48 protein-coding genes, 8 tRNA genes, 2 rRNA genes and 1 other RNA gene (1 of these 59 running past the window's edge) are annotated in these 57,671 nt (G+C 46.2%); 54 read left to right on the forward strand and 5 right to left on the reverse strand.

Features of this window, described 5'->3' with window-relative positions; genetic code table 11:
* The 24 genes from FYJ52_RS03835 to rnpB all read left to right on the forward strand — a co-directional run.
* Nucleotides 1-177: ribosomal RNA gene (locus FYJ52_RS03835) — 23S ribosomal RNA — on the forward strand; the annotation flags it as partial.
* Between the two features lie 121 nt (nucleotides 178-298).
* Nucleotides 299-415: ribosomal RNA gene (rrf, locus tag FYJ52_RS03840) — 5S ribosomal RNA — on the forward strand.
* 8 nt (nucleotides 416-423) lie between these two features.
* Nucleotides 424-498, forward strand: a tRNA-Asn gene (locus tag FYJ52_RS03845).
* A 60-nt stretch (nucleotides 499-558) separates the two neighbouring features.
* A tRNA-Glu gene (locus FYJ52_RS03850) sits at nucleotides 559-633 on the forward strand.
* A gap of 10 nt (nucleotides 634-643) precedes the next feature.
* Nucleotides 644-720 (forward strand) — tRNA-Asp (locus FYJ52_RS03855).
* Nucleotides 721-729: 9 nt separating this feature from the next.
* Nucleotides 730-805: transfer RNA gene (locus FYJ52_RS03860), tRNA-Thr, on the forward strand.
* An 11-nt stretch (nucleotides 806-816) separates the two neighbouring features.
* Nucleotides 817-901, forward strand: a tRNA-Tyr gene (locus FYJ52_RS03865).
* 4 nt (nucleotides 902-905) lie between these two features.
* Nucleotides 906-981 (forward strand) — tRNA-Lys (locus tag FYJ52_RS03870).
* Nucleotides 982-990: 9 nt separating this feature from the next.
* Nucleotides 991-1,066 (forward strand) — tRNA-Trp (locus FYJ52_RS03875).
* A gap of 131 nt (nucleotides 1,067-1,197) precedes the next feature.
* Nucleotides 1,198-1,395: a hypothetical protein gene (locus FYJ52_RS03880; RefSeq protein WP_154575953.1), complete on the forward strand. Its 198-nt coding sequence runs from the start codon at nucleotides 1,198-1,200 to the stop codon at nucleotides 1,393-1,395.
* Nucleotides 1,396-1,544: 149 nt separating this feature from the next.
* Nucleotides 1,545-2,567: a hypothetical protein gene (locus tag FYJ52_RS03885; RefSeq protein ID WP_154575954.1), complete on the forward strand. Its 1,023-nt coding sequence runs from the start codon at nucleotides 1,545-1,547 to the stop codon at nucleotides 2,565-2,567.
* Nucleotides 2,568-2,624: 57 nt separating this feature from the next.
* Nucleotides 2,625-3,449 (forward strand): hydroxyethylthiazole kinase, encoded by an 825-nt coding sequence (thiM, locus tag FYJ52_RS03890; RefSeq protein ID WP_154575955.1) that lies wholly within the window; start codon nucleotides 2,625-2,627, stop codon nucleotides 3,447-3,449.
* Nucleotides 3,436-4,083 (forward strand): thiamine phosphate synthase, encoded by a 648-nt coding sequence (thiE, locus tag FYJ52_RS03895; protein WP_154575956.1) that lies wholly within the window; start codon nucleotides 3,436-3,438, stop codon nucleotides 4,081-4,083. Before thiM ends, thiE begins: the two co-directional genes overlap by 14 nt.
* A gap of 74 nt (nucleotides 4,084-4,157) precedes the next feature.
* Nucleotides 4,158-4,970 (forward strand): glutamate 5-kinase, encoded by an 813-nt coding sequence (gene proB / locus FYJ52_RS03900; RefSeq protein WP_154575957.1) that lies wholly within the window; start codon nucleotides 4,158-4,160, stop codon nucleotides 4,968-4,970.
* Between the two features lie 31 nt (nucleotides 4,971-5,001).
* Nucleotides 5,002-5,154: a stress-responsive transcriptional regulator PspC gene (locus FYJ52_RS03905; protein ID WP_154575958.1), complete on the forward strand. Its 153-nt coding sequence runs from the start codon at nucleotides 5,002-5,004 to the stop codon at nucleotides 5,152-5,154.
* Between the two features lie 10 nt (nucleotides 5,155-5,164).
* On the forward strand, nucleotides 5,165-6,325 hold the full coding sequence (locus FYJ52_RS03910) for an MGDG synthase family glycosyltransferase (protein WP_154575959.1): 1,161 nt from the start codon (nucleotides 5,165-5,167) through the stop codon (nucleotides 6,323-6,325).
* Nucleotides 6,326-6,444: 119 nt separating this feature from the next.
* Nucleotides 6,445-6,711 carry a 30S ribosomal protein S15 gene (gene rpsO, locus FYJ52_RS03915; RefSeq protein ID WP_154575960.1) on the forward strand — a complete coding sequence of 89 codons (267 nt, stop codon included), beginning with the start codon at nucleotides 6,445-6,447 and terminating at the stop codon, nucleotides 6,709-6,711.
* Between the two features lie 85 nt (nucleotides 6,712-6,796).
* Nucleotides 6,797-8,896 carry a polyribonucleotide nucleotidyltransferase gene (locus tag FYJ52_RS03920; protein WP_154575961.1) on the forward strand — a complete coding sequence of 700 codons (2,100 nt, stop codon included), beginning with the start codon at nucleotides 6,797-6,799 and terminating at the stop codon, nucleotides 8,894-8,896.
* A gap of 95 nt (nucleotides 8,897-8,991) precedes the next feature.
* Nucleotides 8,992-11,400 carry an FtsK/SpoIIIE family DNA translocase gene (locus FYJ52_RS03925; RefSeq protein WP_154575962.1) on the forward strand — a complete coding sequence of 803 codons (2,409 nt, stop codon included), beginning with the start codon at nucleotides 8,992-8,994 and terminating at the stop codon, nucleotides 11,398-11,400.
* A complete protein-coding gene (rimO, locus tag FYJ52_RS03930; protein WP_154575963.1) occupies nucleotides 11,393-12,727 on the forward strand; it encodes a 30S ribosomal protein S12 methylthiotransferase RimO in 1,335 nt (444 codons plus the stop codon). The genes FYJ52_RS03925 and rimO overlap by 8 nt, the downstream gene beginning before the upstream one ends.
* Nucleotides 12,711-13,253: a CDP-diacylglycerol--glycerol-3-phosphate 3-phosphatidyltransferase gene (gene pgsA, locus FYJ52_RS03935; protein ID WP_154575964.1), complete on the forward strand. Its 543-nt coding sequence runs from the start codon at nucleotides 12,711-12,713 to the stop codon at nucleotides 13,251-13,253. The genes rimO and pgsA overlap by 17 nt, the downstream gene beginning before the upstream one ends.
* A 72-nt stretch (nucleotides 13,254-13,325) precedes the next feature.
* Nucleotides 13,326-14,549, forward strand: a complete 1,224-nt coding sequence (locus FYJ52_RS03940) for a competence/damage-inducible protein A (RefSeq protein ID WP_154575965.1) — start codon at nucleotides 13,326-13,328, stop codon at nucleotides 14,547-14,549.
* Nucleotides 14,550-14,575: 26 nt separating this feature from the next.
* On the forward strand, nucleotides 14,576-15,700 hold the full coding sequence (gene recA / locus FYJ52_RS03945) for a recombinase RecA (protein ID WP_154575966.1): 1,125 nt from the start codon (nucleotides 14,576-14,578) through the stop codon (nucleotides 15,698-15,700).
* A gap of 40 nt (nucleotides 15,701-15,740) precedes the next feature.
* Nucleotides 15,741-16,077: RNase P RNA component class A (rnpB, locus tag FYJ52_RS03950), an RNA gene on the forward strand.
* A gap of 26 nt (nucleotides 16,078-16,103) precedes the next feature.
* On the opposite strand, the gene FYJ52_RS03955 is transcribed toward rnpB, so the two are convergent.
* On the reverse strand, nucleotides 16,104-16,781 hold the full coding sequence (locus FYJ52_RS03955; RefSeq protein WP_154575967.1) for a helix-turn-helix domain-containing protein: 678 nt from the start codon (nucleotides 16,779-16,781) through the stop codon (nucleotides 16,104-16,106).
* A gap of 253 nt (nucleotides 16,782-17,034) precedes the next feature.
* Between FYJ52_RS03955 and FYJ52_RS03960 the strand changes: the two genes are divergently transcribed.
* From FYJ52_RS03960 to FYJ52_RS03990, 7 genes are read left to right on the forward strand one after another with little or no spacing between them, the layout of a single operon-like run.
* A complete protein-coding gene (locus tag FYJ52_RS03960) occupies nucleotides 17,035-21,288 on the forward strand; it encodes a 2-hydroxyacyl-CoA dehydratase (protein WP_154575968.1) in 4,254 nt (1,417 codons plus the stop codon).
* A 15-nt stretch (nucleotides 21,289-21,303) separates the two neighbouring features.
* Complete coding sequence (locus FYJ52_RS03965) at nucleotides 21,304-22,023, forward strand: isoprenyl transferase (protein WP_154575969.1); 720 nt, start codon at nucleotides 21,304-21,306, stop codon at nucleotides 22,021-22,023.
* On the forward strand, nucleotides 22,024-22,827 hold the full coding sequence (locus FYJ52_RS03970) for a phosphatidate cytidylyltransferase (protein WP_154575970.1): 804 nt from the start codon (nucleotides 22,024-22,026) through the stop codon (nucleotides 22,825-22,827). It begins immediately after the preceding gene.
* 3 nt (nucleotides 22,828-22,830) lie between these two features.
* Nucleotides 22,831-23,622 (forward strand): M50 family metallopeptidase, encoded by a 792-nt coding sequence (locus FYJ52_RS03975; protein WP_154575971.1) that lies wholly within the window; start codon nucleotides 22,831-22,833, stop codon nucleotides 23,620-23,622.
* A 15-nt stretch (nucleotides 23,623-23,637) separates the two neighbouring features.
* Entirely contained in the window at nucleotides 23,638-24,696 is a 1,059-nt protein-coding gene (gene ispG, locus FYJ52_RS03980; protein WP_408003697.1) for a flavodoxin-dependent (E)-4-hydroxy-3-methylbut-2-enyl-diphosphate synthase, read from the forward strand.
* A 2-nt stretch (nucleotides 24,697-24,698) separates the two neighbouring features.
* Nucleotides 24,699-28,943, forward strand: a complete 4,245-nt coding sequence (locus FYJ52_RS03985) for a PolC-type DNA polymerase III (RefSeq protein ID WP_154575973.1) — start codon at nucleotides 24,699-24,701, stop codon at nucleotides 28,941-28,943.
* 54 nt (nucleotides 28,944-28,997) lie between these two features.
* Entirely contained in the window at nucleotides 28,998-29,753 is a 756-nt protein-coding gene (locus FYJ52_RS03990) for a M15 family metallopeptidase (RefSeq protein WP_154575974.1), read from the forward strand.
* Between the two features lie 54 nt (nucleotides 29,754-29,807).
* Here the strand turns inward: FYJ52_RS03990 and FYJ52_RS03995 are convergent, their stop codons facing one another.
* Nucleotides 29,808-30,329: a DUF4364 family protein gene (locus tag FYJ52_RS03995; protein WP_154575975.1), complete on the reverse strand. Its 522-nt coding sequence runs from the start codon at nucleotides 30,327-30,329 to the stop codon at nucleotides 29,808-29,810.
* Nucleotides 30,330-30,440: 111 nt separating this feature from the next.
* Between FYJ52_RS03995 and FYJ52_RS04000 the strand changes: the two genes are divergently transcribed.
* Both FYJ52_RS04000 and der read left to right on the forward strand, forming a co-directional pair.
* A complete protein-coding gene (locus FYJ52_RS04000) occupies nucleotides 30,441-31,793 on the forward strand; it encodes a DUF512 domain-containing protein (protein ID WP_154575976.1) in 1,353 nt (450 codons plus the stop codon).
* A gap of 9 nt (nucleotides 31,794-31,802) precedes the next feature.
* The gene (gene der, locus FYJ52_RS04005; protein ID WP_328598764.1) at nucleotides 31,803-33,131 is read left to right on the forward strand and encodes a ribosome biogenesis GTPase Der; all 1,329 of its coding nucleotides are present in this window, start codon (nucleotides 31,803-31,805) and stop codon (nucleotides 33,129-33,131) included.
* A 31-nt stretch (nucleotides 33,132-33,162) separates the two neighbouring features.
* Here der and FYJ52_RS04010 read toward each other — a convergent pair whose 3' ends face one another.
* Nucleotides 33,163-33,690: a Gx transporter family protein gene (locus tag FYJ52_RS04010; RefSeq protein WP_154575978.1), complete on the reverse strand. Its 528-nt coding sequence runs from the start codon at nucleotides 33,688-33,690 to the stop codon at nucleotides 33,163-33,165.
* Nucleotides 33,680-34,042 carry a NusG domain II-containing protein gene (locus FYJ52_RS04015; RefSeq protein WP_235901528.1) on the reverse strand — a complete coding sequence of 121 codons (363 nt, stop codon included), beginning with the start codon at nucleotides 34,040-34,042 and terminating at the stop codon, nucleotides 33,680-33,682. The genes FYJ52_RS04010 and FYJ52_RS04015 overlap by 11 nt, the downstream gene beginning before the upstream one ends.
* Before the next feature lie 71 nt (nucleotides 34,043-34,113).
* Between FYJ52_RS04015 and FYJ52_RS04020 the strand changes: the two genes are divergently transcribed.
* Nucleotides 34,114-34,199 (forward strand) — tRNA-Leu (locus tag FYJ52_RS04020).
* Nucleotides 34,200-34,249: 50 nt separating this feature from the next.
* On the opposite strand, the gene FYJ52_RS04025 is transcribed toward FYJ52_RS04020, so the two are convergent.
* Complete coding sequence (locus FYJ52_RS04025) at nucleotides 34,250-34,633, reverse strand: S24 family peptidase (RefSeq protein ID WP_154575979.1); 384 nt, start codon at nucleotides 34,631-34,633, stop codon at nucleotides 34,250-34,252.
* A gap of 133 nt (nucleotides 34,634-34,766) precedes the next feature.
* On the opposite strand from FYJ52_RS04025, the gene FYJ52_RS04030 reads away from it, so the two are divergent.
* From FYJ52_RS04030 to FYJ52_RS04125, 20 genes are all read left to right on the forward strand, one after another.
* Nucleotides 34,767-35,537, forward strand: a complete 771-nt coding sequence (locus tag FYJ52_RS04030; RefSeq protein ID WP_154575980.1) for a glycoside hydrolase family 25 protein — start codon at nucleotides 34,767-34,769, stop codon at nucleotides 35,535-35,537.
* Between the two features lie 20 nt (nucleotides 35,538-35,557).
* Nucleotides 35,558-36,730, forward strand: coding sequence for an NAD(P)-dependent malic enzyme (locus FYJ52_RS04035; protein WP_328598758.1), 1,173 nt, complete (start codon nucleotides 35,558-35,560; stop codon nucleotides 36,728-36,730).
* 8 nt (nucleotides 36,731-36,738) lie between these two features.
* Nucleotides 36,739-38,823: a type I DNA topoisomerase gene (gene topA, locus FYJ52_RS04040; RefSeq protein ID WP_154575981.1), complete on the forward strand. Its 2,085-nt coding sequence runs from the start codon at nucleotides 36,739-36,741 to the stop codon at nucleotides 38,821-38,823.
* Nucleotides 38,817-39,374 (forward strand): ATP-dependent protease subunit HslV, encoded by a 558-nt coding sequence (hslV, locus tag FYJ52_RS04045; RefSeq protein ID WP_154575982.1) that lies wholly within the window; start codon nucleotides 38,817-38,819, stop codon nucleotides 39,372-39,374. Before topA ends, hslV begins: the two co-directional genes overlap by 7 nt.
* A complete protein-coding gene (hslU, locus tag FYJ52_RS04050) occupies nucleotides 39,367-40,806 on the forward strand; it encodes an ATP-dependent protease ATPase subunit HslU (protein WP_154575983.1) in 1,440 nt (479 codons plus the stop codon). Before hslV ends, hslU begins: the two co-directional genes overlap by 8 nt.
* 131 nt (nucleotides 40,807-40,937) lie before the next feature.
* Nucleotides 40,938-41,699, forward strand: a complete 762-nt coding sequence (rpsB, locus tag FYJ52_RS04055; protein ID WP_154575984.1) for a 30S ribosomal protein S2 — start codon at nucleotides 40,938-40,940, stop codon at nucleotides 41,697-41,699.
* Between the two features lie 32 nt (nucleotides 41,700-41,731).
* Complete coding sequence (tsf, locus tag FYJ52_RS04060) at nucleotides 41,732-42,382, forward strand: translation elongation factor Ts (protein WP_154575985.1); 651 nt, start codon at nucleotides 41,732-41,734, stop codon at nucleotides 42,380-42,382.
* Between the two features lie 72 nt (nucleotides 42,383-42,454).
* Entirely contained in the window at nucleotides 42,455-43,846 is a 1,392-nt protein-coding gene (gene glmM, locus FYJ52_RS04065) for a phosphoglucosamine mutase (protein WP_154575986.1), read from the forward strand.
* A gap of 99 nt (nucleotides 43,847-43,945) precedes the next feature.
* A complete protein-coding gene (locus FYJ52_RS04070; protein ID WP_154575987.1) occupies nucleotides 43,946-45,358 on the forward strand; it encodes a sugar transferase in 1,413 nt (470 codons plus the stop codon).
* 16 nt (nucleotides 45,359-45,374) lie between these two features.
* Nucleotides 45,375-46,205 (forward strand): DUF4422 domain-containing protein, encoded by an 831-nt coding sequence (locus tag FYJ52_RS04075; protein WP_154575988.1) that lies wholly within the window; start codon nucleotides 45,375-45,377, stop codon nucleotides 46,203-46,205.
* Nucleotides 46,205-47,236 (forward strand): glycosyltransferase family 2 protein, encoded by a 1,032-nt coding sequence (locus FYJ52_RS04080; protein ID WP_154575989.1) that lies wholly within the window; start codon nucleotides 46,205-46,207, stop codon nucleotides 47,234-47,236. Before FYJ52_RS04075 ends, FYJ52_RS04080 begins: the two co-directional genes overlap by 1 nt.
* A gap of 9 nt (nucleotides 47,237-47,245) precedes the next feature.
* Entirely contained in the window at nucleotides 47,246-48,358 is a 1,113-nt protein-coding gene (locus tag FYJ52_RS04085; RefSeq protein ID WP_154575990.1) for a glycosyltransferase family 1 protein, read from the forward strand.
* Nucleotides 48,359-48,372: 14 nt separating this feature from the next.
* Complete coding sequence (locus FYJ52_RS04090) at nucleotides 48,373-49,854, forward strand: flippase (protein ID WP_154575991.1); 1,482 nt, start codon at nucleotides 48,373-48,375, stop codon at nucleotides 49,852-49,854.
* Between the two features lie 5 nt (nucleotides 49,855-49,859).
* Nucleotides 49,860-50,927 (forward strand): sugar transferase, encoded by a 1,068-nt coding sequence (locus FYJ52_RS04095; RefSeq protein WP_154575992.1) that lies wholly within the window; start codon nucleotides 49,860-49,862, stop codon nucleotides 50,925-50,927.
* Between the two features lie 196 nt (nucleotides 50,928-51,123).
* Nucleotides 51,124-52,392, forward strand: a complete 1,269-nt coding sequence (locus tag FYJ52_RS04100; RefSeq protein ID WP_154575993.1) for a hypothetical protein — start codon at nucleotides 51,124-51,126, stop codon at nucleotides 52,390-52,392.
* A 311-nt stretch (nucleotides 52,393-52,703) separates the two neighbouring features.
* Nucleotides 52,704-53,405, forward strand: coding sequence for a YveK family protein (locus FYJ52_RS04105; protein WP_154575994.1), 702 nt, complete (start codon nucleotides 52,704-52,706; stop codon nucleotides 53,403-53,405).
* A 1-nt stretch (nucleotide 53,406) separates the two neighbouring features.
* The gene (locus FYJ52_RS04110) at nucleotides 53,407-54,072 is read left to right on the forward strand and encodes a CpsD/CapB family tyrosine-protein kinase (RefSeq protein WP_154575995.1); all 666 of its coding nucleotides are present in this window, start codon (nucleotides 53,407-53,409) and stop codon (nucleotides 54,070-54,072) included.
* A gap of 635 nt (nucleotides 54,073-54,707) precedes the next feature.
* The gene (locus FYJ52_RS04115) at nucleotides 54,708-56,378 is read left to right on the forward strand and encodes a glycosyltransferase family 39 protein (RefSeq protein ID WP_154575996.1); all 1,671 of its coding nucleotides are present in this window, start codon (nucleotides 54,708-54,710) and stop codon (nucleotides 56,376-56,378) included.
* Nucleotides 56,379-56,546: 168 nt separating this feature from the next.
* Nucleotides 56,547-57,497 carry a glycosyltransferase family 2 protein gene (locus FYJ52_RS04120; protein WP_154575997.1) on the forward strand — a complete coding sequence of 317 codons (951 nt, stop codon included), beginning with the start codon at nucleotides 56,547-56,549 and terminating at the stop codon, nucleotides 57,495-57,497.
* A gap of 130 nt (nucleotides 57,498-57,627) precedes the next feature.
* On the forward strand, nucleotides 57,628-57,671 hold the 5' end (the start) of the coding sequence (locus tag FYJ52_RS04125; RefSeq protein ID WP_154575998.1) for a DUF6020 family protein. Its footprint extends 1,792 nt past the window's final position; the window shows 44 of its 1,836 coding nt (coding positions 1-44); it begins with the start codon at nucleotides 57,628-57,630; the stop codon falls past the right edge of the window.

The raw sequence follows: 57,671 nt of genomic DNA on the forward strand, positions 1-57,671 counted from the left end.
CCAAGTCCGGAAGGGATAAGTGCTGAAAGCATCTAAGCACGAAGCCCCCCTTAAGATAAGATATCTCATCCCTTTAAGGGAGTAAGGCCACTGATAGACGATCAGGTGATAGGCTGGAGGTGAAAGCACAGCAATGTGTTCAGCTGACCAGTACTAATCGGCCGAGGTCTTGATCCAAAAGACGTGTTAAACGCTAGTCTCTATGTTGTTTTGAGTGACCTAGACATTCAATTTAATAAGCAAATTAATCCTTGCAAATTATTTTGAACTATGTTACCATATAAAAAGTTAATAATGATTTCGTGATTATAGCAGAGAGGACACACCTGTTCCCATCCCGAACACAGAAGTTAAGCTCTCTCACGTCGAAAGTACTTGGCGGGCAGCTGCCTGGGAGGATAGATCGTTGCGAAATCTTATTGTTCCTCAGTAGCTCAATGGTGGAGCACTCGGCTGTTAACCGATAGGCTGTAGGTTCGAGTCCTACCTGGGGAGCCATTGAAAATTAGCGGATATGGAGTTCATTCAATTCCATATCCGTTTTTTAAGTCATTTTAAGGCCCCTTGGTCAAGCGGTTAAGACACCGCCCTTTCACGGCGGCTACGGGAGTTCGAATCTCCCAGGGGTCACCAATTTTTTAGCGGCCAGGTAGTTCAGTTGGTTAGAATGCCAGCCTGTCACGCTGGAGGTCGTGAGTTCGAACCTCATCCTGGTCGCCATTTTAATATGCTGACGTGGCTCAATTGGCAGAGCAGCTGATTTGTAATCAGCAGGTTGGCGGTTCAAGTCCGCCCGTCAGCTCCATTCTAATGTTCGGGGAAATGCCCGAGTGGCTAAAGGGGGCGGACTGTAAATCCGTTGACTTAGTCTACGATGGTTCGAATCCATCTTTCCCCACCATTATGATCCATTAGCTCAGTTGGTAGAGCATCTGACTTTTAATCAGGGTGTCCGGGGTTCAAATCCCCGATGGATCACCATTTCCTTGCAGGGGTATAGCTCAGTTGGTAGAGCAGTGGTCTCCAAAACCACGTGCCGAGGGTTCAAATCCTTCTGCCCCTGCCATTTTTTTAGACTTAATTTATTAGGTCTTTTTTTTATGCTTAAATTTAAAAACTCTACAAATGCTTATTTCATGATGATAGAAAATATTGTATAATAATAAATAAAATGATTGCCTAGAAAAGGGAGGATCAATGAGTTTATTGACAAAAGGTCTTGTGAGACTTGGCACCGCTGCTGTATTAACAGCTGGCACAGCGATCGCTGCAAGCCGCTTCGCAAAGGACCTAAAACAGAATTTACAGGATTATATTAAAGTCAATCAAAATGCGCCTTCCCCTGATCGAAATTATCATTGTGTGGATACGCATTACACGATTATGGATGAATGAGCGAAAGATCGGCTAAAATATTGTAAATATCCGTAGAATGTGTTTATTCGGCAATGAAACCGATTATTTTGCTTGACAGTCCAAATTATATGGAATAAAATAAATTAAGAGTAGTATGTTTGGAAACATATGATACAGGAGGCAGATACATGAGACAGGCACTTACAGCCAAAGGTCAATTAGATGCCTGGATGCGTTCGTCCGAAGCAGCGCTGGCCAATATGGGCGTTGAAGATATTATGGTCGACGAAAGCAGCCTGCATATTGAAGGCAAGCACCCAGAACACGGGCCGATTGGCATTGATTATATGATCCCTGAAATGGGAAAAACGCGGATGGTCATTCAAGTTGATGATCCAAAGATGATTACAGCTTTTAAGCGGGCTGTAACCCCTGTTTTTAAAAATGTCATGAAAGAGTTGGAAAAACTCGAAGAAGAACAAATGCAGCAGGCGGAAGCGAAAATCAACGCTGATCAGCCTGATGAATCAGCCGATCACAGTCAGGAACAAGAAGCCCCTGAAGCCGAAATGCCGGGAGAAGAGCAATCCATCGGCAAACCAGAACCATCTGAAACAGCAGAAGTGCCAGATGAAGCGGAACAAGAAGCGATAGACGATCAGCCGGCAGCAGTTGAACCGGCTGATAAACCTGTAAAGAAAAAGAAAAAAGGACCTTTAATCGCAGTTATCGTGATCGCGATTGTGGTGATCGCAGCGGCGGCTTCCTATTTCCTGTATTTCAGGGATCACGGCCTGCCGTTTACAAAGAGCGCCAGCACAACGTCGTCCAGTTCGAAAAGTTCGAACAAGAGCAGCACATCCGGCAGTTCATCTTCTTCCAGCTCGGACAGCCAGTCCACGACAACAAACAATAACAACGGAACCAACGCCTCGGCCGATGCGAATACGAATACCAACACAGCAGCAGCCGGCACCATTTCTAAAGCGCAGTACGACCAGATCAACAACGGCATGACCTACGATCAGGTTAAGCAGATTATCGGCAGTGATGGCTCGAAGCTTTCCGAATCGACGTACAAAGATGCGCAGGGCAACACCATTAACGTGCAAATCTATTACTGGAAAGGGAACGGCAGCTCAGATTCAAATGCCAACATTACCTTCCAAGGCAACACGGTTGCCTCAAAAAGCAGTTATGGTTTGAAATAGATTTTGTTTTCCGAATGTGTTAACCCACATTCGGTTTTTTTGTATCAGGAGGAAAATATGTTAGGAAAATACGTCGACTTGACGAGAGAAAAGCAGCCCCTCATTCACAACATCACCAATTATGTGACGGTGAATGATGTGGCCAATATCATTTTAGCCTGCGGCGCCAGTCCCATCATGGCGGACGAAGTGGACGAAGTCAAAGCCATTACGGCCATTTGCAATGGGCTCAATATCAATATCGGCACCCTCAATCATAGAACTATCGAAAGCATGATGATCGCCGGGAATGAGGCCAGGCGATTAAATCATGTGGTGCTGTTGGATCCGGTCGGTGCAGGCGCCAGCTCCCTGCGCACGCGAACGGCGAAGCACATATTAGAGGAAATTGAACCGGATGTGGTCCGCGGCAATATCTCGGAAATTAAAGCACTGGCCAACCAATCCGGCAAGGCGCGGGGCGTCGACGCGGATGTTGGCGATGCGGTGAGCGCGTCGAATCTGGATCAGTCCATCGCGTTTTTAAAAGCCTTCTCCGCCGAAACAGGCAGCATTGTCGTGGCGACAGGGGCCATCGATTTGGTCTGCAGCGCCGACGAAGCCTTTGTCATATATAACGGGCGTGCCGAAATGAGTCGGATTACGGGAACCGGCTGTCAGCTTTCCGGAATGATGACGGCTTTTGTATCCGCTGCGCCAAAAGCAGAACGGCTTTACGCCGCAGCGGCTGCTGTGTGCACGATGGGGGCGGCGGGCGAAATTGCCTACGCGCATTTGGCGCCCTACGAAGGGAATGCGACCTATTGCAGGCGCATCATCGACGCAGTGGACCATATGGACAGTAAAACATTGGATCAGGAGGCGAAATATGAAAGGCAATAAGATCAAGACGACTGATCTTCGCCTTTACGCGATCACCGACAGAAGATGGCTTGGCGATAAAAAGCTTGCAGAGGATGTTGAGGCGGTGCTGAGAGGCGGCGCCACGTTAATTCAGCTGCGCGAAAAGCATCTCGATACTGACGCCTTCAGGGACGAAGCGAAGGTCATTCAAAAAATTTGCGCGGCGTATGGTGTGCCGTTGATTATCAACGATAACGTCGAAGTGGCCAAGGCGATCGGCGCGGACGGGGTGCATGTGGGGCAGAGTGATATGGCGGCCGGCGACGTGCGCAAACGTCTGGGTGATGACAAAATCATCGGGGTGTCGGCGTCGACCGTCGAGGAAGCCCTCGAGGCGGAAGGCCACGGCGCAGATTATCTCGGCGTCGGCGCGGTGTTTCCAACCGGGTCTAAAGATGACGCAGAAGCGGTTGATGCGGCGACTTTGAAAGCGATCTGCGCGGCAGTGAAGATTCCGGTTGTCGCGATCGGCGGCATTACAGCGGACAATATGAAGGCTCTGGCCGGCAGCGGTGTATGCGGCATTTCCGTGATCTCAGCTCTATTTGCCCAGCCGGATCCTTATCGGGCGGCCTGTATCCTTCGGGAAGAAGCCGATCAGTATTTTGCGTGATCTTGAACTTTCAAATCAAATTTGCTAAACTGGGATGAGTTTAAAGAAAATATCAGGGAATTGGAGGATAATTTATGCATGACAATTTGGCTGATGCTCAGATTCTCGTGATAAAAATCGGCACGACTTCGTTAACCCATGAGAATGGCACCGTCGATCTGCACAAAATGGATCAGATGGCCCGCATCCTTACCGATCTTGAAAACGGGGGCCGCCGTGTGATTTTGGTCTCATCCGGTGCTATTGGATGCGGCATGCACCGTCTGAGGATGAGCAGCCGCCCCTCGACGCTTGAAGAAAAACAAATGGCCGCATCGGTTGGACAAGGACTCTTGATGGAATTGTATCACCGTTCTTTCGACAGCTATTATCAGAATATTGCCCAGATACTGCTCACAAAAGACGTGTTTTACAATAAGATTAAGCGCCACAACGCGATGCACACCTTCGCGGCCCTCTTAAGAGAAGGCATTATTCCGATTGTCAACGAAAATGACGCAGTCTCGACCGATGAAATCGAAGAAGAACGGTTTGGCGATAATGACCGCCTTTCGGCGATGACGGCAAATTTGATCGGGGCGGACGGCCTTGTGATTTTATCCGATGTCGATGGTTTGTACGATAAAGACCCTTATAAGTATGAAGATGCAGAGCGCATTTCGGTGGTAGAGAAAATCACACCGCAGCTGATGGCCCTCGGCGACAGTTCTGCGTCGAAATTGGGCACTGGCGGCATGATTACGAAATTGGAAGCGGCACGCTACGCGACAGGACACGGTATTCCGACGCTGATTACGTCAGGCGAGGATTTGAATGTGCTGTACGAAATCGTAAACGGCAAAAACGCGGGGACGTTGTTTTTAGCGGATGCCCCATCTGTGAAGTAAAAGAAGATTGATATTTAGAGGAGGACGAACAATGAAAAAATTTTTTGCAGCCTTTGGCGCTGTTGTGGCAGGGTTAACCTTGGGGATTGGCGTGATCTACGGGCTGGAAAAGCATCGCGAAAAGAAAGTGGGCGGCAAGCTGATGCGCGTGAATTACAGATTTTCAAAGGATTTTGACGATTAATTTTTAATTTATGAAGGATCAACCCATTGTTTTAATTTTTTCCGCGTCGACGGGCGGCGGCCATAATTCGGCCGCCCAGACCATTCAAAAGGGTCTTGAAGACCGCGGCTATGATGCGCGGATTATTGACACCTTTGAAAAGTCGTCCAAGACGTTAAACAAGATGATCACGGGGGGCTATCGGCGGATGGTAGAAAATACGCCGAAGTTTTACGATTTGCTCTATCGGCAATTCGATAAAATGACCCCATTTCAACGAGCAGTTTTTCATATCGGCACATCGATCATCTCCCCGGAGATTTTGTCGATGATCCTGAACGATTCGCCAGTGCTTTTGATTTCAACCCATCCCTTTGTTACCAACGTTTTAGGGCGGCTTAAAGGGATGGGTGCTTTTCACATACCGGTTTTGTCTTTTGTTACGGATTACAAATTTCACGGTGTGTATCGGAGCGAAAATGTCGACGCTTACGTCGTCGGCAGCGATTACACAAAACAAGATATGATTGAGCGGGGCATCGCGGCGGATATCATTTACCCCTATGGGATTCCGGTTCGGTCTGCCTTTAAGGAAAAGGACAGTAACGAAACACGCAAAGACAAAATGTTCAAGGGAACGGTGCTGCTCATGGGGGGGAGCTTAGGCACCGGTCGAATTGAGCCAGCTTTTAGAAATCTGCTTCTAACCAAAGAGCCGATTCACCTCATTGCGGTTTGCGGCCACAACGAGGAAATGCGAAAGAAATTGGCTCAGATTCCTTACGAAACGCTAAGGCAGCATCCGAGGACACAGGTGGAGCTTTTTGGTTACACCGATGAAATTTCAGATTTAATGGCGTCGTCAGACATCATCGTCTCAAAACCAGGAGGGCTCACAACGACGGAAGCAATGCTCAAAGGGACACCGATGATCATTCCTTACACCTATCCAGGCCAGGAAGAGGACAACGCTAAGTTCTTAGAATCGACCGGTATGGGACTGCTCATTAATGATATTGCAGAACTCCCCAAACTCGTCGATCTCTTACTGGAGCATCAGAACATTGCCGAAGAAATTTCAGAAAATATGAATACCGCTGCGAAAAAATATTCGTCGGAAAAAACGCTGGATCTCTGCGAAAAATTAATTGATGCTTACGTCCGCGGCACATCCGAAAATTCCGATAAATAAAGGCTTTACAAACCATAACTGAAATGATAGAATACACACATTCAAGCCTGTCCTTGGTTTGGCGAATCACTCCGACGACATACTAGGAACAGGGAATACAACAAAAAGGAGTAGTGAATATGATCTCAAAAGAACAGAAAGAACAAATTATCAAAGAATACGGCACACATGAAGGCGACACCGGTTCCCCGGAAGTTCAGGTCGCACTGCTGACTTACCGCATCAACGATTTAAATCAGCATTTTGCCGTTCACAAAAAAGACTTTCATTCGAGAAGAGGCCTGCTCAAAATGGTCGGCCAGCGCCGCAACCTGTTAGGCTATTTGAAAAAGAAAGACATCAATCGTTATCGTGAACTGATCGCAAGATTGGGATTAAGAAAATAATTATTTTATTGGGCGGAGTGTTCCGCCCTTTTTGTTATTTCAGAGAAAAAATTGAAATAGCAGATGTATCATTTGAGGAGGTACAATGAAAGTTTCTGAGACAAAGGTATTTGAAACACAGATTGCAGGCCGCCCGTTCCGTGTGGAAATCGGCGAAGTGGCCCGTCTGGCCAAAGCAGCGGCGATGGTGCGCTATGGGGACACGAGCCTGTTATGCAATGTGGCTGTCTCAAAAGAACCTCGGGAAGGGACGGACTTTTTCCCACTTTCGGTCGATTATGTCGAAAAACAGTATGCGGTTGGGAAAATCCCAGGCGGCTTTTTAAAGCGCGAAGGCCGTCCGACGAATCAGGCCATTCTTTTCTCTCGCCTGATCGACCGACCCATCCGCCCGTTATTCCCGAAAACATTCCGCAACGATGTGCACGTCGTCACGATGGTCATGTCCGACGACACGGACTGTGCGTCAGAACTCGTGGGCATGATCGGCTCATCGATTGTGCTGTCCATTTCGGATCTGCCTTTCGACGGTCCGACAGCCGCCGTTCAGATCGGTTTAATTGACGGCGAATTTATTTTGAACCCGACCTGGGAACAGAAGCAGGTTTCCGAATTGAACTTGACAGTTGCCGGAACGCGCAATGCTGTCATGATGGTTGAAGCCGGCGCCAACGAGCTCGACGAAGAAACCATGCTCGATGCAATTCTCTACGCCCACGAAGAAATCAAGAAAATCATCGATTTTATCGACGAAATTGTCGCAGAAGTCGGCGTGCCGAAAGCAGATTATCCGCTGCAGGAACCCACAGACGAGCTGAAGGCCAATATCAGAGATTATATGGGCGCACGGATGCACGACGCAGTGCACATTGAAGACGCAGACGAACGCATCGACGCCATGAACGATTTGATTGACGAAACGTCGAAACATTTTGGCGAATTGGATCCAGATCACAAAGCCGAAATCGACATGGTGATCAACGGCATCAAACGCGAAGAAGTTCGCGGCCTGATTCTCAACGACCATATCCGTCCGGATAATCGAAAGATGACGGAAGTCCGCCCGGTCAGCGCAAAGATTGATTATCTGCCGCGTGTTCACGGCTCCGGTTTATTCACCCGCGGCGAAACGCAGGTCTGCTCGATTGCGACCCTTGGCCTCTTGAAGGAAGCGCAGGTGCTCGACGGGCTCGAACCGGAAACGGAAAAACGCTACATGCATCAGTACAATTTCCCGAGCTATTCGGTTGGCGAAACGAAGCCGAGCCGCGGCCCGGGACGCCGGGAAATCGGACACGGCGCCCTCGCAGAACGGGCCCTGCTGCCGGTGCTGCCTTCCAAGGAAGAATTCCCGTACGCGATTCGCGTGGTCTCTGAAGTTTTGAGCTCCAACGGCTCGACTTCGCAGGCATCGGTCTGCGGTTCATCCCTCGCACTGATGGCTGCCGGCGTGCCGATTAAAAAAGCTGTTGCCGGCTGCGCGATGGGGTTGATTAAAGAAGACGACCAGGTTGCCATCTTGACCGACATTCAGGGGATGGAAGACTTCCTGGGCGATATGGACTTCAAGGTGGCCGGTACGAAAGACGGGATTACTGCCATTCAAATGGACATCAAGGTTCACGGCATCGACCGCAAAATTCTAACTCAAGCGTTAAAACAGGCGAAAGACGGCCGGATGCACATTCTCGGCATCATGAACGAAGCGATTTCTGAACCGAGAGCTGAAATCTCGCCGTACGCACCGCACATCACGACGATTCACATCGATCCTGAAAAAATCCGCGATCTCATCGGCAAGGGCGGTGAAACGATCATCGGCATTCAGGATGAATCCGGTGCGAAGATCGAAGTGGAAGAAGACGGCACCGTATATATCGCGGCAGTCGATCAAGCTTCTTCTGACAAGGCGCTCAAAATGGTTGACGACGTGGTTCACGAGGTCCAAGTGGGTGAAGTGGTGACCGGCAAGGTCGTTCGGATCATGAAATTCGGCGCCTTTGTCGATATTCCAGGCAGCAAGGACGGCCTGATCCACATTTCTAAGTTAGCCAATCATCGGGTCAACCGCGTGGAAGATGAGGTGCAAATTGGTGACGAAGTGACAGTCAAAGTCATTGAAATTGACGATCAAGGCCGCATTAATCTGTCCCGCAAGGCATGTCTGCCAAAGGATGCGGACTAATTATTGAAATCAGGCTGTTTGTCAGCGAGCCGGCAGGAGAGCTCTCTTGCCGGCTCAATGTCATGAGATTGATTCAGATAGGATGGTAAAGTACGATGGCAAGGAAGAAGCAAACGAAAAGTCGGAGAAAAACAAAACCGGCCGCTCAGAATGCAGCAAGACGTACAAAAAAAGAAGAAAACCAGGAAATGACACCGGGCCGGGCACGGCTGATCGGTATTTTGGTGATCGCAATTGCGTTGTACAGCGCTTATTCTTATTCAACAGCAACTCCGACCTTATTTGATCAGATTTGGGGGAAGAACGTCATCCGTTACATTTTCGGCAATGTTTCCGTCATTTACTGTATGTACTTTGTGGTTGCCGGTGTGATGATATTTGTTCAAAACTGGAAGAAAAACGGCAGTTTGATGGGATACATCGCCCTGCTGCTCTCGAATCTGCTCATCATGTTCAGTATGAGCGTCCCGCATATGATGCAGTACACGCTGCTGGATATGTTCACCCTGCCGCTTAAAGGCGCCAATGCGTACGGCGGTATATTTGGACTGCTGCTGGCCTATATTTTCATGACGATTATTAAGCGCCCGGGCACGATCATTCTCTTGTTGGCTTTGTTCTCTTTTGAAGTCTATAAAATCATCACGATTGTCTCGCCAGATTTCTTCGGCCGTCTGAAGGCGCAGAGCCAGGAAGCCGTTGAAGAACGCGTCAAGACCATGAAAGAAGAGCGTGAACTGGCGAAGATGCGAAAAGAAGCCGAACTGAAACGCCAGCAGGAAGAATTAGAGGATCAGGATTACGACAATCTGTTTAATCCCAGTGACATCGGCAAGGTTTCGGTCAACACCCAGTACGTCAATATTGACGACGTCATCGACCAGCTTGACGATGAAGATTTAAAACGGGAAGCCAGGGCTGAACGCGAGGAACGCCTCCGCGAAGCGGAACAGGCCGCAGCAGAACCGGAAGAAATGGACGAACAGGATACGGCCGACGACAGCGTTCCCTTTGACGATGTGTCAGAGGAAGGCGGTGACGACTCGGGGGAGATACCGAGCCCTTCGATGACCGCTCCGACGGCGGCGTACCACAAGCCTGACGTCGCGCTGCTTAATCCCGGCGTTCACAACAAGGGCAACAAAAAAGAAGATGTCGTCAAAAAAGTCCATCAAATTGAATCGACCCTCAAGGATTTTAAAGTTGACGCGAAAATTGTTGGCGTTGACGTCGGGCCGTCGATTACGCGATTTGAAGTTGAACCGGCATCGGGCGTCAAGGTTGGTAAAATTGTCGCATTGTCTGATGATTTAGCACTCAGATTGGCGACGAGCGATATCCGTATGGAAGCGCCGATCCCTGGAAAATCAGCCGTCGGGATTGAAGTGCCCAATGCGGTCAGTGAAGTCGTCGCGCTGGGCGATATCATCAACACGTCTATTTTTCAAAAATCACAGGCTAAGCTGCCCTTTGCTCTTGGGAAGACCCTTTCGGGGCAGAACGTGATCGGCGATATTTCAAAAATGCCCCACCTCTTAATTGCAGGGGCCACGGGTTCGGGGAAATCCGTTTGTATCAACACGATGATCATTTCTCTGATTTACAAGCTCAGCCCAGATGAGCTGCGCTTTATCATGATCGACCCGAAAATGGTGGAACTCAATGTTTACAACGCGCTGCCGCACATGCTGATTCCGGTTGTAACGGATACGAAAAAAGCGGCCTACGCCTTGAATTGGGGCATTAAAGAAATGACAGACCGCTATCAGCTGTTCAGAGATGCCGGCGTCAGAGACATTAAAGGCTACAACCAGAAGGCGGAAAGCGAAGGACAGAAGAAGCTGCCGAGAATTGTCATTATCATCGACGAATTGGCCGATTTGATGATGACCTCTCCGAAGGAAGTTGAAAGCGCAATCTGCCGAATCGCGCAGCTCGCCAGAGCCTGCGGCATTCATCTGGTCATTGCGACGCAGCGGCCTTCAGTGGACGTCATCACCGGGCTGATCAAGGCAAATATTCCGTCTAGAATCGCCTTCTCTGTCGCTTCCAACACGGACAGCCGCACCATCCTCGATCAGGTTGGCGCTGAAAAACTGTTAGGCAAAGGTGACATGCTTTATTTCCCGGTGGGCAAATCGAAGCCGCTGCGCGTCCAGGGAACTTTCGTCTCGGACGCTGAAATTAATCGGGTGGTCGGCGCTGTCTCTCAAGGCGCGAAGCCGACATTCGATGCCCATATCGAAGAAGAAATCAAGGCGGCGGAAACGGCGACCGAAGAAGCAAAGACCGAAGAATCTGTGGACGAGTTATTCCCAAAAGCTGCTGAGCTGGCCTTTACCAACGGACAGATTTCCACGTCGATGGTCCAGCGCAAGCTGAGAGTCGGCTACGCCAGAGCCGGCCGTATTATCGACGAGCTGGAAGACCGCGGCATCATTTCCGGACCGAACGGCAGCAAGCCGCGCAAACTTTTAATGTCAAGGGAGAATTATCATGGCTGATCAAACTGTATACGTTCAAACCATGGGCTGTGATAAAAATACAGTCGACAGCGAAAATATGGTGGGCGGCCTGCTGCAGCAGGGGTACACTTTGACAGATGAGCCTTCGGAAGCGTCGCTCATCATTGTCAACACCTGCTGTTTTATCGAGGCGGCAAAAAAACAGTCCATTGAGGTGATTTTCGATTTGTTGCCTTACCGGACTCAGCCGGAAGAAAACTGCCAGACCTTTGTCGTGGCGGGATGCATGGCACAGCGATACGCGGAAGAGCTCAAGGCAGAGCTGCCCGAGGTGGATTACTTCATTGGCGTTAATCAAATTGATGATTTACCTGACATCATTCAAAATCAAGCTGATGCCAAAATTTATACCAGCGCTGAGATTCGCACGGAAAGTGAAAAGCGCTACGTCAGAAAAGGACAGATCACCGAGTATTTAAAGATCAGCGAGGGCTGTGACAATCACTGCACCTACTGCGCGATTCCCAATATTCGGGGACGCCACCGCAGCCGATCGCCGGAGGTGATCATCAAAGAAGCACAGACGCTTTACGACAGCGGGGTGCGGGAGTTGATTCTCGTGGCCCAGAATCTGACGCAGTACGGCTCGGATTTAGACGGCGATATGGATTTGGCGGATCTGCTCGACGAGCTGGCCGGACGTATTCCCTTTACGTGGATCAGGCTTCTGTACATGTATCCCGAGGGGATCGACGCAAAGCTTCTCGATGTGATCAATGCCCACGATAACATCTGCCATTATTTCGATATGCCGATTCAGCACACCGAGGATGAGGTGCTGCACAGAATGGGGCGCCGCATTGACAAAAAAGAAATTTATGGTAAAGTAAATTTAATTAGGGAAAAATGTCCTGATGCGGTTTTAAGAACGACTGTCATCGCGGGCTTCCCCGGTGAAAGCGAAGCGCAGTTTAATGCGATGCTTGAAACCTTGAACGATTTGAAGTTTGAGCGTTTGGGCGCTTTCGCGTATTCCCAGGAGGAAGGGACACCAGTTGCAGAGATGCCGGATCAAATTGACGACGCCGTCAAAGAAGAGCGCGTTCGGCAGATTTACGAGCGGCAGGAAGCCATTTCGACAAATTGGAATACCCGGTGGATCGACCAGGAAATGACAGTATTGATCGACGAGATCGACGAAAACGGCATTGCGATTGGCAGAACGCGGGGAGACGCTCCTGAAATCGACGGTGACGTCATCATTGAGACCTCACAACCCGAACCAGGTCATTTTTATCGGGTGAAAATCGTAGACGCGATTGGATTTGATTTAATAGGGGAGGTAATAAATGAATCTACCAAATAAAATCACGATTTTCAGAATGATCTGCATTCCTTTTTTTGTTGCGGCAATGGAAATTAGTTTCCCGCAGCATCAATTGATTGCGTTGATCATCTTCTGTGTTGCATCTTATTCCGACCATCTTGACGGCCATATTGCGAGAAGCCGCCATTTGATCACGGACTTCGGAAAATTCATGGATCCGCTGGCGGACAAGCTTTTAACCGCTTCGGCGTTCATTTGCTTAGTGGAATCTCATCAGATGATGGCGTGGATTGTCATTGTCATCATTGCGCGCGAATTTGCCATAACCGGTTTGAGAACCTTGGCGGCATCGTCGGGGATTGTCATCGCAGCCGGGAAATTGGGCAAGGCGAAGACCGTTTCTCAGATGATCACGATTATTCTGTTAATTTTGAGTGCCTGGATGCCGAACATTTATCTGTTGTGGCTCCTTGGCAATATCATGGTGTATGTGGCTTTGGCCCTGACCATTATTTCCGGAATTGAATATTTTGTGAATAATCAAAACGTTATTCAGTCCAAATAAGTATTTTATAAAACGTCTGGTTTACTCAGGCGTTTTTTTGACTATATAATTGACGAAAGAAGGAACGAATCAATGGATTGCGAAATCATCTGCGTCGGAACAGAGTTGCTGACAGGGGAAACTTTGAACACCAACGCGCAATATATTTCGGGGAAGCTCTCGCGAATCGGTGCAGCGGTGCACTATCAGACGACAATCGGCGATAATCCTGAACGATTAAAAGCCTGTTTTGATATTGCGGCACATCGGAGTGATGTGATCATTGTAACGGGTGGGCTTGGACCGACCCAGGATGATTTAACCAAAAAAACCATCTCGGATTATTTTGGCATGCCCCTTGTGCGGGATCAGCGCCAGGTTGAGAATTTAAAAGCGCATTTCGATCGTTACAATTATACGATGACCGAGAACAATTTCAGGCAATGCGACATCCCGGAAGGGGCTAAGGCCATTGACAACACGCGGGGCACCGCACCGGGAATCTACATTAAAAAGGATGATCTACAGGTGTTCATGCTGCCGGGACCGCCGGAAGAAATGAAGACCATGCTCGATTTATCGGTGATTCCGGTTTTGAAAAAGCAGACCCGTCAGCTGGTCTTATCCCGCTTTTTCAATATCTGTGATCTCGGGGAGTCCATGGTTGAAGAATCCATCCTCGATCTGGTTGACGGGCAGACCAATCCGACCATCGCAACTTACGCGAAGCCCGGGGAAGTCTTGATTCGTGTAACGGCAAACGGCACCGATCCGGATGAAATCAACCGCCTCCTTGACCCATACACAGAAGAAATCGAAAAACGGTTTGGCCGGCACATTTTCGCTCACTCCAGCGAACCGCTTTCTCAGACAGCGGCGGCGCTTCTGATTAAAAAAGGTATGACGCTGGCTATTGCCGATTCGGGAACCGGCGGTATCGCCGGATCGGTCTTGTCAGCCATTGACGACATTGCGAAGGTGTACAAGCTGGGTCTGACGGTTGAAGACGATCAGATGAAGGTGAAGTTCTTGGATGTCGATCCGGCACTGATCGAAGACAAAGGGGCGGACAGTGCAGAGACCGCCGCGGCGATGGCTGAAAATTTGGCGAGAATTTCCGATTGCGATATCAATATAGCGGTCTCCGATATCCGCGAAGAAAAAGAGGATGGCCAGCCGGCCGGCACAGTCAACATCTCCGTGTGCGCTGGCGGAAAGACGAAAACCCTCACCAGTAAATTCAAGGGCAGCCGCCGGATGGTTCAAACCCGGGCTGCGGTCAAAGTCTTTGGATTGATCCGGGAAATTTTGTTATGACGTTAAATCAATAAGGAGGAATGGTTATGGCGAAAAAAGAGAAACCTTTGGAACCAGTCGTTCCAATTCTAGATCAGAAAGAACGAAGAAAAGCGCTGGACACTGCGCTGAAAAATATTGAAAAGACTTACGGCAAAGGCGCGGTGATGCGCCTTGGCGACAGCGCTCAGAGAAATATCGATGTGATTTCGACCTCGTCGCTGAGTATCGATTTGGCTCTTGGTATCGGCGGCATTCCAAAGGGAAGAATCACAGAAATATACGGACCGGAATCTTCTGGGAAAACGACACTGGCGCTGCACATCATCGCGGAATGTCAGAAAGCCGGCGGCAACGCGGCGTTTATCGACGCGGAACACGCGCTGGATCCGGTTTACGCGGCAAATCTCGGCGTTGATATCGACAACTTGATTATTTCCCAGCCGGACACCGGCGAACAGGCCCTTGAAATTTTAGAGGCCCTGCTTAGAAGTGGCGCCATTGACGTCGCCGTTGTCGACTCGGTTGCAGCCTTGGTACCCCGGGCAGAAATCGACGGCACCATGGGTGATTCTCACGTTGGGCTTCACGCGAGACTGATGTCTCAGGCCCTTCGGAAGCTCACCGGGGTCATTAAAAATGCGAATACGGCGACGATTTTCATCAATCAGCTCAGAGAAAAGGTCGGCGTCGTCTACGGGAACCCGGAAGTCACAACGGGCGGTCGCGCGTTGAAATTTTATTCTTCCGTTAGAATTGACGTGCGCCGCGTCGAACAGATCAAAAAAGACGGCGAATCCATTGGAAATCGGACCCGTGTTAAAGTGGTCAAAAACAAAATGGCGCCGCCGTTTAAAACTGCAGAATTTGATATTATCTACGGCAAAGGAATTTCCCACGAAGGGGATGTGCTCGACCGCGCCGTGGATCTCGACATCGTGAAAAAATCCGGTTCCTGGTTCTCATACGACGGCGAGCGCCTCGGACAAGGGCGCGATAAGGTCCGGCAGCTGTTTGAGGAAAAACCGGATCTGTGCGATGCCATCGAACAAAAAGTCAGAAATACCATGCTCAATCCTGACGGCGATGGGGAAGAAGCCGATGAGCCCGACACGGTTGCGGACGCTGATGACGGTCAGGAAGCCTTTGAAATGGGAACCTTCAAAGAATAAAAAGCTTGAAATTCAAAGCGGGGCTGCTTATAATAGAATGCGACTAGATCAGATGATCGCGGAGGAAACTCTGAGGAAAGTCCGAGCTCCACAGGGCAGGATGCCGGATAACGTCCGGTGAAGGTGACTTTAAGGCAAGTGCAACAGAAAGGAAACCGCCGCGTTTGCGGTAAGGGTGAAAGGGTGAGGTAAGAGCTCACCAGTGGTTGAAGTAATTCGCCAGCTGGGTAAACCCCATTCGGAGCAAGACCAAGAACGAGCGTCAAAAGGCGGTGGCCCGCCGCCGCTCTCAGGTAGGTCGCTGGAGTTTGCTGGTAACAGCAAGACAAGATAGATGATCATTTAAACAGAACTCGGCTTACAGATCTAATCAAAAAAGCTTGGCTATTGAGCCAAGCTTTTTTTATGCATTAAAATAAGTTTCTTCCCGATGCAGACAGTAGACCACTCGTCCGATAAACTGGACGTGATTTTTATTGATCTGATAACAGGCGGCGTCAGCAGAAGGATTGAGCGGCTGGGCGATAATTTGCCCCCCTTGGACGATGACCTTTCGAATCATCATATTTTCACGGTTGACGTGAAAGGCGACAGCATCCCCCGATTTGATATCCGTGCTCAGGCGGATGACGACCAGATCGCCTGACTTGAGAACAGGCGCCATGGTGTCGTCTGGAATGCGGTAGCCAAAAACCGGCCCCCATTCGCTTAAACGGTTGAGGGGCAGATGCAGCGTCTCCTTGAGCCGATGGTTGGAGAAAATCGGCAGATCGTAGCGGATTTCGTCGTAGACGGAAATTTCGATCAAGCTGTGGTTGGCGTCGATGTCGCTGTCGTCGAGAATGTCAGACTGATACATGGAGACAGACTGTCCCATCAGCCATTGGGGATTGACGTCAAAATAATCGGCCAATGCGTAAATGGTCGTCATTTTCGGCGCCATCTCAGCCCGGGTATAACGGGAGATGCTCGGCGGCGAGAGATTGAAGCGCTCACCTAGCGAATAGGTGGTCTCGCCGTAGGATTTCATCAATTGTTTGAGGCGGCCGCCAAAGATTTCTTTTTTTATTTGATCACTCATCGTTTTTTCCTGTTTTTTCTTCATTAATAATTTATTATGACAATAAAAGTATAATCAATAAACGTTTATTTTTCATTAAATAATATAAAGCGCCATTTTTTAGGGCAGGCTATCCCCAAATAAGTGGACAAAGATCATCGAGATTTAATTGCATTCTAAAGTTGTTTGCGATATAATACAGCGATAATTTGATAGATCCCGATTTATTTTAAATAAATCTGCCAATAGAAATCTACAGAAAGAAGAGAAATGCATGAGTGAAACTTACAGAATGGGCCTCGATGTAGGCTCAACGACGATCAAAATCGTCATCCTCGATGAAAAGGATCAGATCATATTCAGCGATTACCGCAGACACCGCTCCAATATTCAGCAGAGCATGAGCAATCTGCTGAAGGATGTGACAGAAGAACTGGGCGACTTCAAGGCCCACGTTTCAGTTACAGGTTCCGGCGGGATGCTGGCGGCGAATTGGCTGGAGATTCCATTTATTCAGGAAGTGGTGGCCGGCACTCGCGCAGTGGAAGAAAAAATTCCGCAAACCGATTGTGCCATTGAATTAGGCGGCGAAGACGCCAAAATCACCTTCTTTGGCGCGAGCGTCGAACAGCGGATGAACGGCACCTGCGCCGGCGGCACCGGCGCCTTTATCGATCAGATGGCGGCCTTGCTTAAAACAGATGCCGCAGGTCTCAACGAACTGGCAAAATCACACACGACGATTTATCCAATCGCATCGCGCTGCGGCGTTTTCGCGAAAACGGATATTCAGCCGCTGATCAACGACGGTGCAGAACGGGCAGACATCGCGGCGTCCGTATTGCAGGCGGTGGTGAATCAGACCATATCGGGTCTGGCCTGCGGCCACACGATCGAAGGACACGTGGCTTTTTTGGGCGGCCCGCTGTACTTCCTCTCCGAACTGCGCCAGCGTTTTATCGAAACCTTAAAACTCAAACCGGAAGAAGTCGAATTCCCGGAAAATTCCAACCTGTTCGTGGCATTGGGAACGGCTTACGCCAGCGCAAAACAGCCGGTGATTACATTTTCCGAGCTGCTTGAACGAATGGATCAACCCTTTAAGGACGAAATCGGCCTCGGTCATTTGGACCCGCTGTTTAAAGATCAGGAAGAACTGGACGCTTTCCTCGACCGCCACAGCCGCGACAAGGTCAAACGCGGCAACCTGACGGCTTACAAGGGACCGGTTTATCTCGGGATCGACGCCGGCTCCACCACGACAAAAGCGGCGGTCATCGGGAAGGACTGCGAGCTGCTGTACAGTTATTATTCGAGCAATGAAGGCAGCCCGCTGAAAAAGGCCATTGATATTTTAAAGGACATTTACCGCAAACTGCCAGACGGCGCTTATATCGCAAACGCAGCCTCCACCGGATATGGCGAAGGCTTGATTCAGTCTGCGCTGAAAGTCGATATCGGTGAAGTTGAAACGATGGCACATTTCAAAGGCGCGAGCTATTTTAAACCAGACGTCGATTTTATTTTGGATATCGGCGGCCAGGATATGAAAGCCATGCGCATCCGCTCCGGCGCGATCGACAGCATTATATTAAACGAAGCCTGCTCCTCCGGGTGCGGGTCGTTCCTCGAAACCTTTGCCAAGTCGCTGAACCTTGAGATGAACGAATTTGTCGAATCGGCGCTGGAATCGAAGACGCCCTCCAATTTGGGGACGCGCTGCACGGTTTTCATGAACTCGAAGGTCAAACAGGCGCAAAAAGAAGGAGCGTCCGTCGGCGATATCTCCGCCGGGCTGTCCTACTCCGTCATCAAAAACGCCCTGCAGAAGGTCATCAAGGTTCACAATCCGAAGGAATTAGGCAAAAACATCGTCGTTCAGGGCGGCACCTTTAACAACAACGCCGTTTTGCGCGCCTTCGAAAAGATCACGGGCCGCGACGTCATCCGTCCGGATGTGGCCGGCCTCATGGGGGCCTTTGGCGCGGCGCTGATTGCAAAAGAAAGATGGCAGGAAGGGACGAAGAGCGCGGTGCTCAAGGCGGACGAGTTGGATTCCTTCAGCACGACAGTGAAACACAGACGCTGCGGCGGCTGCAGCAACAACTGCCAGCTGACCATCAATATCTTTGCCGACGGCAGCCGTCACGTCACGGGCAACCGCTGCGAAATCGGCGCAGGCGGTGTGCGCAACAAGGACAACGTCCCCAACCTGTATCAATACAAATATAAACGTTTGTTCGACTACGAACCCTTATCCGAAGAAGCGGCGACGCGGGGCACCATCGGCATTCCGCGGGCGTTGAACCAATACGAAAATTTCCCGTTCTGGTTTACATTCCTGACAAATTTGGGCTACCGCGTCGTGCTGTCGTCCAAATCCACCCGAAAAATATATGAAAAGGGCATGAGCAGCATTCCGTCGGAATCGGTCTGCTATCCGGCGAAACTGACCCACGGCCACATTCAGGATTTAATCGACCAAGGCGTCAAGAAGATCTGGTATCCGTGCATTGCCTATGAAGAAAAGGAATTCGAATCAGCGGACAATTGTTACAACTGCCCGATCGTCATGTCTTATCCGGAAACGATCAAATACAACATGGACACCCTCAAGGATGAAAACGTCCAGTTCATGAATCCATTTTTGGCACTGGACAACCACAGACGCGTCGAAGAACGGCTGACGGAAATCTTCGCCGAAGAAGGGGTCAGCAAGCAAGAGGTAACCGAGGCTTTGAAAAAAGCCTACACGGAAAAATATAAAGTCATGGGCGATTTGCTCGAAAAGGGCAAGGAAACCCTCCAGTGGCTGAGAAAACACAATCGCAAGGGCATTGTGCTGGCCGGACGCCCGTACCACGTCGATCCGGAAATCAATCACGGTCTGGACAATGTCATTACCTCATTGGGGATGGCCGTTTTGACAGAGGATTCTGTTGCGGCGCTGGCCACAGAGAAGAGCGCACAGCCGCTGCGCGTTCTGGACCAGTGGAAATACCACAGCCGGCTGTACCGCGCGGCGGAATTTGTCACGGAACACAACGAACTGGCACTGGTCCAGCTGACATCTTTCGGCTGCGGCCTGGACGCCGTCACCTCCGAACAGACGCAGGAAATCCTCGAACACAAGGGTAAAATCTACACACTGATTAAAATCGACGAAGTCAGCAATCTCGGCGCGATCCGGATCCGTCTGCGCTCGCTGAAGGCCGCTCTTCTCGAACGCGACGCACACCACATCAAGGTGCCGGGCAAAGCGTTGACCAAGCGTGTGCCTTTCACGAAAGAAATGCGCAAGAAACACACGGTGCTCTGCCCGCAGATGTCGCCGATCCACTTCGATTTATTCTCGACGGCGATGAACGCCAGCGGCTACAATTTCGAAGTGCTGCCGGCTGTCGATCAGAAGGCGGTTGACGCGGGCTTAAGCTACGTTAACAACGACGCCTGCTACCCCAGCATTCTGACGGTCGGGCAGATCATGGCCGCGCTTCAGTCGGGCAAATACGATTTAAACAACGTGTCGGTTATCATGTCCCAGACGGGGGGGCCGTGCCGTGCCTCCAATTACGTCGGCTTTATCCGCAAGGCCCTGAAAGAAGCAGGCATGGAACAGATTCCGGTCGTTTCGATCAATACGGTCGGGCTCGAAGACAATCCCGGGTTCAGCATTACGCCGGCCATGGCCTACCGCATTGTGATCGCTGCAGTGTACGGCGATTTGTTCCAGCGCGTGCTCTACGCGACAAGACCCTACGAAAAAGTCAAAGGATCGGCCAATGCCCTTTACGAAAAATGGCGGCAGAAGGTGAGACCGAACATCGTCCATCCGCGGGGACGGACCTTTAAGAAAAATGTTCAGGACATCGTCCGCGAATTTGATCAGCTGCCCCGCGTCAACAAGACCATTCCGAAAGTTGGCATCGTCGGAGAAATCCTCGTCAAATACCATCCGACGGCGAACAATAATCTGGTTCAGGTTCTTGAAAATGAGGGCTGCCAGGTTGTCTCACCGGATATCATTGACTTTTTTCTGTATTGTTCGTACAATGCTGTATATAAGCACGATGTGCTCTCCGGAACGGCGAAAGCCAAACGCAACAATGAGCTGGTCATCAAGGTGGTTGAACATTACCGCAAGAACATGAAACAGGCATTGAACGCAAGCCGTCACTTCAGCGCACCGTCCACCATCGAAAAGAAAGCGGAAAAAGCGGACGAGCTCATCTCCCTTGGCAATCAGGGCGGTGAAGGCTGGTTCCTCACTGCAGAAATGATGGAATTGATCGAATCGGGCGTTGAAAATATTGTCTGCGTCCAGCCGTTTGCCTGCCTGCCGAACCACGTGATGGGCAAGGGCATGATCAAACCGATCCGCAGACGCTACCCTTACGCCAACATCGCGCCGATCGACTACGACCCGGGCGCATCGGAAGTCAACCAGATCAACCGCATCAAGCTGATGGTTGAAACCGCGTGGAAAAACCTGGAAAAGAAAGAAAAGAGAAATAAGGCGGAAGCCTGATCATTTGGAGTGAACATGGAAATAGACGGTTACAATATCGATGAATCGCGGCTGCCTAAGCACGTCGCGATCATTATGGACGGCAACGGCAGATGGGCCACCAAGCGGAAAATGCCCCGGGTCTTCGGACACCGCTCAGCCATGAAGGCTGTCCGCAAGGCGATCACTACGGCGTCAGATCTGGGCATAAAAGTACTGACGCTTTACGCCTTTTCGACGGAAAACTGGAAACGCAGCGCCGAGGAAGTTTCGGGCCTGATGAATTTAGCCATTCGCTATTTTTTAAATGAAATCAGATCGATGAACGACCGTGACATTCGCGTCAAAGTCATCGGCGATGTATCCGGCCTGCCGGAAGGCGTTCAAAAGGCCGCTCAAAAAATGCTGGACGACACCGCAGAAAACCAGGGGATGGTCCTCAATTTAGCCCTCAACTACGGTGGACGGGAAGAATTGGTCCATGCGGTGAAGGGCATTGCGGCCGACGGAATTTCGCCGGACCGTATTGATGCAGCCCTTATCGACCGGTATTTATATACAGCGGATCAGCCTGATCCGGACCTTGTCGTGCGCACCAGCGGGGAAAAACGTCTTAGCAATTTCCTGCTCTGGCAGATTGCTTACGCTGAGTTTATCTTTGACGATATTTTGTGGCCGGATTTTGACGAAAAATGTTTTTACAAATGGATCGTCGAATATCAGCATCGAAACAGACGATATGGAGGGGTTAAGTAAATGGCAAAACGAATTATTACAGCGGTTATCTTTGTGCCCATTTTGGCGATTCTGCTCGTCCTGGGCGGGTATTTCGTCTTTGGCCTGACGCTGTTTTTAGCATTGGTCGGGATGTATGAGTACGTCCACGCGGTCAATAAGAAGCTGGAATTGCCGATTCACTACGCATTGCCGCTGATTCTCGCAGCGTTTTTGATCATTGTGATGAAATTTAACTATCAGTACACCATTCCAGCGCTGCTGATTGCTTTTATCGCCGTGTTCATGACAGAAATTCTTTCGAAAACACACAGCGTTTACCGCGCCGTTGCGACGGTCTTCGGTCTGGTTTACGTCCCGCTGATGCTGGGCCATCTGCAATTGTTCGATGCCATTCCTCAAGGGCTGTATTATCTCTGGCTCGTCTTTATTATCGCCTTTGTGACGGATACCGGCGCATATTTTATCGGCCGGTTTTTCGGCAAGACGCCGCTGATCCCGGAAATCAGTCCGAAGAAAACCGTGGCAGGATCGGTCGGCGGCACTGTGGCCGCTGCGGTCTTGACAGTGGCTTACGGCATTTTGATGCGGGCGAAGTTTTCTTTTGACCTGCCGATTCCCGCCTACGCAGTCTTAGGCGTGGTCGGGAGCGTCGTGTCTCAGTTTGGCGATCTCACCGCGTCGATGATCAAACGCAAGACCGGCATTAAAGATTACGGCAAGCTTCTGCCGGGTCACGGCGGCGTCCTTGACCGGTTCGACAGCGTGATCTTCGTTCTGCCGATTGTGTACCTTTTTGCGATGCTGACTTTTACAACACTTTAAACGATGAATATTGCATTAATGATTATCCTGACCCTGGTGATGCTGACGGTGCTCGTCGTGGTTCACGAATTTGGGCATTTTATTGCGGCGCGCAGGGCCGGTGTGTACGTTTTGGAATTTTCCATTGGTATGGGGCCGCTCCTCTTTTCCCATAAAGGGAAGGAGACGGTCTTTTCCGTGCGCGCGCTGCCTATCGGCGGGTTTTGCCAAATGTGGGGCGAAGACGACGCGGACGGCGAATTGGCTGAGGAATACGGTGTGCCGGCAGATCTTCCGCCGGAGCGCTCTTTTCTAAATATTTCCAAGGTCAAAAAGCTGTTGATTTTATTTGCAGGGCCGGCGATGAATTTGATTCTCGCCTTTTTAATCTTGTTCGCCATTTATTTGGCAGGCGGCCAGGGATTTTTCGCTTCAATAGTCAGCGGCTTCAAGCTTTGCGTGTCCTTCAGCGGCACGATTTATCAGAGCCTGCATCAGCTCATCGTCGGCAAGCTTTCACTTAACGATTTTGCAGGGCCGGTTGGTATGGTCGGCATGGTCGGCAATTTTGCAAGCCACGGCGTGCTGTCCTTTTTGCTGTTCTGCGCGTTGATTTCAGTGAACCTCGGGATCATCAATCTGCTGCCTTTCCCGGCTTTGGACGGCGGTCAGATTTTGGTGACGATAGCGGAAATGATCGTCCGGCGGGATTTGTCGCCGAAGGCCGCTATGATTTTAAACGGCATTGGCTTTGCGTGCCTGATGGTTTTCTCTGTTGTGGTGGCGGTCAACGATGTGCTGAGGTATATACATTAGAGGGATAAAATGGAAATAAACAGGCGAAAAACAAGAACCGTTCAAATTGGAAATGTGGCCATCGGCGGAGAACAGCCCATTGCGATTCAGTCGATGTGCAACACCGATACGCGCAACGTCGACCAGACCGTGAATCAAATTGCGGCGCTGACAGAAGCGGGCTGCGATATTATCCGCGTCGCAGTGCCGGACGAAGCGGCGGCGCAGGCCCTTCCAAAAATCAAGGCGCGGATTTCAATCCCGCTGGTAGCCGACATTCATTTCGATTACCGACTGGCCCTTAAAGCGATTGAAGGCGGCGTCGATAAGCTGCGCATCAATCCGGGGAATATCGGCGGACGGGACAAGGTCCACGAGGTGGTTTGTGCGGCGAAAGCACACGGCATTCCCATCCGTATCGGCGTCAACGGCGGCTCTTTGGAAAAGGCGCTGCTCGAAAAATACGGCGGCCCGACAGCAGCGGGGATGGTCGAAAGTGCCGAGCGGCACATGGCTTATCTGCTGGACGATAATTTTTCGGATATCGTCGTTTCCCTTAAATCCTCCGATCCGTTGATGACGATCGATGCGTACCGGATGTTTTCAGAAAAATACGATTTTCCGGTGCATCTCGGGGTCACTGAAGCCGGGGTACTCAGCAGTGCGGCGGTTAAGTCGTCGGTCGCGATGGGGTATTTACTCTTAAACGGCATCGGCGATACGATCCGCGTTTCGGTCACGGGCGACCCGATCACAGAAGTCGAAACCGCCAGAGAGATTCTTAAATCTGCCGGTCGCTTTGATAAAAAAGAACAGGGCATTACCGTCGTGTCCTGCCCCACCTGCGGTAGAACGCAGATTAATTTAATCGGCATCGCAGAAGAAATGAACCGGCGCCTGAAAAATGTGCACAAAAATCTCAAGGTGGCGGTGATGGGCTGTGTGGTCAACGGTCCAGGCGAGGGCCGCGCGGCGGATATCGGCGTCGCAGGCGGCAATGGAAAGGGCGTCTTGTTCAAAAAGGGGCAGATTTTCAGGACCGTCAGAGAAGATGAGATCGTCGACGCGATGATGGAAGAAATAGAAAAGATGTAAACATGGATGAACTGACTCAGAAACAGCAGGCCTATCAGGCCTTGTGCAAAAAACATCATATCCTTTCAAAACGAGTGGAAATTTCCGAAAGTCAATGTGAATTGGCCTTTGTCTTTGAGACAGAGTCTGAATCCCAGCCCGACGCGGCCGGGATTCAGATGGAACTTTCCACTATTTTTGATTTTTCAAAATCGGTGACGGTGGTCCTCGATTCGAAAAAGCGGCGGGCAGATCAGGCCATTCCAGATTTGCCGCCGGTCGATTTCGACGCGCTGGCGCAAGAAATGCCGCCGGAGATGCCGGACCTGCCGCCAGAAGATTTTGATTTAGCGGATGCCCCGCACCCCGAAGCAGACAGCGCGCACTTAACACCGGTAGAAGATAAAAAAGAAGCGAAAGAGAAGTCGCCGGCGGAGCAAAAAGTTGATGTGGCACAGCACAGCGCACCGTTTTCGGCACTCGACGCGCGCCTTCAGCAGGCACTGGCAGACAATCGGGAGATGGCCAGAAGGGCGCCGGCTGCCGCAAACGGCGCTTCGAAGGAGGGGAAGAAAACCGTCATCACAGGGCCGATGATCCTGGGCAAAAAATTCACCGTCCCGGTTGAAAAGATGGACGGTATCGATTTTGAAGACACACTGACCCACGACAAAAACCGCCACGGCTATGAAGGGGAGATCTTTTCCTTTGAAAGCCGGGAGCTGAGAAACGAAAAGCAGCTGCTCGAGTTTGCCGTCAGCGACCACACCAGCTCCATTGCCTGCAAAATATTCGCCGGGAAAAACGCTGAGGCCCTTAAGGATCGGCTGAAGAACGGCACATGGGTGCACCTTGAAGGCACCATTGCTTACGACGAGTACGCCCATGAAAAATTGCTTTCGCCGAAGGTCATCGAAGAAATTGATCGGCCGAAGCGCACCGACGACGCAGACGAAAAGCGTGTTGAGCTGCACATGCACAGCCAGTATTCCGCGATGGACGCGGTGAGCAAAGTCAAAAAGATTGTCGCTCAGGCGAAGGATTTTGGGCACGACATCATCGGGATCACAGACCATGGGGTTGTTCAGGCTTATCCTGAAATTATGAAGGAAACCAAGGGCACAGACGTCAAAGTTTTATACGGTTTAGAGGGCTATCTGGTCGACGACGGGGTCAAAATCACGACGGGCGAACAGGATGAGCCCTTTGACGGGGAATTTGTCTTTTTCGATTTGGAGACAACCGGATTTTATCCGGGACGCGACGCCATCATTGAAATTGCGGCGGCGCGGATCAAAAACAAACACATTCTCGACACCTTCCAGACCTTTGTCAATCCTCACCGCAAGATTCCGGCGAAGATTACCGAGCTGACCAGCATTACGGATCAAATGGTGGCCGGCGGTCTCGAGGAAGCAGATGCGCTGCGCAAATTTCTGGAATACGCGGACGGCTGCATTCTCGTGGCGCACAATGCCAATTTCGATATGGGCTTTTTAAGCCTTGCAATGGCCAAATACCAGATGCCCAACCATATCACCTACATGGACACCCTGGCGATGGCACGGACGTTGATTCCGTCTATCGCGCGCCACAATCTTAAAAAACTGGCCAGCTATTTTAAAATCGACATGGGCCATCACCATCGGGCGATTGACGACGCGGTGTGCTCCGCCAAAATTTTTGTGCGTCTGATGGGGTTGGCGGAGGAACGGGATGTCCACACGTCGACAGCGCTCAACAGCTTGATCGATCTGCAGCAGGTGATTAAAACCGAGCGGCCCTATCACGTGATCATTTACGCGAAAGACCAGGAAGGGCTCATCGATCTGTACCGTCTGGTGTCCGCCAGCCACGTGAAGTATTTCTACAAAAAGCCGAGGATCCCGAAATCTCTGCTCGACGCGCACAGGGCCCACCTCTTGATCGGCTCAGCCTGCGAGGCGGGCGAGCTTTACACGGCGATTAAAGAAAACGTGCCGAAGCACAAGCTCGACCAAATCGCGGACTTTTACGATTATTTTGAAGTTCAGCCTTTGGGCAACAACGATTTTATGGTGCGAAACGGCGATTTGACGCGGGACGATTTAATTCAGATCAACAAGGCTATCATTGACCTCGGGCGGGAAAAGCACAAGCTGGTCGTCGCCACCGGCGATGTTCACTACGTTTCGCCCGAGGATGCCCCTTTCAGAGCCATTCTCCAGGCCGGCCAGGGATATAAGGACGCCGATCAGCAGCCGCCGCTGTATTACCGTTCCACGGCAGAGATGCTCAAAGAATTCGATTATCTGGATCCGGAAGCGGCTTACGAATTGGTGGTCACCAATACGCGAAAAGTCGCGGACATGATCGGCGACGTCAAGCCGGTGCCTGACGGAACGTTCCCGCCAGTTATCGAGGGGTCGGACGACGAAATCCGCGATTCGGTCCATCAGCGCGCTAAGGAAATTTACGGCGATCCGCTGCCGGATATTGTGGCCGACCGGATTCACAGAGAACTGAAGTCCATCATCGGCAACGGTTATTCCGTGTTGTACCTCATTGCGAAAAAATTGGTTCAGCATTCCAGAGAATGCGGCTACCTCGTCGGCTCCAGAGGGTCCGTCGGGTCCTCGCTCGTCGCCATGCTCTGCGGCATCACTGAGGTCAACTCGCTGCCGCCCCATTACGTCTGTCCGAAATGCAAGCACACCGAGTGGTTTGACAGCACAAAAGTCGGCGTCGGCCCCGACCTGCCGGATAAAAACTGTCCGGAATGCGGCACATTGATGATCAAAGACGGGTTCGATATTCCATTCGAAACGTTCTTGGGCTTTAAAGGTGATAAAGAACCGGATATTGACTTGAATTTTTCCGGTGACAACCAGGGCGAAGCGCACAAATACACCGAAGTTATTTTCGGAAAGGGCAAGGTCTACCGAGCCGGCACCATTGCAACATTGGCGGATAAGACCGCCTTTGGTTACGTCAAGAATTACCTTGAGGAACGGGGCAAAGTCGTCAGCCGGGCGGAAATGGACCGGCTCATCGGCGGCGTCGCTGGCGTCACGCGGACGACCGGTCAGCATCCCGGCGGGGTCATGGTTGTGCCGAGGGACAGGGAAATCTATCAGTTCACGCCGATTCAATACCCGGCCAATGAAAAGGAAAGTGGCACGCTGACCACCCATTTCGATTACCATTCCATCGAAGGTCGGCTGCTCAAGCTCGACATTCTCGGCCACGATGACCCGACGATTTTGAAAATGCTAAAGGATATGACCGGTGTGGATCCGACGACGATTCCGCTGGATGACGAAAACATCATCAGTTTGTTCAAGGGGACAGAGGTGCTCAAACTTGTGGACGACAGCTTCGATATTCCCCTGGGCACCTGCGGGGTGCCGGAATTCGGGACCAATTTCGTCCGCAAGATGGTGCTCGACGCAAAACCGACCTCGTACGCCGATTTGATTCGGATTTCCGGACTGTCCCACGGGACCGACGTGTGGATTGGCAACGCGCAGACCTTGATCGAAAGCGGACAGGCGACCATCAAAGACGTCATCTGCTGCCGTGACGATATCATGCTCGGGCTGATTTCGATGGGGTTGGCGCCGGAACGCTCCTTCTGGATCATGGAACACGTTCGGAAAGGGAAGGGGCTGCTTGACGACGAAGAACCTTACATGCGGGAGAACAATGTGCCGGATTGGTACATCGATTCGTGCAAGAAAATCAAGTACATGTTCCCGAAGGCTCACGCCGTGGCCTACGTTATGATGGCCTTCCGCATCGCGTACTACAAGGTGTACTACCCGCTGGCCTATTACGCGGCGTATTTCAGTATCCGCGCCAAGGAGTTTGACCTCCGCGTCATGTCTTCGGGTAAGGAAGCGGTACACCGCAAATTAGAGGAAATCCGTGCGCAGGGTAACCAAGCCAGCAACAAAGACCAGCAGCTTCTGGTCTCATTGGAACTGGCTTGGGAAATGTACTGCCGCGGGTATCGGTTCGGCAACGTCGATTTGTACAAATCGCACTACAAAAATTTCAGAGTCGAGGGCGACGCGCTGATCCCGCCGCTGATTTCAGTGGACGGTCTCGGCGAGGTCGTGGCGAAAAACATTTACGATGAAGCGCAGAAGAAGCCGTTCATGTCGATGGAGGACATGCAGAACCGCGCCCATGTCAATAAGGCCAACATGGAAAAATTGCAGAGCTTCGGCTGTCTGACCAATCTGCCAGAGTCTAATCAAATGTCATTTTTGTCGATGATTGGATAAAATCGGCGGTTGTGTTACAATAATTAAAAGATTACACAGAATGAGACAGACCATATGAGAACAAAACAGCAAAATGCAATCATCCTTAAGCGGCGTCAATGGCTGCTCATTGGGCTTTTGATGCTGATTGTTTTTCTCAGCACGGCAAGCTTGCATTTCATCAAGGAACAATCATCGCGTCACCAGACTCAGAATAAAAAAAAGACCGTCCCCGTCGTCACGTTGAATGACAAGACGGCAGAAAGCGGATCGATCGAACAGCTGGTCAACAAAGAACACCCGCTTCCATCGAACTACGTGCCTTCGGATTTGGTCGATCTGTCGCTAAAAAGCGTGCGGCCTGTTCGCATGCGAAAAGAAGCGGCAGCAGCACTGACTAAAATGTTCGATGCGGCCAGCCGTGATGGCATTACGTTGTCGGCCAACTCGGGTTACCGGTCATATGCTGACCAGAAGACGATTTTTGACCGGCACGTTCAGAATATGGGAGAGGCGAAAGCCAACGCCATTTCTTCTAAACCGGGGGAAAGCGAGCATCAGACCGGCTTGGCTGTGGATTTGACCTGCGCCGAACTGAACGGCGATCTGCAGGAAACCTTTGCGAATACCAGTGCGGGCAAATGGGTAGCTGCCCACGCTCAGGATTACGGCTATATCATTCGATTCCCAAAAGGGTCGGAAAGAATTACCGGTTACACGTACGAACCGTGGCACCTGCGCTACATCGGTGTGGATTTGGCGAAAAAGGTTAAAAAAAGCGGACTCTGTTACGAAGCCTACCTCAATAAATACGGAAAACAGGCGAAATAATAACGGTCAGTGCATTGCACTGACCGTTATTTGTCGGTTAAAATTACGAAATCATTATTTATTTTCAATGAGACTCTGCATCACCGATGCGTAAATTTCCTGGGTATGCCGCTTCCAGTGTTCGCACAGCGCCAGCGCCTGAGCCTTATCCGGACAGGAGACGGTCAGCCGCATCAAATTGATGTTGTTTTCGACCAAACTCAGCGTAACTTGGTAGTCGTCCGGGCTGGCTTCCTCGTATGTGGCGTCGGTACGCGTTTCTTTAAAAATTTTAGATTTGTTGTTTTTAATGAAAGCCGAGAGCATCTCCCGGGTGAATTCCGGCACCCGGTCGCCCAGCTGCTTGACCATTTGGCTGCCCTCCGGCGTGATTAAAAGCTTGGCGTCGGCGCTTTCATCGTGAATGAGATTTTCGCCGATGAGCTCATCGATGTCGACTTGAATGTCGATGTAGCGCATCTGAAGATTCTGGACAATGATGTAGGCGAGCTGCTCGCGGCTTAATCCGGTTTTGATTTTATTGAGCACATATAATATAATAAGTTTATCTTCTGTTTTGTGTTGGAAATTTGCCATCTGGCGCACTCCTCTTTATGGACTTGCTGTTCCAGCGCTCCTATTATACCATATCAAGGGGGCACTGACATGAAACATTAATTAAGAAAACTGTTCAGAAGGAGAACAAGCATGAAATATCAAATACCCGGGATTTTGCCTGGTTCTGTTCTCGAAGAAATGGGCGTCGAACCCGGGGATTTTTTGGTGTCCATCGATGGCAGCCCCGTCATCGATGCGCTCGACGTCGAATTTTTCCAAGCTGATACTGAGCTGACCGTAACCATTGAAAAACAGAATGGCGAAATCTGGGAATTGGACATCGAAAAAGACACCGACGAGCCCTTGGGCGTGGTCGAGCGAAATGCTGGGCAGATCAGGCGGTGCACCAACCAATGTGTCTTCTGTTTTATCGATCAGATGCCGCCCGGTATGCGCGACACGCTCTACGTCAAGGACGACGACGAGCGCATGTCCTTTCTCTACGGCAATTACATCACGCTCACGAATTTGAGCCCGGAGGAAAAGGAACGTATCGTCCGCTATCACATCATGCCGATTAATATTTCCGTCCACACCACGGAGCCTGAGCTGCGCTGCGACATGCTGCACAACCGCTTCGCCGGCAATATTCTCGAGGAGCTTCAATTTTTTAAAGATCACGAGATCGCGATGAACGCGCAGATCGTGCTCTGCCCCGGCTGGAACGACGGGGACCATCTCAAAAAAACCCTGACCGATCTCGCGGGCTTTTATCCGCAGCTCAAGACGGTATCGGTCGTGCCCATCGGGCTGACAAAATTTAGGCAGGGCCTTCCGGAAATGCCTGAGGTCAATCGCTCCAAGGCGATGGAGACCCTTGCAATCATAGAAGACATTCAAAATAAAATGCTTGAGCGGCATCAGACACATTTTGTGTATCCGGCCGATGAATTTTTCCTGAAGGCCGATGTACCCATTCCGGACGCGACGTATTACGAGAGCTTTAACCAATTGGATAATGGGGTTGGTATGTTGGCGGCCTTCAAACAAGAGGCAGCGGACACGATTGAAAAGCTGGCTGCCGAGCAGTCAAAGGCAGCGCCCGCACACATCGGCATTGTCACGGCACATTTGGCGGCGTCGATGATGCGTGACATCAGCGCGGCCATCACAAAGAGGTGGCCCAACGTGACGTTTTCGGTATTTGATATTGAAAACCGCTTTTTCGGCGAGGCCATTACGGTTTCCGGCCTGATGACCGGTCAGGATATTCGCGAACAGATGCCAGAGGCGGTTTTGTGTGACCGGTATTTTGTTCCAGAAAATGCGGTCAAGTATCAAACCCATTTGTTTCTCGACGACATCACCATCGAGGATTTGGAAGAAAAATGGCACCGCCCAGTGGAAATCGTGCCGACTGACGGCCGAATTTTTGTGAAACGCGCGCTGAATTTGCCCGCGGCGGATTCCGACAGTGGGCCAGGCTATGAACCAGAAAAATAATAGAGGTCAATTATGAAACCAATAGTAGCGATTGTCGGCAAGCCAAATGTAGGCAAGTCGACCTTATTTAACCGTCTCGTCGGCGACCGCGTCGCGATCGTCGAGGACACACCGGGCGTCACCCGAGACCGCATCATTGCGGATGCAGAGTGGCAGAATCATCACTTCACGCTGGTAGACACCGGCGGGATTGAGCTTAAAACCAATAACACGATCAAACGACAGATGCGTGCCCAGGCTGAGGTGGCCATCGATATGGCTGATCTGATTTTGATGATCGTTGACGGCCGCGAGGGCATGACGGCGGCGGACGAAGACGTTGCCGGTATGCTGAGACGAAACAGTAAAAAAGTAGTCCTGGCGGTCAATAAATTAGATTCAGTGAAATTGGAGAGCAGTCTGTACGAGTTCTACAATTTGGGTCTTGGTGATCCGATTCCAATTTCTGCAGAACAAGGCCTTGGTCTTGGCGATTTGCTCGACGTGGTCATCGAATGGACCGAATCGATTTACAACGAAGATCAAGAAGAAGACGATAGCCTGAAAATCGCCGTGGTCGGCAAACCCAATGCAGGCAAATCGACGCTGGTCAATCGCTTGATCGGTGAGGAACGCATGATCGTCAGCGACATTCCCGGTACGACCCGCGACGCCATTGATACCAAGGTCGAGCACGACGGCGTCGAATACACCTTTATTGACACGGCGGGGCTTCGAAAGAAAAAGAAAATTTACGACGATGTCGAGCGCTACAGCATCATCCGCGCTATTGCCGCGATCGATCGGGCGGACGTGGTGCTGATGCTGGTGGATGCCAGTGCCGGAATCACTGAGCAGGATGCAAAAATTGCCGGCATTGCACACAATCGATTCATCCCGACGATTTTTCTTGTGAATAAATGGGACGCCATTGAAAAAGACGAAAAGACCGTTCAGAAAATGACCAAGGATGTTCGAAATACCCTGAGCTTCATGACTTACGCGCCGATGCTTTTTATCTCGGCCAAAACAGGGCGGCGGGTTGACCAGATTTATAAAACCATTGCGTACGTGGTCGCCCAGAGCGAAAAACGTATTCCGACGTCGAAATTCAACGAAGCTCTCGTCGATTTTGTAGCGATGAAGGAACCGCCGTCACAAAATGGGCGCCGCTTGAAAATTTATTACGGCTCCCAAACCGGGATCAAGCCGCCAACTTTTGTGATCTTTGTTAACGACGGCGCGCTGATGCATTTCTCGTACAAGCGTTATCTGGAAAATAAAATCAATGAAACCTTTGATTTTGACGGAACGCCCTTTAGATTGTTTATTCGGGACCGCAAACAAGAGGACGAATAAATAGGTATCCCTTTGAGAAGAGATAGATTGTTTATCTCTTCTCTTTTTTTATGGGAAGGTGAGGAAAAAGTTTGGCGAAAATCAACCCCGTGAGCAGGCCGATGGGAACAGCGGCGAGCACGAGAAAGGGCAGGTAGGACAAAATCAGATGGATGTTTTGAATGACGATAAAAGCCACTGTCAGCTGCCCGAGATTGTGAGCGATGGCGCCGAACACCGAAATGCCGTAAGCTGAAAACAAAGGCTTTTCCCGTTTGCGGTTGACCGCGGCGAGCAGCCCCATGATGAGGCAGCTGATCCACCCACCGGCGAGGGAATAGAGGATCGTGGAGAGATTAGCGAACATGAAACCTGTCAAGAGCACCCGAGCGGTGACGATGCCGAAGGCCACGGGCAAATTAAAAATGGCGAGGGCCAGCATCGTGACGATATTGGCCAGGCCAAGTTTGATGCCAGGGATGGGGATAAAGGCCGGAATGAGAGATTCGACGTAGCCGAGGATCGCGGCGGCCGCGGTCAGCAGGGCGATGATAACCATTTGGTGAGTGCTACTTTTCATCCGCTACCTGTCCCTTTGGCACGACGGTCAAAATCAGTTTGTGGGGCAGACAGACGATAGTCTCGCCGTTTTTTGAAATTTTGCGGCTGTTGACACAGACTTGATTTTTGCAGTCGGCTTTTGTGACGTCAGCCTTGCCGTTTTTGATGACAATGGTGTTGGTGCCGTATTTACTGTGAATGGTCTCGCGGTGGTTTTGGGACAGGGGCAGCACGCAGATGACTTTTCGATCTTGTTCAACGCGGAGCACCAGCCGTCTGTTGTCGACGGTGCGGTAAATGCCGATGGCAATGAAGATCAGCATCCCGGCGATGACGATCCAGCGAATAATGTTTTTTTCAAACGTGGTCATAAAATCTCCTGTTTTTTAAAAAATGTCTTGACAAATTTTAGAATTAAGATTATTATAATGAAGTCGTCGATGCGAGAGTGTTGGAATAGGCAGACAAGCACGTTTCAGAGGCGTGTGTACTTCGTACGTACGGGTTCGACTCCCGTCTCTCGCACCATTTGCGAATCAACAACAGACTGTCAAGTCTGTTTTTTTTATGCGCATTTATCATGCGCGAATCACAGAAGTCGGCACGCCGAGACATTTGACTTGATCTTTCGGGTAACTGACGGATTTGGGATCGAGCTCATTGCGATCGATCAGTTTGACCTTTTTCGCACCGAATTTGATTTGCTTCAGGCAAACCGTATCGTCTGGCAGCAGCACCAGCGCGTCGCCGACGACAGAAGTCTCCGGATTTTCGCCCAGCTTGACAATCACGAGATCACCTTTGGTGTAGCGGTCGTACATGGTGTTGTCTTTGACCGAAACGTAGACGTAATCCTGTCCGTTTTTGTGAATTTTCGGGATTTCTTCCCAAGTAGTTTCTTCTAAATCAGCAAGGTAAGGGTTGGAAGGCGCAAAAGCGGCCACGTTGTGAACCCATTTCATGGTATGCATCTCCTTTTGTCTTTGAAATTGTATCCAAGTCATTATAACATAAAGATTTTTTAAGGAATGGCGTTTATACTAAAAAAATTGAGATTATGGTACATAAGTCATTTGCGCAAATCAGGAGATCGAAATGGAGCCAACATCGGATCAGCATACAGCGTTATCTATAAAGAAGAAACTCAAAAGTCATTGGAAAGCGATTCTAATTGTGGCGGTTGCAGTTGTGATTTCGGTGACGATCGCCATTGTAGTTACAACGATTCAAAATGACAAAGAAATGGTTCGCGGCATTGACGTCTCAGCCTATCAAGGTGAGATCGACTGGGAGAAAATCGCCAATCAAGGTTATAAATTTGCATATATCAAAGCGACAGAGGGTACAACTCATATCGATAAGCAATTTAAAACAAATTGGGATGGCGCCAAAGACGCAGGTCTTTACCGCGGCGCGTATTTCTTCTTAACTTTAAACAAAAGCGGTGCGGCCCAGGCCGCACATTTCTTAAAAACGGTGCCGTCAGATGAGAAAGCGCTGCCGGCCGTCATTGACTTCGAACTTTACGGTGATTATCTTAAAAAGCTGCCGAGTCAGGAGAAAATCAACAGTATTTTAAAACCGGCCATTCGAAAAATCAAGGCTAAAACGGGGAAAAACCCGATCATTTACACCAATTACAACACATATAATCAATACATGAAAAGTAGTTACCAGGGGATTGCAATTTGGATTTGCGATTTGTCCAACACATCGCCGAAGCTTTCCGGCGGCCATCAATGGGTATTCTGGCAGCATACACAAAGAGGCTTTATTGATGGGATTCATAATGGCGATCAGCAATTCGTCGATCTCGACATTTACAACGGCAATTACAAACAATTTAAAAAATTTGTGAAACAATAAAAGAGAAAAAGGAGAATAAAGTGGATTATCAGCAAGAAGCTTTAAAAGTACACAAGGCACATCATGGAAAGATTTCAGTCGAATCAAAGCTCTCGGTAACTAATCAGGATGAACTCAGCATCGCTTACACGCCAGGCGTCGCGGAACCTTGCCGCAAGATCGCGCAGAATCCCGACGATGTTTATACATACACGGCTAAAAGCAATTTGGTTGCTGTTTTGTCCGATGGTTCAGCTGTGCTTGGTCTGGGCAATATTGGCGGCGAAGCGGCGATGCCGGTCATGGAAGGCAAGGCCGTTTTGTTCAAAGAATTCGGCGGCGTTGACGCGTTCCCAATCTGCCTATCGACTCAGGATCCTGACGAAATTGTTGAAACGGGCATTCGCATTGCACCGACTTTCGGTGGGATCAACCTAGAGGATATTTGTGCGCCAAAATGCTTCGAAGTTGAAGAAAAGCTGCAGGCAGCGCTGGACATTCCGGTGTTCCACGACGATCAGCACGGCACCGCCATTGTCGTCGCCTCGGGTATGATCAACGCGATGCGCGTCGTTGGTAAACGCCTCGAAGACGTCACTATTGTCATTAATGGATCGGGCTCTGCCGGTACGGCCATTGCGAAAATGCTCATCAATATGGGGGTTGGCGATTTGATTATGTCAGACATTAATGGGATTTTGACCCGGGACAATCCAGATTTGAACCCCTACATGCGTTGGTTGGCGGAACACTCGAACAAAAACGACCGTCACGGCAATCTGGCCGACGCAATGAAAGGCGCCGATGCGTTTATCGGCGTGTCAGCGCCGAATATCGTCACCGAAGAAATGGTCGCGTCCATGAACGACGATGCAGTGGTCTTTGCTATGGCGAACCCGGTGCCGGAAATCATGCCAGACCTTGCGAAAAAGGCAGGCGCCCGTGTCGTGGGGACTGGCCGTTCGGATTATCCCAATCAGATTAACAATGTTTTGGCGTTCCCGGGTATTTTCAGAGGCGCGCTCGACGTTCGGGCGAAACGGATCACCGAATCAATGAAGCAGGCGGCGGCTTACGCCATCGCAGGCATTGTCACAGACGAAGAACGGGACGAAGAACATGTGATCCCCAACCCGTTTAATCCGGAAGTGGCGAAAGCCGTGGCTAAGGCTGTCAGCGAAACCTGGCTGAAGGAACATCCGGTCAACGATTGAGGTGTGTCATGCGGACATTGGTTATTGTAGAATCGCCGGCTAAGGCGAAGACGATAAAAAAACAACTGCCCAAGGGCTATCAAGTCGAAGCGACCATGGGACACGTCATCGATTTGCCGAAGAGCCGCTTGGGTATCGACGTCGACAATGATTTCCAACCGGATTACATCACCATTCGCGGTAAAGGAAAACTTTTGGCGCAGCTCAAGAAAGATGCAAAGAAAAGCGACCGTGTGCTCCTGGCCACTGACCCGGACCGCGAAGGCGAAGCAATTTCATGGCATGTGGCTAACACCTTGGGAATTGACCCGAACAGTCCGTGCCGAATCGAGTTTCACGAAATCACCAAGCGGGCGATTAACGAAGCGATCGATCACGTCCGCGCGGTGGATATGGATCTTGTCAACGCCCAGCAGGCGAGACGGGAATTGGATCGCCTGGTCGGGTATTCGATCAGCCCCTTCCTTTGGAAAAAAGTACGTAGAGGGTTAAGCGCTGGCCGCGTGCAGTCGGTGGTAACCCGGATCATTGTCGATCGGGAAAAGGAAATCGAATCTTTTGTCCCGGAAGAATATTGGAATCTCGATTTGGACGTCACCAAAGGGGGAGATGATCGTGAGTTTCTGGCGGTTTTCTATTCGGAAGACGGCCAAACGAAGAAAATTCCGGACGCAAAAGAGGCGGACCGACTGGAAGCCATCGTCAAAGCCCACCAGGATATGACAGTCGTCGCTGTACAGAAGAAAAAAAATCAGCAGCGTCCGCCCCTGCCTTTTACAACCAGCACCTTGCAGCAGACGGCGTACAAGGCCCTAGGGTTTACGAGCCGCCGAACCATGAGCATCGCGCAGCGCTTGTACGAAAGTGGCCGCGTGACTTACATTCGTACGGACTCGACCCGTCTGGCGCCGGAGGCTGTGGACGAAGCGAAGCAGTACATCACAGAAAATTACGGCGAAAAGTATTTAAACAAGCAGCACCGCGCGGCAAAAAAAAATAAAAACATCCAAGACGCCCACGAAGCCATTCGTCCGGCGTCATTGTTTAACACGCCGGAGCAGCTGCGCGCCCAGCTGGAGCCGGAGGATTATAAATTGTATCGACTCATTTGGCAGCGGATGGTCGCCAGTCAGATGGCGCCTGCCGTCTATGACGTGACACGGGCTGACATTGCCTGTGGTCCTTTGATTTTCAGGGTCAAGGGCGACACCATGCAATTTGATGGGTTTACGAAAGCCATGCCTTCTGCAGCGAGAAAAGATAATCCTCTGCCAGTTCTTGAAGAAGGGGATAGGGTCCATCTGGAAAAGATTCACAAAGAGCAAAAATTCACTAATCCGCCGGCGCGCTACAACGAAGCGTCATTAATCAAGCTCCTCGAAGAACGGGGGATTGGCCGGCCGAGTACCTACGCGCCGACCATTGCGACGATCAAGAGCCGCAATTACGTTGAAACAGAGAACAAACGGTTTAAACCGACGGAACTCGGCATCACAGTGACCCAAATGATGGAAGATTATTTCCCAGATATCGTCGATCAGCAGTTTACGGCGAAAATGGAAACTGAGCTCGATAACGTGGCTAACGGCACAGAAAACTGGGTGAAGGTCATGAGAGAATTTTACGGCCCATTCAAAGCTGAATTGGATCACGCTCAGGTGCACGCGGATAAAATCGAAATTAAAGAAGAAGTCACGGATGTAATCTGCGATAAATGCGGGGCGCACATGGTGGTTAAAGAGGGCCGATACGGCAAATTCCTTGCCTGTCCCAATTACCCGGAATGTAAAAACACGAAGCCTTATTTTGAAAAAACCGGTGGCATCTGTCCCAAATGCGGCGGCGATCTGGTTAAGCGTAAATCGAAAAAGGGTCGGACCTTTTACGGGTGCAGCAATTATCCGACTTGCGATTTTGTGACGTGGGACAAGCCGGTGGCGGAAAAATGTCCGACTTGCGGCAATACCATGTTCCAAAAAGGATTGGGAAAACGCAAACGTGTGTACTGTCTCCAATGTGAAGGAGAGCCGGACAAACATCGGAAGGGCAGCAAATCAAGTGAAGAGACAGAAAAAAGGAGAAAAATATGTTAAGAGCAACAACAATCGTCGGCATTCGGCATAACGGGAAAGTGGCCATTGCCGGAGACGGACAAGTCACTATGGGCGAAAGCGTGATCATGAAAGCGACAGCCCAAAAGGTCAGAAAGCTTTACAACGGCAAGGTGCTGGCTGGCTTTGCCGGCTCTGTCGCGGACGCTTTCACGCTGTGTGAAATGTTTGAACACAAATTGGAAGAGTACAATGGCAATTTAAAAAGGGCAGCCGTCGAATTGGCCAAAGACTGGCGCCAGGACAAGGTCATGCGCAAACTGGAAGCACTGTTAATCGTCATGAACGAAGAAACGCTTTTGATTCTTTCGGGCAACGGCGAAGTTGTCGAACCCGATGACGAAATCGCTGCCATTGGCTCCGGTGGCAATTACGCATTGGCGGCAGCCAGAGCACTCAAAGCCCATTCCGATTTGGATGCACCTCAGATTGCGGAAGAAGCCCTGAAAATCGCATCGGGCATCTGCGTGTACACCAATGACCACATTAAGGTATTGACACTGGACGATCAGGGAGACACAGACGATGAGTAAAACAAGAACGAAGGCGGAGCTGACGCCGAGGGTGATCGTTCAGGAGCTGAACCGCTACATCATCGGACAGGACAAGGCCAAAAAAGCGGTCGCCATCGCCATCCGCAACCGTTACCGCCGTTCATTGCTGCCCGAAGAGATTCGCGACGAAATCACGCCGAAAAACATCATTCTCATGGGGCCGACCGGTGTCGGGAAGACCGAAATAGCCAGACGGCTGGCGAAGCTGGTCTCTGCCCCTTTTATCAAAGTCGAAGCGACGAAGTTCACGGAAGTGGGCTATGTCGGTCGGGACGTGGAATCGATGGTCCGCGATCTCGTGACGACCTCGATTCGCATGGTTAAGCAGCAGAAAATGGACGAAGTTCGGGAAAGAGCAGAAGAACGCGCCAACGACATGATTCTGGATATTCTCGTGCCACAGCATAAGAAACAGAAAAAAGAAGAAAAGCTGGTCAATCCCTTTGAACTCCTTTCTGGAAATGGAACGTTCAATCAGTCAGATGATGCCAGCAGCCCGGCGTCTGAAGCGGAATCCGCTGAAATCGCAACGCGCCGCGGCGATATCCGCAGAGATCTCTTAGCTGGGAAACTCGAGGACGAACGGATTGAAGTGGAACTCGACGACGACGCGACCAAATCCATCGGTGTGATGGCTGGCATGAGCGAAGACATGAGTATCGAAATCGGCAATATTTTTGACGGGCTGATGCCGGGCGGCAAGAAAAAGAAAAAACGGACCATGAAAATTTCAGAAGCCCGCAAGGCCTTTGCCAACCAGGAAGCTCAAAAGATGATCGACATGGACGAAGTCAACGAAGTCGGCATCCGCGAAGCTGAACAAAACGGCATCATCTTTATTGACGAAATCGACAAAATCATCGACAACGGTGCGAGCCACGGCGGCCCAGACGTCTCGAGAGAAGGGGTCCAGCGGGATATCCTGCCGATTGTTGAAGGCAGCACGGTCAATACAAAATACGGACCGGTTAAAACGGACTTCATGCTGTTCATCGGGGCCGGCGCCTTCAATGTCGCGAACGTCGAGGATATGATTCCTGAACTTCAGGGGCGCTTCCCGGTCTCGGTCCACTTGGACAGCTTGACAGAAGACGATTTCGTCAAGATTTTGACGCAGCCGGAAAACGCCATCGTGAAGCAGTACACCTATTTGATGCGCACCGAAGGCATTGAAATGAAATTCGAAGAAGATGCGCTGAGAGAAGTGGCGGCCATCGCGTTCCAGCAGAATGAAGAAGATGAAAACATTGGGGCCCGCCGGCTGCACACGGTTTTCGAAGAGCTTCTCGAAGAAATCTCCTTCTATGCCAGCGATTACGACGAAGACACTTTCACGGTCACGAAAGGCTACGTCGACTCGGTGTTTAAACCGAAGGATAGCGAAAAAAGCTACGAAAAATATTTGATTTAACTTGCAAAGCCTACGGGATTAGGATATACTGTACAAGTTGTGAATATACACATTTCCTGAGGAATGCGCTGGTGCTCTACAAGTCGCGCGCTCCGTTGAAGGACATGGAAGAAAAACCAGGAGGTACAAAAATGGCTATTGTCACAATGAAACAATTATTGGAAGCTGGTGTCCACTTCGGTCATCAGACACGCAGATGGAACCCGAAGATGAAACCTTACATCTTCACAGAAAGAAACGGGATTTACATCATCGACTTACAGCAGACGGTCACCATGGTTGGCGACGCCTACAATTTCGTCCGCGATTTAGCTGCTGACGGCAAACACATTTTATTCGTCGGAACGAAGAAACAGGCGCAGAACAGCATTGAAGCTGAAGCAAAACGCTGCGGCGAATATTACGTCAATCACCGCTGGCTCGGCGGCACACTGACCAACTGGGAAACCATCAATAAACGAATCAACCGTCTCAAAGATCTGAAACGGATGGAAGAAGACGGCACCTTTGATCTGCTGCCGAAGAAAGAAGTTATCGGTCTTGTCCGTGAACGCGAAAAACTGCAGAAATTCCTCGGCGGGATCGAAGACATGGACGGCATGCCGGGTGCAATTGTCGTGATCGACTGCAAGAAAGAAGCGATCGCAATCCGCGAAGCTCAGAAACTCGGTATTCCAATCGTCAGTATTGTCGATACCAACTGCGATCCGGACGATGTCGACTACATCATCCCGGGGAATGACGACGCGATTCGCGCCATTGCATTGATCCTGCGCATTCTGGCCGATGCGGTCATCGAAGGCAAACAGGGACAGACACCGGCTGAAGAACAGGAAGAAGACGTTCCGGTTTCAGCAGCAGAAGCAGAAGCTGAAGAAGCTGACGCTGAATAAGCTTTTTACTTGATCTTGGAGGAAATATTTCAATGAAAATTACAGCACAGATGGTTAAGGAACTCCGTGAAAAAACGGGTTCCGGCATGATGGACTGCAAGAAGGCCTTGGCTGAAGCTGACGGCGATATGGAACAAGCGATCGTCATCCTGCGCGAAAAGGGCATGGCAAAGACTGCTAAAAAAGCGGATAGAATCGCAGCTGAAGGGGTTGTCGCTTCTTACATTCACATGGGCGGCCGCATTGGCGCGATGGTTGAAATCAACTGCGAAACTGACTTTGTTGCACAGACTGACAAGTTTCAGCGCTTTGCTAAGGATGTTGCGATGCACATTGCAGCGGCAAATCCGAAATACTTAAACGAAGACGAAGTGCCGGAAGCGGAAGTTGCGAAAGAACGCGAAATCCTGAAGGTTCAGGCACTGAACGAAGGGAAGCCGGAAAAAATCGTTGAAAAAATGGTAGACGGCCGAATGAAGAAATTCTACAAGGAAATCTGTCTGCTGGATCAGCCTTACATCAAGGATCCGGACATGACGATCGGCGATCTGGTTAAAGAAATGATCATGGACATTGGCGAAAACGTCAAGATTCGTCGTTTTGCCCGTTTTGAAATGGGTGAAGGTCTCGAAAAGAAACAGGAAAACTTTGCAGAAGAAGTTGCCAAGCAGATGGGCGAATAATTGACAGTCAAACTCCGAGGCTTACGCTTCGGAGTTTTTTTGTCATAAAAAAGTTTAGGGAGACGAAAAGAAATGGGAAAATATTTTGGGACGGACGGCTTCCGAGGTGAAGCGAACGTGACGTTGAGAGCGGAACATGCGTACCAAATCGGCCGTTTTTTGGGCTGGTATTACGGCGAATTGCGCAGACAAAAAGGCGATACAACAACGCCGCAGATTGTCATTGGTAAAGACACGAGACGATCGAGCTACATGTTTGAATCAATGCTCGTCGGCGGGATCGTCGCTTCCGGGGCGGATGCGTATATTCTGCACGTCACAACGACGCCGTCGGTCGCTTATGTAGCCCGGGTGGATCAGTTTGACTGCGGCATCATGATTTCCGCCAGCCACAATCCGTATTACGACAACGGGATCAAACTTATCAATCATAACGGTGAAAAAATGGATCCGGAAGTGATCGATTTAATCGAATCCTATATCGATGGCAGGCTAACCGTGTTCGGCAAATCCTGGGGTGCTGAGATTCCCAGGGCTAAACGGGACAAAATTGGGCGCTCCATTGATTACGCCTCCGGGCGCAACCGCTACATCGGTTATCTGATTTCTCTTGGCGTGTACTCTTTCAAGGGGTTAAAAGTAGCGCTGGATTGTGCCAATGGCTCATCCTGGAACATCGCGCCGTCCGTTTTCAACGCGTTGGGCGCGACCGTTTCGGTGATCAACGCCGATCCTGATGGGTTGAACATTAATGCCAATGCCGGTTCCACCCATATCGAAGGCCTTCAAAAATATGTGGTCGAACACGGGATGGACGTGGGCTTTGCTTACGACGGCGACGCTGATCGCTGCTTGGCAGTAGACGAAAAGGGAAACGTCGTGACTGGCGATCATATTTTGTATTTATACGGCCGTTATATGAAAGAACGGGATAAACTTGTCAACAATACGGTCGTGACGACAGTCATGTCTAATTTCGGTCTTTACAAAGCCTTTGATGAGCTTGGCATTGACTACGCCAAGACAAAGGTTGGCGACAAGTACGTCTACGAATACATGTCGGAACACGGCTGCCACATAGGCGGCGAACAGTCGGGCCACATCATCTTTTCGAAATACGCCTCAACGGGCGACGGCATTTTGACCAGCCTTAAAATTATGCAGGCCATGATTGGACAAAAGAAAAAGCTGTCGGAAATTGTTGAACCGCTGTACATTTATCCGCAAGTTCTCAAAAATGTTCGCGTTGCCGATAAAGAAGCTGCGCAGAATGACCCGGATGTAAAATTAGCGGTGCAGCGCGTTGCTGAGACTTTGGGCGATACAGGTCGGATTCTCGTCAGACCGTCGGGGACAGAACCGCTCATCCGTGTCATGGTGGAAGCTGAAACCAAGGCACAGTGCGAAGAACTGGTGGATTCGGTCATCAAGGTCATCCGCGACAAGGGCTTAGCTGCCGAATAAGGCTTAACAACAGATTAATTTGGTTTTTTGATTTTAACGCGAGCCGTGATATAATACACGCATACGATTAAAGAAGACAATTATTAGATCGGAGTATCCATGTATAAAAGAAAAACAAGCAGTTGGGTCAAGCATCTGGATTTTTTGCTTTGGGACCTGCTGTTTTTTGAACTCTCCTTTTTTATTGTTTATGCGTATCGAATTGGGGTATTTATCCCGTTTCCGCCGCTATACAAGCGGATGGCCATCGCGATTGTCCCAGCGCATATTCTTGCGGCTTTTTTCTCATCGACTTACAGCAATATTGTGTACCGTGATCGGTACGCGGAGTTTAAATCCGTCTGCATCCATACCTTTGTGACGATCATGCTGCTGATTTTCTGGATGTTTTTGATGCAGAATTCTTATTATTATTCGCGCGTGATCATGGTTTCGATGATCCCGGTCTCCATCGTGCTCAATTACACGGAACGCGTCTTGTGGAAGCGCTTAGTGCGCCGGAGAATCCGCGCGTCGAAAAAAGAACGCCAGATGCTCGTGATTACCACCGGGGAAAATGCGGAGTCGGCGGTCAACAATCTTCAGCAAAATTTCTATCGACCGTATAATTTGTGCGGCATGGTTTTTTACGACGTAAAAGGGCAAGTTGGCGAAACCTATCATGACGTGCCCATTGTCTGCGAAATGCATTCAGTTTTTGAGTACGTCCGCAAAAATATCGTGGATGAGGTTTTTCTTGATTTAAGCGGGAAAAATGAAACAACCGAGCATCTCATCCAATTATTTGTAAATGCAGGGTTGACGGTTCACGTGGCCATGCCGCAGTTCAGCGGGGCGATCCTGAATCAAACCTTGCACAAACTCGGCGGACTCAGTGTCATGACGTCGAGTATGAACACTGTTCCACAGTGGAAATTGGTCGTTAAGCGCTTGACGGATATCGTCGGCGCGCTGGTCGGTTTGATTTTTACCGGCATTGCGATGATCATCTTCGGACCGATTATCAAGCATCAATCCCCGGGGCCGATTTTCTTTGCCCAGGAACGGGTTGGCCGCAACGGCAGAACCTTTAAAATTTACAAATTCAGAACGATGTATCCAGACGCCGAAGCGCGCAAAAAGGAACTCATGGCCCAGAACAAGATGTCCGGGCTCATGTTCAAGATGGACAATGATCCGCGGATCATTCCAATAGGCCATTTCTTAAGAAAGGCCAGCATCGACGAATTGCCACAGTTTTTTAACGTGCTCAAGGGGGATATGTCTCTGGTGGGGACCCGCCCGCCGACAGTGGAAGAGTACAAGCAATACGACATGCACCATTTAAAACGGCTCGCAGCGAAACCGGGATTAACCGGTATGTGGCAGGCGAGCGGCCGTTCGGAAATTACCGATTTTGAAGAAGTGGTGAAGCTCGACGCTTATTACATCGAAAACTGGAGTCTGGGATTGGACTTTAAATTGATACTTAAGACGATAAAAGTGGTTTTTACGGCCAGAGGTGCGGAGTAAAACAGGAGAAAAAAGTATGGCAAGTATTCAAGGTCGTATACAGATTATTATTGCAACACATAAAAAATATCGAATGCCGGATGATCCGATGTATCTTCCATTACATGTCGGAGCTGAGGGAAAAGTAGATAAACAGAGTAACCCCCTTGATCTCGGCTATATGAAGGATAATATTGGTGAAAATATTTCAAAAAAAAATAGCGGATATTGTGAGTTGACCGGCTTGTATTGGGCTTGGAAAAATTTAAAATCGGATTATATTGGTCTGGTTCATTATAGGCGTCACTTTACCGATGGTACAAAACCAAAGAATCGTTTTGATTCAATCTTAACTTACCAACAAATTGCTCCTGATTTGAATAAATACCGTATTTTTGTACCTCAGAAAAGACATTATTATATCGAAACTTTGGCATCTCATTATGCACATACACATTATATCGAACAGCTAGACAAAACCCGCGAGATAATTTCTGAAAAATATCCGGATTATTTAGAAACGTTCGATCAGGTGATTCAGCAAAGATCCGGATATATGTTTAACATGATGATTATGTGCAAAGAAGATTTAGATCGATATTGTACATGGCTATTTGATATCTTATTTGAACTTGAAAAGCAAATCGACAGTTCTCAATTATCAGTTTTTCAACAACGTTATCCGGGGCGGATTAGTGAAATAATTTTTAATGTTTGGCTGCAGTATCAGGTCAAAACAAAACAAATCGACCAAGCTGAAATAAAGGAACTGCCTTATGCTAATATGGAAAAAACCAATTGGTTTAAAAAAGGCGGCGCTTTTTTGAAGGCAAAATTTTTCCATAAAAGATATGAGGGCAGCTTCTGATGTCAGCTCCATTAATTTCATTTATTATTCCGTGCCACAATAATGAAAAAACGTTAGATAAAGCGGTGAAGAGTGTACTTAATCAAGATTTCGCCGATAAATTTGAAATCATTATAGTTGAAAATGCATCTGTCGACCACACTTACCGTTGCGCAAGGGCATTAAAAGAAAAATATAAAAATAAATACAGCATAACATTATTACAATCAAATTCTGGTGTTTCTAATGCACGAAATTGCGGCATAAAACATGCAAAGGGACGATATGTTACTTTTGTCGATGCTGATGATTTAATTAATCAAAAGGATTTCTCTATTTTATTTCAAGATGCTGAGACGAATCAATATGATTTGTATTGCTACGGTCATATTGCTGGAGATGAGAAGAGGCCTGTGATAGAGCAGCGTCAGTACTATTCTGACATTCAAGCCGAAAATGTTAAAGCGCGAATGATTGCGGATCCAACGAAGTATATGCAGGCGTGGGGAAAATTGTTTAGAACGGATCTTATAAAAAAACATAATGTAAGATTTAATAATACCTTGTCTTTTGCTGAAGACAGCGACTTCACTTTGAACTTCTTGCGCTTTTCTCATTCGATTTGCCTTTGCTCGGAATTGGCATACCATTATACACTTAACCCAAATTCAGCCATGCGTGTTTTCTCTGGAGAAAAAACAAAACAATATCTTAGTGCTTTGTACGCATCAAAAAAATTAATCGATCAAGAATCAGACCAGATCAAAAAGGCATTTAATCGATATGTCCTGATGCACTTTAATATCATAATGGTGCGAGAAGTTTTTTCATTGAATAACCCAGATACGTACGATCATAAAATAAGCGCCATGAAAAGTATTTTGGCAGATCCGATTATTCATGAGGCCATGCAGAAAGTGAAACTTGCAGAATGTTTTTCGCCTAAAATGCTGCCTTTTTTATTAATGAAAATGAAACAATATCGCTTGGCTTCTCAAATTTATTCATTGCGGGCTCGACAAAATTGGAAAAAAGAGAATCGGGAGCTTTAGGAGAAAACTATGACAAAAAAAGTACTTGTTTTTGGCATGACTGAAAATCCTGGCGGTGTCGAAAGTGTCATTATGAATTACTATCGAAATATCGATATAAAGAGAGTACATTTTGATTTCCTATGCAATTCATATGAGCCAATCGCATATGAAGATGAATTAACGAGCAATGGGTCAAAATGTTTTCATTTTGTAGCTCGGAGTAAAAATCCAATAAAATACCATAAAGAATTAAAGACTTTTTTTAAAAAACATGCAGATGAGTATTCAGCGATTTGGGTGAATGTTTGCAGTTTAGCTAATATTGATTATTTGAAATTAGCGAAAAAATACGGTATTTCTAAACGAATCATTCATAGTCATAATTCCGAAAATATGGATTCAAAACTCAGAGGTAAATTACATGAATACAATAAAAAAAGATTGTGGAAATACGCCACAGATTTTTGGGCATGTTCAGAGGAAGCTGCAAAATGGTTCTATGATGAAAAGTTATTAAAAAAAGTTGTTATCATTAAAAATGCCATAGATATTAATCGCGTCTCATTTGACGAAAAAAAGAGGCAACATTATAGGGAAAAAATAAATGCAAAAGATCGATTTGTTATCGGTAATGTTGGCCGCCTTCATTTTCAAAAGAATCAAAGTTTTTTGATCGATATTTTTAATGATTACTTAAAAGAAGACCCTACTGCAATTTGTATTTTGATCGGCGACGGTGAAGATAAGCATAAGTTAATTAATAAAGTAAAGCAATATGGAATTGAAGATAGAGTTCTCTTTTTGGGTGTACAAAACGATATACAAGGCTGGTTAAGTGCCATGGATTTATTTCTTTTTCCATCTGTTTTTGAAGGCTTTGGCCTTGCAGCGTTGGAAGCACAAGGGAACGGCGTTCCTGTATTAGCTTCTAAAGATGTTATGCCATATGAGTTGAAAATAAATGATAATTTTCATTTTTTCGGTTTAGGTTATTCCGCAAATAGTTGGGCGCAAAAAATTTCTGAGATCAAAAAAAATGTAGATCGAATTGCCTCAGATCAAATTAAGCATAATTTTACTAATAGTGGTTATGAGATTAAGGTTGAAGCTCAGAAATTGGAGGATTTTTTTATTAATTAATAATTTTTTTAGTAATGAGAAAACATAAATCGATCAAAAAAAATTTCGTTATGAACGCCATCCTGACGATGTCGCAGTTTATCTTTCCTCTGATCACCTTTCCATATGTTTCAAGAGTCTTACTACCAGTTGGTACGGGAAAGGTATCTTTTGCAACGTCGATCATTAGTTATTTTACGATGTTCGCACAGTTGGGTATTCCAACCTACGGCATTCGTCGCTGTGCGCAGGTGAGGGATGATAAAATAGAACTCACTCGCGTGACACATGAGCTCTTTTTTTTCAATTTGGTGATGAGCGGCATTGCGTATGGGGTTTTGTTCTTAGCTTTAGCCTTTGTTCCGAGACTTCAAGGTGACCGAACACTTTATCTAGTCGTTTCACTTAATATAATTTTTACATGTGTGGGAATTGACTGGATGTATCAAGGATTGGAAGAGTATACCTACATTACAGTTAGGTCTATTATCTTCAAGCTTATTGCCTTAGTTGCGATGTTTGTATTTATCCATCATAAAAGCGACTATTTAATTTATGGCGGCATCTCAATTTTTGCAGCATCGGCGTCCAACATTTTGAACTTTATTAATGCGCGTAAACACATTTATATGCATCCTGTAGGAGGGTATCAATTAAAACGGCATTTGAAACCAGTGCTGATTTTTTTCGCTATGTCTATTGCGACGACCGTTTATACTAATTTGGATACAATTATGCTTGGGTTTATGAAGACCGATACGGATGTGGGTTATTATAATGCAGCAGTTAAAATTAAAAGTATATTAGTCAGTATTGTGACTTCGTTGGGTGCTGTCCTTTTACCGCGCGCCTCATATTATGTGGAAAAGGGAGATTTAACAGACCTACATCGACTTTCATCGAAGGCATTAAATTTCGTACTCGTTATTGCATGTCCCTTGGCTTTGTATTTTATTTTATTTGCAAGAGAAGGTATCCGGTTTTTGTCGGGTCCCGCTTATGGCGGTGCTGTGCTTCCAATGCAGTGGATTCAGCCGACAATTATATTTATTGGTTTAACGAATATATTGGGAATGCAGATTCTTGTTCCGCTTGGAAAAGAAAAATATGTATTATATTCAGAAATAGCTGGAGCTATTACGGACTTTGGAATAAACATGATCTTAATTCCAAAATTTGCTTCAACGGGGGCTTCGATCGGAACGTTGGCAGCTGAGTTCGTTGTTTTTGTTGTTCAATACCATGTTTTGAGAAAAGAAGTTAATCCTATATTTAAAAAGTTGCCTTACGGGAAAATAGTAGGAGCATTGGGAGTAGCATTACTGGCATCTTTTTGGATTAAACGCTTTAATTTACATGTGTTTGTTGTATTAATTGTTTCGGTTATTCTGTTTATGGGTAGTTATCTTATGTTTTTAGTGTTAGCAAAGGAATCCCTAACTCTTGAAGTGATTGATACCATTAGAATTAAATTTAACAAAAGAAAACAATCAATTGAGAAAAGTGATGAAAAGTAGAAAAAATGATTATAGGAAAAATAAATAAATATCAGATAGTTCAAATCGAAAAAGAAAATAATAACGCTGGGACAAAAGCTGTCGTTGATATTGCACATTTTGCAGACGAGATGGATTACAATAGATGTACAATAATGATTCCGGCGAGTAAGAATGTTATTGATAAAATTAGAAAACATCTTGATTTTATTAAAACTTGGAATTCTATTTCAAAAAAAATTGAGGAAAACTCAATTGTTTTATTACAACATCCTTTTCATTTCAAACAACTAAATAGATATCGCAATTTATGTAAAATGAAAAAAAAGAATATCCATTTTATCTGTGTGGTTCATGATGTTGAAAGTCTTCGAGGTTATCGGGATAGTCAATATTATGAAGAAGAGTTTCAGCAAATGATGAATATTGCTGATGTTATCATCGTCCACAATCAGGTGATGAAACATTATTTTGTTGAAAAAGGTTTTCCTGAAAATAAAATAATATCATTAGAAATATTTGATTATCTCACTGATTATCACGATCATTCTGAAGAAATACCAGAGTACTATCAATACATTATTATCGCAGGTAATTTGGACAGCAACAAATCTAAGTATATTGGAGAACTTGATCAGATAAATGATATTGGCATTGAACTTTATGGCCCAAATTGTGATAAAAGATTATTAAATAAATCTAATATTCATTACAATGGCGTTAAACCAGCTGATCAATTACCTCAAATCATTGATGCTGGGTTTGGTTTGGTCTGGGATGGTGATAGTATTGATACCTGTTCAGGGGCGTCTGGAAATTATTTAAGATATAATAATCCCCATAAACTATCTTTGTATATTGCCTCAGGCATTCCAGTAATAATCTGGAAAGATGCTGCGGAAGCCTCGTTCGTTAGAGAAAACAAATTAGGGATTTGTGTAGGATCATTAAAGGAAGCTGCAGAAAGAATTAATAATTGTACGCGTGACGATTATGAAAATTATAAGAAGGCAGTTGTACAAATTCAGCGGAAGATATGCAATGGGTATTTTACGAAAAAAACTCTGAAAACTGCAGAAGAACTTTTAATATGAAAATAATTTAAAGGTAGTTATGAAAGAGAAAAAATCCTGAAATTTTTTGTAATGATAATTTGTTGATAAAAAAATTGAAGAAACATGAATGGAAAGTCTAATCAAAAAGGAGCTTTGCAACGTTTAATGTTAAACATAGATGAGAAAAAAGCAACGGCCGACAATTATTAAGAATTAGAAAGAAGAGAAAGAGTTAATGAAGATAAAGCCTCAAAAATATAAAATTCGTACAAAACAAATTGAATATAATGAGTTTATTTTTTTTCTTGCATATGGTTTATATCTTTTTGCCTTGATTTGGAATAGTTCTTTTTTTTCGATTCAGTATGGAGAGAATTTATATAAATGGGTTTTATTCTTTTCGCTTTTGTTACTTGTGATCAATGAGTGTAATAATTTAAAAGCGATTTTGAGAGGTTTTGTAATTGCTTTTTTTATCGTATTAATGTCAGGAATAACATATTTTACTCATGATAATGAAATTATTTTGAATCACCTCTTTTGGTTATTAATTTTGTGTTTTTCTGCTAGAAATATTGATTTTAAGAAAATCGCAGAATTTACGCTTAAAGCAGAAGAAATTCTTTTATTATTAGTTATTCTTAGTAGTGTTTTAGGAATAATTAATAATTATGTTGAAAAAAGTGATCGAATTCGATTTTATCTTGGGTTTAAGTATTCTTTATTTCCTGCAACTTTGTTGTTTAATGTTTCGGCGTTGCTAATTTGGCTTCAAAGGGAGAACATGAAATGGCGAACAGTGATCTTTCTTTCTTTGATTAACTCTTTAATGTTTTATTTTACTCAGTCAAGATTAGCTTTTGGATTATTTATCTTAATGATGATTTGTGTGATAGGATTTAAAATTCGTGCATCAATAATAAAAAAGAAACCATGCCGAAAAAAAAGAAAGAGAGTCCATTTCGCAAAAATTCTTATATTTTCATATGTTTTATGTCTGTTTATCAGTTTAGGAATAACACTATCTTATTCAGATAGTTCCGCTTTACAAAAAAAAGTTAACATCGCATTAGGTGATCGTCTAGAATTGGGACAAAATTCATTAAAAGAAAATGGCGTAAAGCCCTTTGGTGAATTAATTAAAATGTCTGGAAATGGATTAAATAATAAAGGACAACGCGACCTTTCCAAAACAGATGGACTTTACAATTATGTCGATTGCATGTATATTCAAATTCTTCAGGATTTTGGATGGATCTTTACAGTATTGATTCTCGTCTTAATGACTATCGCAATGTATCAAACTTACAAAAAAAGAGATTGGTATCTGTTAATGATCTGTTCAATTTTAGCGGTTCATGGAATTATAGATGATTTGATAATTAATGTTTACTATAATACTTTTTGGCTAATTATTGCTCCGTATGTATTTAGGCCTTTTATATATCGAATTAAATATAGAAATGAGAATCTATTATTTTATACTGAAACAAAAATCGATTAAGAAATCTTCGTCTTTAATGCTATCTTGACGATGTCGTAATTTATCTTTCCTTTACTACTATGGGATTCAGATTATTGAGCTCAAACTATGTGAGTAGTCTCGACTGTCGTTGAGGGGTATCTGCGGTGGCATCTTTGTGGATTAAGTATTTTGTTTGCTTTTTGTACGTTTGATGAATTAGTTATTTCAGTAGTTCTTTTTATGGGGCTGTGTGTATTAGCTCTTGTTATGATGAAAGAATCATTAATGATTGAAATAGTTAAAATTGTTAAAAATAAAATTCATATAAAATATGAGAGATGAGGAAGAAAATGGATAATTTGAACAGACAATATATTGATGAAGTATCAATTAATGCGCGAACTATTTGGAAAATTATTTTTCGTAATTGGCTTCCAATTCTAGCCTGCATTCTTATTTTTGCTGCAGTAGGATATGGGGTTAGTCGGTCGAGAAGAGCGATTTCTTATTCTGGAACAGTTAATGTTGTTATCAACATGCCTTACGGTCCTGACCAACCAGATATTACTAAACGGTCAATGGCTAGTAGCCTTGAAGCTTTACTTCAAACACCGGAGTATTATAAAGAAGAAAATATTAATTTAAAGTCAATTAAAAAATCTGATTTGAAAGATATTAGTATTAATGTTAAGGATGAAGATAACGATAGATCATTAACACACGTTTTAACGATTAAATATGATAATGAAAATCGAAGAAAAACAAATCGGATGGTAAAACTTATTGAAAAAGCAGCACCGACAATTGCAAAGAACAATCTTCATATGATTGAGTCTATAGATGTGGCAGGCCACACTATAAAAACATCTGTTCATTCGTCAACAAAGAAATACACTGTTGCGGGTGCTGCCTTGGGATTTGTTTTGAGTGTAGGCTATATACTAATCCAGATTTTTACAAACCGTTGTTATCGTAATAGTCAGCAAATAGAAGAAAATCTTGAAATTCCGGTTTTGGGTAACATTCCGACAATCGATTCAAAGAGGAGATAAAATGAGCTTTTTTAAATTAGGGAAGGACAAGGCAAAAACTGCTGAAGAAACACTTTTAATTAATACACATAATATTCGATATCGCGAATCATATCGAAAATTATGCACAGGCTTACTTAATAATAATTGCTTTGATTCAAAAAGAAGAAATAGCGTTATTATGTTAAGCGCTTCAAAACGCAAACAAGGGATGACAACAACAGCTATTAATATGGCTTTGACATTGAGCGAGATGGGACAGAAAGTATTGTTAGTAGAAGCTAATTTGCATCATCCAGCTTTTGAACTGATTCTAAAATTTCAGGTAAAAAATAAAATAAATGATTATTTTTTGGATCCTCAAGTTGCCATTGATCAATGTATTTATACATATAAAAATCATTTTGATGTTATTCAATCATCAAAAGAAAACAGTTCAAAAACTATTAATTTTGAATTTCTCAAGAAGGATATGCAGGAATTAGATTACGATTGGATTATTATCGATACACCTTCAACAGATGAATACGCTGATGCCTTTCAAATCGCGGAAAGCGCAGACGGCATTTTGCTAGTTGTTCGAAAACTCGATGTAGAACGACAAGCAACAAAAAAGCTGCTATACACATATAAACAAAATAATAGTCCAGTCATTGGGAGTATATTAACATTTGATAATAATCTATAAAGAGATAAACGATAGTTTAAAAACAAGAGTAGTTTGGACCGATTAATTATATAATCTTTAGTAGATGAATTCTGTTGGCACACCCCATTTTGGATTTTGCTAATCTCGTATTGTAATGCTTTGGCAAAGGATTCGACGAGAGAAATGAGGAGAATCAAAGAACCACCGGCTCAGCCGGTGGTTTTGACTAATTTTTTAGTTTCAAAAATTTAATCAAGGAAAACTGATTATTTCAATGTATTTGACTTAATTAGGGGAGAATTCTCTGTATTACAGAAATTTTCCTGATTATTTCCGTAATCATAATTGTAATGCCAAGTTCAATGAATGGAGCAGTCATTCGGTAGACAATAGAAGTTTCATTAATTAAAAATTCTTTTAGTAATATTTGTAAAATATACCAGTGCAACAAATAGAGACTAAAAGTATAATTTTTGATTTTGTTTATAATTTTATTGATGATTCGGTTTTGTATGAATTTTCATCTATTAAGATCTAAAAAATCATGTTAGAATATCTTTAATGAGGAATGTTTGTATATCTTTTTAGTGTAGTATATATAGTAGAGAAGAATTCTTTATAAAAAATCAATTCTAATATTTTTAGATTAGCGTTGAATAAAAAGGAATTAATTTGTGAAAAAAAATATTAAAAAATATTTACAAGACAATAAAAATACATTTTTTGTTTTATTTTTTTGCCTAATAATAGTAGTGCAGATTATTGCTGTTGTACATTTTGCAATACAGAAAGATGGGTTCTTTGGAGATGAAAATTACTCATTTAATTTAGCAAATAGTTATTATTCGCCTTTCGTAGGGCATGTTTCGAAATCGAATATCAACAAGGTACTAAATTCAAAGTTTTGGATTACAAGAGTTAATGTAACTAATAACCATAGATTTATATATCGATCAGTTTTTTATAATCAATCAAAAGATGTCCATCCTCCATTTTATTACGTTGTACTTCATACTATTTGTTCAATTTTTGTAAGTCCGAGTTTAAATAAATGGCAAGGAATAATTCTAAATATTATTTTTTTTGTTATTACTCAAATTTTTCTTGCTAAAACATCAAATAAGGTTTTTTCAAATAGATGGATGACCGCAGCAGTTTTGATCTTTTTCGGATTTTCCTGGGGTAATATCAATAACGTATTGTTTATACGTATGTATGCAATGTTAACCATGTGGGGAATTATTTCTTTTTATCTCCATTTAGTATTGTTAGAAAAGAAAACAATAAAAAATCTTATTTTGATATTGTTAGTGGGATATTGTGGAATATTAACTCAATATTATTTTATTTTTTTTCAGTTTTTTCTTTCTTTATGTACAGTGGTTTATTTAATAATAGATAGTAAATCAACAAAGCTATGTCTAGAATATATTTTAGGATATATTCTTGTATTAGGTTTGTCTGTTATAACTTTTCCGGCAATGATACCACAAATGCTTGGAAAAACAGGAACACAAGGTATTTCAAATTTTCAAAAAGCAACGCGACTAGAATACTGGTTAAAAATTAAGGATTATATTAATATCATTAAGTTTGATCTGTTTGGAAATAGACTAAAAGTTACTTTTTTGATTATACTTGGACTGTTGCTGATTAATTTGTTAATAATAGTTAGAGAAAAACACAAAAAATCTAAGCTATTTATTAATAAGAAAAATAACATTCAAAATCTAGATTTGACAATTGGTTATTTTGCAATTATTGCGTCTATAATAATTATCATTGGGGTTTTTGCAATTGTAATTAAATCGTCTTTATATATTGCAACTCGATATTTAGTGATACTTTATCCAATCGCGTCTCTTGTCTTTGTGTATATATTTATGTCTCTATGGAATAAAATAATATATACTCCCAAAATTTCATTTGTTATATTGTTCTTGATTGTACTACTATTTTGTAAAAATACTTATAATATTGAGAATACGTTTTTATATAATAGAAATTATCCAAGAGTAAATGAATTAATTCAAAAAAATAAACAGAATATGACATTAGTAATATATGAAGGAAATAGTGGTTCAGCAGATTGGTGGTGTAGTGTCAATCATTTGCAATATCTTACTCAAGCTAAATATTCTTGTATATATAGTGGAAACACTAAAGGATTAGATACCGTAATATCAGGAGATAGAACTCAGAAGCTATTGATCTGTTTCCACAATGGAGAAGATGAAGAGTCCATATCCAATATAATAAAAGAAGTAAAAAGGCAAAATGGTTATAATCATGATTCATTAATTGATGATTATTGCGGACAAAAATTATATTATTTAGAAAAATAATATTAAGGATATTTCTTAGATAGTTATTTATAAAAAGAGATGAATTGAATTAATATACCCAATAAAATTATAAAAGTATTGAGAAAAATAGATTATTTATATAAGTAAATTTAGGTACTTTGTATTTTAAGTGATATCAAAATGTATACAAACGGGGGAAGAGCAAAAATGTCTGTTAAAATATCGGTAATAGTACCCTGCTATAATGAGGAGGCAGCATTACCAATTTTCTATGAAGAAATTACAAAAGTATTTAATAAAATAGAATGCTCCTATGAACTGATCCTTGTGAATGATGGATCAAAAGATAGTACTTTAGCAAGTATCAAAAAGTTTGCTTCTTGTGACGATCATGTTAAATATATTTCATTTTCCAGAAATTTTGGGAAAGAATCTGCAATGTATGCAGGTTTCTGCAATTCAAAAGGTGATTATGTTGCAGTGATGGACGCAGATATGCAGGATCCGCCATTTTTATTACCACAGATGCTTGAAATTTTAGAAAATAGTGAATATGACAGTGTGGCGACGAGACGGGAAGATCGAAAAGGCGAGCCTCCAATTCGAAGCCATTTTGCTAGAAAATTCTATAGAATTATTAATCGTGTTTCTGACGCAGATGTGGTGGACGGCGCAAGAGATTTTCGATTAATGAAGCGGGAAATGGTTGAAGCCATTATTTCAATGTCAGAATACAATCGATTTTCCAAGGGCATATTTGGTTGGGTTGGCTTTAAAACATATTGGATGCCTTATGAAAATGTAGAACGTGTTGCTGGAGAAACAAAATGGAATTTCTGGAAACTATTTAAATATGCTATTTCTGGAATTATCAATTTTTTTCAGGCACCGTTAGACATGGTATCTTATATTGGCGGCTTTTCAACTATTGGTTCGTTGATTGCATTAATTGTCATTATCGTTAAAAAGCTGGCCCTAGGAGATCCCGTTCAAGGCTGGGCATCTATGGTTTGTATTGTCATTTTCATGAGTGGCTTGATCCTTTTTTGTTTGGGGATTATTGGACAATATATCGCAAAAATTTATATGGAGACGAAAAATAGGCCTCATTATATTGCTTCGGAAAGTAATATTGAAAATGTGAAAAGAATAAAGTAGGTATAATGAAGTAATAAAGATAAAAGAGACAATCTATTTGGTATCTATATTCAGTTTATGTCGATACACTAATTTAGATTGAAAATGTTTTTCTGTAAATAATGGTTTGATATAAAAAAGTGGTATTTTTGTGAAAAGGATTATCATCAATAAATATTTTTCTAATATTATAAA

Origin of the sequence: Pseudoramibacter porci, from assembly GCF_009696145.1 — a bacterium.
GTDB lineage: Bacteria > Bacillota > Clostridia > Eubacteriales > Eubacteriaceae > Pseudoramibacter > Pseudoramibacter porci.

Bases quoted from the DNA above. Each gene is read 5' to 3' on its own strand.
- FYJ52_RS03880 (WP_154575953.1), top strand. From the start codon at position 1,198: ATGAGTTTATTGACAAAAGGTCTTGTGAGACTTGGCACCGCTGCTGTA.
- FYJ52_RS03885 (WP_154575954.1), top strand. From the start codon at position 1,545: ATGAGACAGGCACTTACAGCCAAAGGTCAATTAGATGCCTGGATGCGT.
- thiM (WP_154575955.1), top strand. From the start codon at position 2,625: ATGTTAGGAAAATACGTCGACTTGACGAGAGAAAAGCAGCCCCTCATT.
- thiE (WP_154575956.1), top strand. From the start codon at position 3,436: ATGAAAGGCAATAAGATCAAGACGACTGATCTTCGCCTTTACGCGATC.
- proB (WP_154575957.1), top strand. From the start codon at position 4,158: ATGCATGACAATTTGGCTGATGCTCAGATTCTCGTGATAAAAATCGGC.
- FYJ52_RS03905 (WP_154575958.1), top strand. From the start codon at position 5,002: ATGAAAAAATTTTTTGCAGCCTTTGGCGCTGTTGTGGCAGGGTTAACC.
- FYJ52_RS03910 (WP_154575959.1), top strand. From the start codon at position 5,165: ATGAAGGATCAACCCATTGTTTTAATTTTTTCCGCGTCGACGGGCGGC.
- rpsO (WP_154575960.1), top strand. From the start codon at position 6,445: ATGATCTCAAAAGAACAGAAAGAACAAATTATCAAAGAATACGGCACA.
- FYJ52_RS03920 (WP_154575961.1), top strand. From the start codon at position 6,797: ATGAAAGTTTCTGAGACAAAGGTATTTGAAACACAGATTGCAGGCCGC.
- FYJ52_RS03925 (WP_154575962.1), top strand. From the start codon at position 8,992: ATGGCAAGGAAGAAGCAAACGAAAAGTCGGAGAAAAACAAAACCGGCC.
- rimO (WP_154575963.1), top strand. From the start codon at position 11,393: ATGGCTGATCAAACTGTATACGTTCAAACCATGGGCTGTGATAAAAAT.
- pgsA (WP_154575964.1), top strand. From the start codon at position 12,711: ATGAATCTACCAAATAAAATCACGATTTTCAGAATGATCTGCATTCCT.
- FYJ52_RS03940 (WP_154575965.1), top strand. From the start codon at position 13,326: ATGGATTGCGAAATCATCTGCGTCGGAACAGAGTTGCTGACAGGGGAA.
- recA (WP_154575966.1), top strand. From the start codon at position 14,576: ATGGCGAAAAAAGAGAAACCTTTGGAACCAGTCGTTCCAATTCTAGAT.
- FYJ52_RS03955 (WP_154575967.1), bottom strand. From the start codon at position 16,781: ATGAGTGATCAAATAAAAAAAGAAATCTTTGGCGGCCGCCTCAAACAA.
- FYJ52_RS03960 (WP_154575968.1), top strand. From the start codon at position 17,035: ATGAGTGAAACTTACAGAATGGGCCTCGATGTAGGCTCAACGACGATC.
- FYJ52_RS03965 (WP_154575969.1), top strand. From the start codon at position 21,304: ATGGAAATAGACGGTTACAATATCGATGAATCGCGGCTGCCTAAGCAC.
- FYJ52_RS03970 (WP_154575970.1), top strand. From the start codon at position 22,024: ATGGCAAAACGAATTATTACAGCGGTTATCTTTGTGCCCATTTTGGCG.
- FYJ52_RS03975 (WP_154575971.1), top strand. From the start codon at position 22,831: ATGAATATTGCATTAATGATTATCCTGACCCTGGTGATGCTGACGGTG.
- FYJ52_RS03985 (WP_154575973.1), top strand. From the start codon at position 24,699: ATGGATGAACTGACTCAGAAACAGCAGGCCTATCAGGCCTTGTGCAAA.
- FYJ52_RS03990 (WP_154575974.1), top strand. From the start codon at position 28,998: ATGAGAACAAAACAGCAAAATGCAATCATCCTTAAGCGGCGTCAATGG.
- FYJ52_RS03995 (WP_154575975.1), bottom strand. From the start codon at position 30,329: ATGGCAAATTTCCAACACAAAACAGAAGATAAACTTATTATATTATAT.
- FYJ52_RS04000 (WP_154575976.1), top strand. From the start codon at position 30,441: ATGAAATATCAAATACCCGGGATTTTGCCTGGTTCTGTTCTCGAAGAA.
- FYJ52_RS04010 (WP_154575978.1), bottom strand. From the start codon at position 33,690: ATGAAAAGTAGCACTCACCAAATGGTTATCATCGCCCTGCTGACCGCG.
- FYJ52_RS04015 (WP_235901528.1), bottom strand. From the start codon at position 34,042: ATGACCACGTTTGAAAAAAACATTATTCGCTGGATCGTCATCGCCGGG.
- FYJ52_RS04025 (WP_154575979.1), bottom strand. From the start codon at position 34,633: ATGAAATGGGTTCACAACGTGGCCGCTTTTGCGCCTTCCAACCCTTAC.
- FYJ52_RS04030 (WP_154575980.1), top strand. From the start codon at position 34,767: ATGGAGCCAACATCGGATCAGCATACAGCGTTATCTATAAAGAAGAAA.
- topA (WP_154575981.1), top strand. From the start codon at position 36,739: ATGCGGACATTGGTTATTGTAGAATCGCCGGCTAAGGCGAAGACGATA.
- hslV (WP_154575982.1), top strand. From the start codon at position 38,817: ATGTTAAGAGCAACAACAATCGTCGGCATTCGGCATAACGGGAAAGTG.
- hslU (WP_154575983.1), top strand. From the start codon at position 39,367: ATGAGTAAAACAAGAACGAAGGCGGAGCTGACGCCGAGGGTGATCGTT.
- rpsB (WP_154575984.1), top strand. From the start codon at position 40,938: ATGGCTATTGTCACAATGAAACAATTATTGGAAGCTGGTGTCCACTTC.
- tsf (WP_154575985.1), top strand. From the start codon at position 41,732: ATGAAAATTACAGCACAGATGGTTAAGGAACTCCGTGAAAAAACGGGT.
- glmM (WP_154575986.1), top strand. From the start codon at position 42,455: ATGGGAAAATATTTTGGGACGGACGGCTTCCGAGGTGAAGCGAACGTG.
- FYJ52_RS04070 (WP_154575987.1), top strand. From the start codon at position 43,946: ATGTATAAAAGAAAAACAAGCAGTTGGGTCAAGCATCTGGATTTTTTG.
- FYJ52_RS04075 (WP_154575988.1), top strand. From the start codon at position 45,375: ATGGCAAGTATTCAAGGTCGTATACAGATTATTATTGCAACACATAAA.
- FYJ52_RS04080 (WP_154575989.1), top strand. From the start codon at position 46,205: ATGTCAGCTCCATTAATTTCATTTATTATTCCGTGCCACAATAATGAA.
- FYJ52_RS04085 (WP_154575990.1), top strand. From the start codon at position 47,246: ATGACAAAAAAAGTACTTGTTTTTGGCATGACTGAAAATCCTGGCGGT.
- FYJ52_RS04090 (WP_154575991.1), top strand. From the start codon at position 48,373: ATGAGAAAACATAAATCGATCAAAAAAAATTTCGTTATGAACGCCATC.
- FYJ52_RS04095 (WP_154575992.1), top strand. From the start codon at position 49,860: ATGATTATAGGAAAAATAAATAAATATCAGATAGTTCAAATCGAAAAA.
- FYJ52_RS04100 (WP_154575993.1), top strand. From the start codon at position 51,124: ATGAAGATAAAGCCTCAAAAATATAAAATTCGTACAAAACAAATTGAA.
- FYJ52_RS04105 (WP_154575994.1), top strand. From the start codon at position 52,704: ATGGATAATTTGAACAGACAATATATTGATGAAGTATCAATTAATGCG.
- FYJ52_RS04110 (WP_154575995.1), top strand. From the start codon at position 53,407: ATGAGCTTTTTTAAATTAGGGAAGGACAAGGCAAAAACTGCTGAAGAA.
- FYJ52_RS04120 (WP_154575997.1), top strand. From the start codon at position 56,547: ATGTCTGTTAAAATATCGGTAATAGTACCCTGCTATAATGAGGAGGCA.